Genomic DNA, 57,671 nt, shown 5'->3' on the forward strand with positions numbered 1-57,671 from the left:
TGTACTTCCTTCCATTTCCTGGGGTTGTAATTTTTTATTCCGTGCTTTCCCTGCAAGATCCTTTACATTGGCTCCAATTTGAGTCATAGACATTTGATCTGCATATTTAAGAACAGGTACTACAAGACCGTCTTCCACAGCTACAGCCACACCCATATGGATATGCTTCGCGATTTTGGTGCTCTCCCCCGTCCATTGTGAATTAACCCTTGGATGTTTTCTCAGCGCCATAGCCGAAGCTTTGATCACCATATCATTAAAGGACACTTTCACATCTGGCAATTCATTTATCTGTATTCTTGAAGCCATAGCCGTCATCATATTCACCTCTATAGTAAGGTAATAATGAGGAGCGGTAAATTTGGATTCACCCAATCGTTTCGCAATGGTTTTGCGCATTTGAGAATTTTTTATATCCTCAAATTCCTCTTCCCCGGCAGGGACATAAGATTTAACGGCAGGTTTTTCAGCAGTAGGTTTCTCTGTGGTCGCTGGTGCTGATGCTGTTTTTTCTGAAGGCTTATAGCTTTCAATATCTTTTTTGACAATACGGCCATTTTCACCGGAACCATCGATATCGGCCAGATCAAAACCTTTGTCCTCGGCCATCTTTCTTGCAAGCGGAGAAACAAAGATTCTACCGCCATCCCTTGTTTTCGTTTCTTTTTTACTTTTTTCAGAAGTATTCTTATCAGAATCAGCCGACTCTTCTTCTTTTGCTTTTGAAGGTTTCTCTTTTGATGCGCCTGAAGCTTTAACAATTTTGGAAACATCGGTTCCTTCCGGGCCAATTATAGCCAAAAGGCTGTCTACTTTAGCGGTTTCACCTTCCTGAATTCCAATTTTAAGAAGCACTCCATCATAGAAAGATTCAAATTCCATCGTAGCTTTATCTGTTTCAATTTCAGCTAAAATATCACCTTCCTCTACTTTATCACCTTCTTTCTTGATCCATTTGGCAACTGTACCCTCTTCCATGGTATCACTCAATCGAGGCATCTTGATCACCTCAACTCCTTCAGGAATAGCTCCCTCACCAGCTTCTTCATCAGAATCAGTTTCTTCACTTTTCTCTTCAGATTTCTTTTCAGAATTATCTTCTTTTTTTGCCTTTGGCGTATCGCCGGATTTATCTTCTGACTTTTTACCGCCTTTTAACAATTCAGAAATATCCTCGCCTTCCTCACCAATAATAGCTAAGAGCGTATCTACAGGAGCCGTTTCCCCTTCCTCAATACCAATGTGCAATAACACACCGTCATAAAAAGACTCGAATTCCATTGTGGCTTTATCGGTTTCAATTTCAGCTAAAATATCGCCTTCCTCAATTTTATCCCCTTTTTTCTTCAGCCATTTTGCGACAACACCTTCTTCCATGGTATCGCTCAATCGCGGCATATTTATAACTTCAGCCATAATTTACTCTATTTTAGTTGATAAGAATGGATAATCCTTTTGCTCATAAACTACATCGTACATTACATTTGTATCAGGAAAATCAGATTCATCAGCGAATTTTTCGCATTCGATCACCAAATCCTTAACGCGTTTATCAATTTCCTTGATCTCTTTCTCTGTAGCGTATTTCTTGTCTTTTATAACATCCAATACCTGGGTAATGGGATCTATTTTTTGGTATTCTGCAACTTCATCCTTGGTACGATATAATTGGGCATCACTCATGGAATGTCCTCTATAACGATAGGTTTTTAATTCTAAAAAAGTAGGCCCTTCACCTTTTCGTGCCCTGGAGATCGCTTCATCCATAGCCTCGGCTACTTTCACGGGATTCATGGCATCTACAGCACTACAAGGCATATCATACCCCAAGCCCAATTTCCAGATCTCGGTGCTTTTTGAAGTACGTGCAACCGAGGTTCCCATGGCGTATCCATTATTTTCAACACAAAAAACAACCGGAAGATTCCAGTTTACTGCCATGGTGAGCGTTTCGTGAAGTGAACCCTGTCGGGCAGCGCCATCTCCCAAAAAAGTTAGGGTAACCGCATCTCGTTTAAAATATTTATCTGCAAAGGCAAGTCCTGCTCCCAAAGGAATCTGCCCACCTACAATCCCGTGACCACCATAGAAACGAAATTCTTTTGAGAAGATATGCATAGAACCTCCCAATCCCTGTGAAGTCCCGGTTTTTTTTCCGAAAAGTTCAGCCATCACCCGTCTTGGATCAACACCCATACCTATGGGCTGTACATGATTCCTGTAGGCTGTGATCATTTTATCTTTGGTAAGATCCATCGCGTGTAAAGATCCAGCCAGGATAGCTTCCTGTCCGTTGTATAAGTGCAGGAACCCCCTTACTTTTTGCTGGATGTAAACCTGCGCAAGTTTATCTTCAAACTTACGCCAAAACAGCATATCCTCGTACCACTTTAAATAGGTGGCTTTGGTAATTTTCTTCATTTACAAATAAATTTAAGACTGGACAGTGGATTTTGTCTAGTGGAAAACAAAAATACTATTTTCAATAAGAATGGAAAACAGTTTTAATATTAAAAAGAACGAAAACGTTATAGAAAGGTGTTATCGAAGGCAAGCGGCAATAAATTCTTTAAAGAATTAGACCTTACAACTTTCCCGCTTGCGCCCATAAAATATATCTCTATAGGTTCATCCTGCCTGACCTCATACTCTGCAATAGCCTGGCGACAGGCTCCGCAGGGTGGTACAGGAGTGATCATGCTGTGCATTAAGGATTTGGCAGTGATCACAAGGGTTTTGATATTTGCCTTTGGATATTTGGACCCCGCATAATAAATCGCAGTGCGTTCTGCACAAAGTCCGGAAGGATAGGAGGCATTTTCCTGGTTGCTGCCGGTAACAACTTCATTATTATCCAATAATATAGCAGCCCCCACATGGAATTTTGAATAAGGAGCATACGCCATATCCCTTGCTTCAATGGCCGCTTCCATTAATTCCTTTATATCTGCAGGAATATCTTCGAATGAATCGTAGACATCCAGATCGCAATTTATCGTAATTGATTTCATGTGTTTATATTACTGTTTTAAAGGACTCCCGGCAGACATCGGGAGTAATATTCATATAAGAATTTTCCTTTGTGAGAAATTCTTTCTTGTGGATGGATTCATTAAATATTTTTTTTCGCAGACCCTGAAATCGGCTTTTTTTTTAGAATAAAGGAAGCTTTAGCTTAGATCTATTAGTATTCTGAATATACTTCACCAAAATTAAATGTCAATCCAAATCTCAGAGTTCCATCAAGCGGGCTTACGACATTTGATGTTGAAAACAAATAAGAAATATCTATAATCACCGGAGCGTACTTAAACCCGGCGCCAATTGCAACAAATTTTCTTGATCCTTTGGTATCGCTTTCATTAAAATATCCCGATCTTAAGGCAAATGCATCTCTAAAAACATACTCAGCACCCAAAGCCCAGGTAATCTCTCTCATTTCTTCTGCAAAACCTCCCGGAGCATCTCCAAAAGATTTAAAGATTCCCTGAATTGCACCTATATCATTATATCTTTGTTCATCCTCGCGATCTATATCTCCATCCCCGTCAAAATCCTGAGGAGTTGGCACAAGCAGTTTATTAAACTCTATGTAGGTCCCTAACCTGTTATCCACATCAAAAATAAATTCAAATCCGGCACCGGTTTTTAAATTAGTAGGGATAAAGTTTTCCTGCCCAACTTCGTCATATTTTATTTTTGGACCAATATTGGAAATATTGGCACCTGCACGAAATCTACCGTCAAAATTGGAAAATACTATTGGCCGTGTTTGATAAAAAGCGGCAATATCAACTCCAAAAGTGGATGCTGCAGTGGCATCTTCACTGTTTACAGCAAGTTTTAAATCAGATCTTAGATACCTACCTGCAACTGCCATTGAAAAAACCTCGCTTAAACGAAGTGAATAAGATATATCCAGGGTAAGTTCATTAGGGCTAAGCAATAAGGGTTGCTCCTCAAAACCACCTTGGGTCTCAATAGATCCTAAACTGAAATATCTTAAACTTGCCGCTACTGCGCTTCGCTCATCAAGTCTGTTGAAATAAGTAAGATTTCCTAAAAATATATCATTCACAATATTGCTCAAATAAGGAGTATAGGAAACTCCTATTCCCTGTTGGCTTTTTATAAACGCAAACTTGGCTGGATTCCATTGTTGGGAAAAAGCGTCGGCAGAAGTTGCAACCCCCTGGTCACCTATTCCTGCACCCCGGGCATCTGCAGCGATCAATAAAAATGGTACTGCGGTTGTGATAACCCTATCCCTCTCCTCCTGAGCGTAACCATGAACATTTAATAATAAGGCAACCCCAAGAACTAAAAGTGTAATTTTTTTCATCACATTATTTAATGTTTAACAAATATATATTTTTATTCTTGTTAAGAGAATAAGCTCTTATCAATTTTCAATAAAATTTAAGAACAATAATTGAATAAGTTGCCCTTTTATAACTATTTTCCTTCATTATTATTGCCCATATTTACAATTGAGCACTCTCAATGATCAGTTTAATGCTAAACTTTTAATTCAACTATAGTTTTAGGGGAGTATAAAGCTAATCATCTTCACACATATCCTCAAGAATATTAAGTATTTACATGTTTTTGAAACAAATAAAATATTCTTGTACTTTTGGCGTTAATTACTATATTGCAAAGCCTAAATTACTACATAAAGAGAACATAATATGAGGACGAATGTTGCCTTTAAAACGCTATTGACTATCGCTATTGGTGTCAGTCTTTTCAGCTGTAATAAATCAAATAATTACAAAAATAGCTCCCGTGCCACCGGTTGGGATATCAATTCCAAAGACGGCGGATTTCAGTATAAAACAGATTATAAGGAGATGGAAACAGGGCCAGGTCTTGTCTTTGTAGAAGGTGGAACCTTTACTATGGGACGGGTTCAGGATGATGTGATGCACGACTGGAACAACACTCCAACGCAACAACACATTCAGTCATTCTATATGGATGAGACTGAGGTAACCAATATGATGTATATGGAATACCTGGACTGGTTGAAAAATGTATTTCCTCCCAGCCAGGAGAATTATAGAAATATTTACAACGGTGCAGTTCCGGACACCCTTGTTTGGAGAAATCGATTAGGATTTAATGAAACCATGGTGAATAATTACCTGAGGCACCCTGCCTATGCCAATTATCCGGTGGTAGGAGTTAGCTGGATCCAGGCAGTGGAATTCAGTAAATGGAGAACCAACCGGGTGAATGAATTAATGCTGGAGGATAAAGGATACATAAAAGAGGGAGCCCGCTATAACGATATTGATGCAGCCACTACTTTTGATACTGAAACCTATTTAAATGCACCAACAAAGGTTTATGGTGGAAATGATGAAATAACCAGAGGTGGTAAAAATGCCGATAAGCTAGGAACTGCATCCGACAGTGCAGAAGCCAAGAATATATACATCCAGCGAAAAGATGGGGTATTATTACCTGAATACAGACTTCCCACCGAAGCCGAATGGGAATATGCTGCATTAGGACTTGTAGGAATACGAAGCTATAATGTTTACCGCGGAAGAAAAAAATATCCCTGGGACGGTCAATACACAAGATCCGGAGATGTGAAAAGACAAGGAGACCAGCTTGCCAACTTTAAACAAGGTGCAGGAGATTATGGCGGAATTGCAGGATGGAGCGACGATGGTGCCGATATTACTGCGGAAGTTAAATCTTATCAAGCCAACGATTTTGGATTATATGATATGGCTGGAAATGTTTCTGAATGGGTTGCTGATGTTTACAGACCTATAGTTGACGATGAATTCAATGATTTCAACTATTATCGCGGGAATGTTTACACCAAAAATGAAATTAATGATGATGGCAGCGTGAAAATTGTTGCTCCAGATGGAGTTGTTTACGACACTTTAAGCAACGGAAAAATTGTTGCACGTGCCCTTCCCGGAGAAATAGCTCAGGTTCCTATCACAGAAATGGATTCCTATTTGAGAACCAATTTTGACAAAAGCGATAACAGGGATTTTCGTGATGGTGACAAAAGTTCTTCCAGATATTACGAATCTTTCAACGAAATTTCCAGTCCTTCAAAAAGGATGTATAACTCCCCGCAGTTTGCAACTTCAACAGATAGTTTAGGAAATGTTAGACCTGAAAATGACGAAACCAAAAGAACCTCACTTGTTAGCGATGAAGTTCGAGTGTATAAAGGAGGTTCATGGAGAGACAGAGCTTATTGGCTGGATCCCGCTCAAAGAAGATATTTCCCTCAGGATATGGCCACGGATTACATAGGATTCAGAAATGCGATGTCCAGAGTAGGATCTAAATCAAAGAATGAAAATAAAACAGCAAGAAATTAAATTCTTGTAAACTTGTAACAGACGGTTTAAGAAGTAAAGTTTTCGTTTTAGCTGAATTCAGTTTGAAAATAATTGAAAAGGCTTTAAAATTTTAAAACCCTGGTTTTAGAATTTAAAAAAGACGAAATCATAACTTTTTAAACCGTTTCTTTTTTTTATAATTTTAGCTGATGGAAATCGAACAATTACACAAACTCTTTCTTCAAAGTAGCGGAATTGCTACAGACACCCGCACCCTTAAAAAAGACCAACTTTTTTTTGCATTAAAAGGAGAAAATTTCAACGGCAATAAATTTGTTGATGAGGCCCTGGAAAAAGGAGCTGGATACGTTGTGATGGATGAAGCCGAATTTATAAAAAATGACAGATGCATTTTGGTTTCGGATGTTTTACAAAGCCTTCAGCAGCTTGCCGGTTATCATCGAAAATATTTGGGCATTCCTATTTTGGCCATTACCGGAAGCAACGGAAAAACAACCACCAAGGAACTTATCAATTCCGTCCTTTCAAAAAAATTCAATACAGTTGCTACTGTAGGCAATTTAAACAACCACATAGGTGTTCCTCTTAGCCTTTTGTCTATGAACAGCTCAACAGGATTCGGCATCATAGAAATGGGCGCAAATCATCCCAAAGAGATCGAACGACTCTGTGAGATTGCACAACCGGATTATGGATACATCACAAATTTCGGAAAGGCGCACCTGGAAGGTTTTGGAAGCATTGAAGGAGTCATTAAAGCAAAAAGCGAGCTGTATGAAAATCTCAAAGCGCAGGGTAAACTAATCTTTATAAATACAGATGACCCAATTCAGCAAAAACAGATTTCTTATAGAAACACATTTTCTTTTGGAACTTCGGGCAATGCAGATGTTGTTGTAAAATACAAAGATAATCTCGGGACCGCCGAGGTTATTCAGAAAGACAACGTATATAAAAGTTCCTTGACCGGATCTTACAATTCAAGAAATATTGCTGCCGCAATTTGCATAGGGTTCTATTTTAAAATACCAGCTGAGGACATCGGGAATGCAATAGCATCTTACAATTCACAAAACAACCGGTCGCAAATCGTGAAAATGGGAACTATAACTTTTTTAATGGATGCTTACAATGCCAATCCAACTAGTATGACAGCAGCGCTGAAAAGCTTTCATAAATACCCTGCAGAAAACAAATCCGTAATTCTGGGTGATATGTTTGAACTGGGAAAAACTTCTGCAGAAGAACATCAGGAAATAGTGAACCTGTTAAAAACAATGAGTTTTAACAGCGTTTTCCTGGTAGGGAGCAATTTCAATACAACAAATTCCCAAAATGGAAATATTGAAAAATTCGAGAGCTTTGCAGATTTGGCTGAAAAAATAAAAGAAACCAATTTTGACAATTCTTACATCCTTGTAAAAGGATCCAGAGGAATGGCCCTGGAACGCATTCTGGAGGTTGTGAAGAAGAAAATGGATTAGTCTTTGAATTTTTTAATTCCTGAATTTTACAGGGAATGGAACCGGGAAAGAAAAAAGTCGAAGAAATAATACCTGATTTTTGTGGGTGATACTGGATTCGAACCAGCGACCCCTACCTTGTCGAGGTAGTGCTCTGAACCAACTGAGCTAATCACCCAAAACTTTTATTAGATCACGAAGATATTAAAATTTAGCGTCATTCCTGGAATGAAAAGCGGCTTCCTTTCCTGGAAGCCTTTATTTGTAGGGAATGTATTCTGTCCGCAAAGATTCAATTCCTGTGAGGGCTTTTCATTTAGTTTAAGTTATTTCCTTTGGGGGTTAGGGGGCCATCAATTCCCCCTTCGGTGGCAAGGGGGCTTTAAAAGGCTCCAATACTTTTAAGGCTCTATCAACCGAAGTTATCTTTTCAAAAGTGAGCAGCAACCTCAAACCAGAACGGGTTTTCTTTTCCTTCATCGTGCATGATTGGGAATGGGTTTGCACGTATTGCAGGACTTTTGTAAACGCCTGGGTTTGATAAAAACCGGATTGCTGGTCGGCAATAAAATAGCCTATCAGTTTTCCCTGTTTCATCACCACTTTCTCCAGACCAATTTTGGAAGCGATCCATTTTATGCGCACGCTGTTTAAAAGATCAACCGCTTGTGTTGGTAGTTCTCCAAACCTATCCACCAGTTGCGCTTCATATTTAAGAAGCTCTTCTTCGGTTTTTACGTTGTTTAACTGAGTGTAAAGATTCAGTCTTTCAGAAATATTATTGATGTAATCATCGGGGAATAAAAGCTCAAAATCGGCATCAATTTGGGTGTCTTTCACGAAGGTTTTGTCCTCTATATCTTCATCTTTGTGATACAAATCTTTAAATTCATTTTCCTTGAGTTCCTCGATGGCTTCATTCAAAATTTTCTGATAGGTATCAAAACCTATTTCATTGATGAATCCGCTTTGCTCACCGCCAAGCAAATCTCCCGCGCCACGAATTTCAAGATCTTTCATCGCGATATTTATTCCGCTGCCCAGTTCGCTGAATTGCTCCAAAGCCGTGATACGCTTTCGTGCATCATCGGTCATTGCAGAATAGGGCGGGGTGATAAAATAGCAGAATGCCTTTTTATTGCTTCGCCCTACCCGTCCCCGCATTTGGTGCAGATCTGAAAGTCCGAAGTTGTTGGCATTGTTGATGAAAATTGTATTCGCATTGGTAACATCCAATCCGCTTTCCACAATTGTGGTAGAAACCAGCACATCAAACTCGCTGTTCATAAAAGAAAGCATCAAATTTTCGAGTTTTTTCCCTTCCATCTGCCCGTGGCCTATCCCTACTTTTGCATCCGGAACCAGTCGCTGTATCATCCCTGCAACTTCCTTGATATTTTCAATCCTGTTATGGATAAAAAATACCTGCCCGCCCCGCTGGATTTCATAGGAGATCGCATCGCGAATGGTATCTTCGGCAAACCGCACCACATGGGTTTCAATCGGGTACCGGTTTGGAGGCGGAGTGGTAATTGTGGAAAGGTCCCTCGCAGCCATTAAGCTGAACTGCAACGTACGCGGAATTGGCGTGGCGGTTAAAGTTAGCGTATCCACATTTTCCTTAATCGTCTTCAATTTATCTTTGACAGCTACCCCAAATTTTTGTTCCTCATCTACAATCAATAACCCAAGATCCTTGAATTTTACGGTTTTACTCACCAGCTGATGGGTTCCAATAATAATATCTACCTTCCCCGCTTCCAGATCGGCCAGGGTTTCCCTGCGTTCCTTTGCGGTTCTAAAACGGTTGAGATAATCTACGGTCACAGGAAAATCCTTCAGCCGTTCTGTAAATGTTTTATGATGCTGAAAAGCGAGTATGGTAGTGGGAACCAAAACGGCCACCTGCTTCCCGTTATCTACAGCTTTAAAAGCAGCACGAATGGCAACTTCCGTCTTTCCGAAGCCAACATCCCCGCAAACAAGTCGGTCCATGGGTCTTTCAGTTTCCATATCTTCCTTTACCGCAGTGGTTGCCGTAGTTTGATCTGGCGTATCTTCATAGATAAAAGAGGCTTCCAGCTCGTGTTGTAAATAGGAATCGGGGCCAAAAGCAAATCCTTTTTGCAGCCTTCGCTTTGCGTATAATTCAATGAGATTATAAGCGATATGCTTGACTCTGGATTTCGTCTTTTCCTTTAAATTCTTCCAGGCATTGCTGCCCAGCTTATATATTTTTGGAGGCTTCCCGTCTTTGCCATTAAATTTTGAGATCTTATGAAGCGAATGTATGCTCAGGTAAAGAATATCGCGCTCGCCGTAAACCAGCTTAATAGCCTCCTGCTTTTTTCCTTCAACATCTATCTTCTGCAATCCTCCAAATCTTCCAATCCCGTGGTCAATATGGGTAACATAATCGCCCACTTCCAGGTTGCTGAGTTCTTTAAAGCTGATGGCCTGCTTTTTCGCATAGCCACTTTTCAGTTGAAATTTATGATAGCGTTCAAAGATTTGATGATCTGTATAACACACCATTTTGGCAGTTTCATCAATAAAACCCTGAAATAAGGAAAGTACCACCGTTTGGTACTTCACTACGCGATCCTGGTCGTCAAATATATCATGAAACCGCTTGGCCTGTTGTTCGCTTACGCAGAAAATATAATTGGTATATCCCGCAGCTGTGTTTTCAATTAAATTGTCGATAAGAAGATCAAACTGTTTATTAAAAGAAGGTTGAGGTTTTGTGTTGAATTCAATAGTTTCCGCAGTTTTAAAATAGGCCTGCGAACTCAATTCCACCACGCTGAAATCCATCAGCTGTCTTTTTATAATTTCGGAATGACAAAAAAGTTCTTCGGGCTTGCTGTGTTTTATTTCTTCTGAAATAGTTTTAAAAGCTTCTTCCGCCTTACTGAAGAGTTTGTCCAGTTGGTCAAGGAATATATCAAGATCTTTCACAAAAACCAATGTATTGGACGCGATATATTTCAGAAAACTTTCCCGTATCTCATCCAGCTTTTTGTTTTCCACATTGGGCATCACCGAGATTTTCTTCACCTTTTCTGTAGAAAGTTGGGTTTCCACATCAAAGCTCCGGATGCTGTCTATCTCATCTCCAAAAAATTCAATCCTGTAAGGTTCGTCATTGCTGAAAGAAAACACATCTATGATCCCTCCCCGAACCGAAAATTCCCCGGGTTCAGTCACAAAATCCACCCGCTTGAATTTGTATTCAAAAAGCACTTCATTTACAAAGTCTATGGAAAGCAGGTCTCCAACTGCTATTTTCAAGGTACTTCTGTCCAGTTCCTTCCTGGTAACCACTTTTTCAAAAAGAGCATCGGGATAGGTGACTATAACGGCCGGCTTTTTTCGGGAATTAATGCGGTTCAATACCTCTGCCCTTAGAAGCACATTGGCATTATCTGTTTCCTCCATTTGGTATGGCCGGCGGTAACTTCCGGGATAAAAAAGCACGTTTTTTTCACCTATCAGCTGTTCCAGATCGTTTAGGTAATAGGCAGCTTCTTCCTTATCGTTAAAAACCAGTAGAAAAGGAGCGTCCGCTTCCTGAAAAGCATCTGAAACTGCAAATGATAAGGCAGATCCAACAAGGCCTTTTAAGTGAATATTAGCTGTGCTTTTTGAGGACAGGACGAGGGTATCCCTAAGTTTCTGTTGTTGCAGAGACTTCGCGAAATTTTGGGCAATAGAAGTTTTACTCATTGAAGCAAAGGTAATTCCCTCACTTTTGCAATACAACCCCCTACAACTTATTTAACTTTTGATTAAGCGAAAATCATTTTTATGCGCGGGAATTCCCTCGGAAAGACTTCGTTTGCGCGGATTGATGGCGCGGATTTGCAATCCGTGACAGAAATCCGCCTAACTTTATCATTTCCCTAACAGCAAATGCGCGCGGAGTTGGTAACTTTCCATGAATTAAAAATTATAGAATGGCTTTTCAACATTTTGACGTTTTTGTTATTGGCAGTGGCACTGCGGGAAAAAATATCGCTAAAGATTGTGCGACGGCAGGGTTAAAAGTGGCAATTGCCGACAATCGCGAATTTGGAGGAACCTGCTCCAACCGGGGTTGTGATCCTAAGAAAGTATTGTTGGGCGTTACAGAAATCCTTTACAAGGCATCAAAATTGAAAAATAAAGGGATCACAAAATTGCCTGAAGTTCGCTGGGAAGATACCATGGGATGGAAAGAAACTTTTGTAGATGCAGTTCCCGCAGCTACCGAAAAAGATCTTGAAAAGCGTGGAATTATCATGTATCATCAGTCTCCGGTATTTTTGGATGAAAACACGCTTTCGGTAGAAGGAAAGACAGTAACGGCAGATAAAATCGTGATCGCCACCGGCCAGGTTCCAACGGAATTAAAAATCCCCGGACGCGGCCATGCCCAAATAAGTGATGATTTCCTGAACCTTGAAAAGCTTCCAAAGACCATGATCTTTATCGGCGCCGGATACATAGGGATGGAATTTGCCCATATTGCCGCCCGCTTTGGAGTAAAAGTTACCGTGATGGAATTTTTTCCAAGACCGCTTATAAATTTTGATGAAGATATGGTGGAGCATCTACTGAAAGCTTCTGAAGAATTGGGAATTGAATTTATATTTAATGCAGAAGTAAACGAAATTGAAAAACTTCAGAAAAACTTTAGGGTAAATGCACTTCAGAATGGAAAGAAAATCTCGGCAAAAGCAGAACTTGTTTTTAATACCGCAGGGAGAGGGCCTTCCATTGAAGGGCTGGATCTGGAGAAAGGCAAGGTAGCATTTACAAAAAAAGGTATTAGTGTAAATAAATTTCTGCAAAACACTACCAATAAAAATGTGTATGCCTGCGGAGATGTTTCAGATAGTGCAGGACTTGCACTTACCCCGGTTTCTGCTTATGAGTCAGAAATAGTTTCGGCTAATATTTGTCGGGAAAAGAGTCCTTTAAAAATCGATTATCCGTTTCAGCCTTCCGTAGTATTTACCTTGCCAAATATTGCTTCGGTAGGTTTTTCAGAAAAAGAAGCAAAAGAGAAAGGTTATAATTTTACTGTAGAACATAAACTGGTGCCGGAATGGTTTAATTCCAAGCGAATCAATGAGAAGGTGTATGCCTACAAAACTCTGGTAGACAACAAAACCGGACAAATTATTGGAGTCCATTTGGCAGGACCGGAAGCAGCAGAAATCATTAATTTATTCACCCTTGCGATGAACAGCAAAACCGATGTAAAACAACTTAAACAAATGCTCTTTGCATATCCTACCTGGGGAAATGATATTAAGGGAATGGTGTAGATTTATGAGCGAAGTAATTTATCCTTCGTGCAACCCATCATTTCCATTTACCAGTTTATACATAGGATTGGTCTTTCGGTTTAAAAAACCATGGTACATAATACTAATAAGAACAATTAATGCGCTCCCAAGAGCAGTATAGGCAATCGCCAAATTCCCATCCTGATGTCTTATATAAATAGCAAACAAAGCCCAAACAGCAACGGCTGCAAACTCCCGCATATTGCGTTTGTAGATCATTAGAATATTAATGATTCCGGCTATTAAAATCATAATAATAGTCCACTGTGTCTGGTTAAAAATCCAGCCATCCCAACCCATTTTTGAAAGGTATGCGGAAACATTCGCGATGGTAGCCACCGTGATCCAACCGGCATAAAGGCAAATTGGCCACCAGGTAAATGCGATAATCTTGAGCGGGGCATCCCAGCGTTCCATATTGGTGTTTAGAACGATCTTCAGCAAGGAAAAAAGAATCACGAACATCAGGATTACTGAAATTCCTGTATATTCAAATAGCCAAACTACTACCCAGACGGCATTGGCAACATTGGCAATAATAAACCAGGGACCGGTTTTGCTTATAAAATCTGAATCCTTATAGCTAAAAAAAGCCCTGTTAATTTGAAAAAACACATAAACCAGCAAGGATAAAAAAATAAGACCCCAAATGGCAAAAGCATAGCCCGCAGGGGTAAATAAGTTTTCATACTCATTGCTTAGGCTGCCAATGGTATTACTGTTTATTTGGACGGTTTGGGAATAATAGTTCACGATAATCACCAATATAACCGACAAAAAATTTAAAATTGTTAAATTTCTGTTCATAAGTAGGTTGATTGAAAAGGTTAGTAAACTAAAATTACTTCTTTTTTAGTTATTACAAACACCTGATCACCAACATTTGGCGAAATCCAGTAATTCCCTGTAAATTCTCCAAAAGCCGGCAGGATTAACTGTTCCCCGCTTTTATAAAAACAGCTGAGTTTAACCTGCTGTCTTCCCGTACCATTGAGTTTGAAACCGGGATGTAAATGCCCGCAAAGGTTAAAGTAGTTTTTCCTGATTTCGGGATGGTGTGTTAGCAGAAAGTTTTCCAGGATTAATTCTGAATAAATCCTGATACCAAGTGCTTCGTATTTTAATTCTGAAATGATGTCGTGATTTCCCACCACAAGCAGGACTTCAGCAGAAATATCCTGCATCCAGTTTTCAAATAAATCCCATTCCAGGTTGAGGGAACTGTGAAAAAGGTCTCCTAAAAAACAAATTTTTTCCGGCTGAAAATAGTCTACAACCCGTGATAAACGCTCAAAATTTTCGGCGATGGCATTTTGGGGGACAGCACTGCCATATTTTCTAAAATGGGAGATCTTTCCCAAATGCACATCGCTTATAAGCAGCATTTTTTTCTCGTTCCAAAACATAGCACCGAAGGGGTGAAGACTAAAATTTTGCCCGAGTATTTCAATGTTTTCCATCACCCTGCAAAAATATCATTTTTCCCATTGAATAAGCATCCGCCTGATTCGATCTTCGAGTTTTTCTGAAGATAATTTTTCCCGAAGTCTGTCTGTAATAATTGGAAAGGAAAAAGGTGTTGGTTTTTCACAGGCCTTCCAGATAATCTCTTGTTTGCTAATCCTTTCCAATGCCAGCCTAAGCCTTCCCTCTTCCAGCTGATGTTCAAAAGTTTCCCGGAAAGCCTGTAAAAACAATAAATTTTCAGGCTCATAATCCCGGAACACGCTAAAAAGCAACTGCGAATTCGCCTGTAAGTGCTTACTCTTGATCAACTTGTTGGGAAAACCGGTAAATACCATTCCCGCGATCACCGCTATATCCCGGAATTTTCTTCGGGCCATCTCAGTAGCGTTCAAACTATTGTTGAGATCTTCCATTAAAAATTCCGGGGAAAACAGACTATTATCCAGCACCTGCTGCATATCTATTTCCTGATTGGAGAGCAGTTCAAATCCATAATCATTAAAGGCAAGGGTAAAACTTATAGGGGACAACAAACTTATGCGGTATGCCAGTAAACTGCTTAGAGCTTCATGCACAAATCTCCCTTCAAAAGGATAAAATATAGCGTGATAGCCTTCGCGGGTCTTAAAGGTTTCAACAAGAAATTCGTCTTTATTTGGGATGATTGATTCCCGCTGTTGCCGTTCAAAAATGGGTTGTAACGCAGAAAGTTCCCGGGATTTCCCACCGCCGGATTTTGCCGATTCCCTGGCCTCATACATCTCTTCCCGCAGCAATTCGCTCATTTGTGCAGAAAACCCCATTCTGCCTCCCATCCAACTTGGCACCTTGGAATTCTTTTTCTTTGAAGATCTTACCAAAACCTGCATCCCCTTGATTTTTACAAGTTCCAGATTTTTTCCGGCAAAAGTAAACGCATCCCCTGGGGATAATTTGGAGATAAACCATTCTTCAATGGTTCCAATATATCCTCCAGACATATATTTCACAGTGAGCATAGCGTCGCTCACAATGGTTCCTATTTGCAATCGGTGGCGCATGGCAACCCCGCGATCGTTCACTTTAAATTTCCCGTCTGCTTCAATCTCTACTTTTTTATATTCATCGTACGCCTGCAAACTCTGACTTCCTTTGGTTATAAAATTCAGGATCCATTTCCACTGATAATCTGTAATTCCCTGAAAGCAAAACGTAGATTTTATTTCAGGGTAAATATCCTTCGGAAAAAATCCGTTAGAGACTGCGAGGGAGGTAAGATATTGTACCAAAACATCAAAACTGAGAAGGTATGGAATCCGGTCTTCCACCACGGTTCTTTTTACTGCTTTCTGCAAAGCTGATGCTTCTATAAGCTCAATGGCGTGGGTTGGTAAAAAATAGATCACACTTTCCTTTCCGGGCTGGTGACCACTTCTTCCTGCCCTTTGTATAAACCTGGCAACTCCTTTGGGTCCACCGATCTGGATAATAGTCTCCACAGGGGCAAAATCCACCCCAAGATCCAGGCTGGAAGTACATACCACCGCTTTTAAACGCTCATCCCGGATTGCCTGCTCTACCCACAATCGGGTTTCTTTGTTGATACTTCCATGGTGCATGGCTACTTCTCCGGCAAATTCGGGATATTTATGCATTAATTTCTGGAACCAGAGTTCGCATTGCGATCTTGTATTGGTAAAAATTAAAGTGGTCTTTGAATTTCGAAGAATCGGAACCACCTCATCAATAAGATGCATTCCCAAATGTCCACGCCAGGGGAATTTTTCCATTTTCTCCGGAATGATGGAACGAACTGTTATTTTTTTATCCAGCTGTGCCCGGATCAATTCTGAATTTTTGTAAGCTTCAGAACCTGGTCCCAGCAACACTTCCCGCGCTTCCTGAAGATTCCCTATAGTAGCTGAAATTCCCCAGATCTTTAGATTTTTGGAAATTGTTTTTAAGCGGGATAATCCAAGCTCTACCTGTACTCCGCGCTTTGCTCCCAGCAACTCATGCCATTCATCAACTATAATGGCCTGGAGGTCTTTGAAAGTTTTATCGTAGTCTTTAGAAGACAACAACAGCTGCAGACTTTCGGGGGTGGTAATTAAAAGATCTGGCATGTTCTTTTTTTGAGCTGCCCGATCTTTTTGGGAGGTGTCCCCGGTTCTTATTCCCACGGTCAACTGGGTGCCCATTTCCTCTGCAAATCGGGTGGCGGCCTGTTCAATTTCCACAGAAAGCGCACGTAGCGGAGTAATCCAAATCGCTTTTAATCCCTTTTTGTGTTTGGACTTATAATCGGGATTGTTCTTTATGTATTCCAACACGACAGGGATCCATAGCGCGTAGGTCTTCCCGCTGCCGGTAGGCGCGTTTAAAAGTCCGTGTTTTCCCTTCAAATAAGCTTTCCAGGTTTGTTTTTGAAAAGCAAAAGGCTTCCACCCCTGCCCTTCAAACCAGGATTCCGCTAATTTTATAAGTTGTGTTTGGTTCATTCTTTTTTTTAAAGCTCCTTCTTTGAAAAGAAGAATGTGATCAATTTATAATATACTTCCAAAACCTTTCCGTCTTAATCGGTAAAATAATTCTGGTTTTATAAAAACACCTTCGTTGCCGATTAATCCACCTTCCCTTGAAAAAAAGGGAAGGAGCCCTGTTATTTTTCGTATTATTTTAAATGAACTTAAATTTAAAATAAAATCAAAAGCTCCCCTCCTTGCCAAGGAGGGGTGGCCGTAGGCCGGGGTGGTTTTAGTTACAATTTACTTCCTAAACCCTTCCATCTTAATCGGCAGGAAGATTCTGTTACATAGAAAACATCCAAAAACCGATTAATCCACCTTCCCTTGAAGAAAAGGGAAGGAGCCCTGTTATTTTTCGTATTATTTTAAATGAACTTAAATTTAAAATAAAATCAAAAGCTCCCCTCCTTGCCAAGGAGGGGTGGCCGTAGGCCGGGGTGGTTTTAGTTACAATTTACTTCCTAAACCCTTCCATCTTAATCGGCAGGAAGATTCTGTTACATAGAAAACATCCAAAAACCGATTAATCCACCTTCCCTTGAAGAAAAGGGAAGGAGCCCTGTTATTTTTCGTATTATTTTAAATGAACTTAAATTTAAAATAAAATCAAAAGCTCCCCTCCTTGCCAAGAAGGGGTGACCGTAGGCCGGGGTGGCTTTAGTTACAATTTACTTCCTAAACCCTTCCATCTTAATCGGCAGAAAGATTCTGGTTACATAAAAACATCCTAGTACCGATTAATCCACCTTCCCTTTCAAGGGAAGGAGCCCTTTGTTTTTCTTTTTATTTTAAGTGAACGAAATTTTAAAATTCATAAAAGTTCCCCTCCTTACCAAGGAGGGGTGGCCGCAGGCCGGGGTGGTTAAACACGAAAATTATCTTTTATCTCATTCAAAACAAATTCCAAATTCTCAAAAACCATCTTATTTTCAAATCTCAGTACCTTAAACCCCATTCCATTTAAAATTTCATCCCGTTTTCTATCCTTTTCTTCTGCCAAAGGATTTAAATGAATCTCACCATCCAATTCAACAATTAATTTATCGGAAGCACAATAGAAATCAACTATAAAATTATTAATACTATGCTGCCGCCGGAATTTTCTCCCTTCAAGTTTATTGCCTTTTAACTCATTCCAAAAATAGGCTTCTGCAGGAGTCAGGTTGTTCCTTAATTCCTTTCTGAAATCTTTCAGAACTTTTTTATTGTGAATTGGTTTTTTCATTATTGTGGTTTAACCCTTCCGTCCTAATCGGTAAAATAATTCTGGTTTTATAAAAACACCTTCGTGCCGATTAATCCACCTTCCCTTGAAAAAGGGAAGGAGCCCTGTGATTTTTCGTATTATTTTAAATGAACTTAAATTTAAAATAAAATCAGAAGCTCCCCTCCTTGCCAAGGAGAGGAGACCGTAGGCCGGGGTGGCTTTAGTTACAATTTACTTCCTAAACCCTTCCATCTTAATCGGCAGAAAGATTCTGGTTACATAAAAACATCCTAGTACCGATTAATCCACCTTCCCTTTAAAGGGAAGGAGCCCTTTATTTTTTTAATTTTTTTAAAACTCCCCCTTCGGGGGCTGGGAGGCTATCAATCCCTTCAAATCTTCCAGCGTGTTGGCATCTTCAATCTTCTTATCCTGTCTCCATCTCAGGATCCTGGGGAATCTGGTGGCCACTCCGCTTTTATGCCGACTGGATTTCGCTAATCCTTCAAAAGCTATTTCAAAAACTTGATATGGCACAACGCTGCGCACAGGGCCAAAACGTTCGAGCGTGTTTTTCTTGATCCAGGCATCTACTTTTCTAAATTCGGCATCGGTCAATCCGGAATAGGCTTTGGCAAAGGTGACCAGCTCTTTCTTCTCCTCATCCCATAATCCAAAAGTATAATCGGTAAACAAATTAGTTCGCCTTCCGTGACCGCGCTTGGCATAAGTAAGTACAGCATCTATGGTAAGCGGAGCCACTTTCCACTTCCACCAGTCCCCTTTTTTCCTGCCTACCAGGTAGGGAGAGTCCAGACGCTTCAGCATCAAACCTTCCGACCTTTCCTCGCGGGCACGGGATCTTTCTGCAGCTACTTCACCCCAGTGTTGAAAGGAAATGGTTTCAGACAAATGCAGCGGGAAATCTTCGGCGGTTGCTTCTTTAGTCACATCCTCAAATAATTTTTCCAGAATTTTCCGTCTTTCCGTGTAAACGAGATCCCGGATATCCTTACCTTCCCATTCCAGTATATCATAGGTTTTTAAAATAACCGGAGTCTTTTTAAGCAGCGCTTTAGAAACGGATTTTCTACCAATACGGGTTTGCAGCTCGTTAAAAGTGCCTATAGCATTTTCAAAATAGGGCAATATCTCCCCGTCCAGCACGGTGCCATTAGGAATCGCATTTACAAAGGCTTCAAATTCCGGGTATTTATCGGTTACCAGTTCCTCGCCGCGGCTCCACACAAAAAGTTGGTCCTTGCGAATAATTACCTGGGAACGAATGCCATCCCATTTATGTTCTGCCGTCCAATCTTTTACTTCTCCCAGGGTTTCCACTTCATTTTCAACGGCGTATGCCAGGTAAAAAGGATAGGGTTTAGAGAGGTAATCTTCCTCGTTTTCTTCCAGGATCAATTGTGTAAAGGAGATTTTTTGAGGATCCCAATTCCCCATAAGTTTATATGCGAGAATATCTTCATCTAAATCGGTAGCTTTCGCAAGGGCGCGGGTCATTAACTTCTGACTTACCCCAATCCTGAAACTTCCTGTAATAAGTTTGCAAAAAACAAAGCGCTCGTAGTAATTGAGAGCCTTCCAGTTTTCAAAGAGATATTGTTTTTTTTCCTCATCAGGTTTAGTTCTTAATTCGATCATCTCCTCAAGAAACTGTGTGAGTGTTTTTTCCGAATTGGTTTCAGAAGCAGGTATTACCAAGGCAATAGTTTCAGCGAGATCACCAACAATGTGATAGGATTCTTCGAACAACCACAGCGGAATGTTCCCTAACTCAGAAGCCCAGATTCTTAACAGGGTAGTGTTGACCGGCCGTTTGGGACGGCGGTGTGATAAAATTGCGATAGCCCAAACCTTGTCTTTATCTTGAGCCAGTCTAAAATATTCGGTAAGTGCCGCTACCTTCAGCGTGGTTTTATTGGTGCTGTCCAGGGTTCTTATAAGTTCTGCAAAATTTCTCATAGGCCCTTCCCCGGCCCTCCCAATAAGGGAGGGAGTTTTATTTATTTATAATTTTGTTTGATTCTACTTTGATATTCACCTTTTCTTCATCTGGTAAAAGATCATCAACGCTCTCTACCTTGCTTTCCAATTCGCCCATTTCGCCTTCATATTGGGTTTCTTCTGTTCTTGCATCATAACCTTGCTCATTTAAATACCGGGAAAGAATCTCGGTATACCCGTGGGTGCAGATCACTTTTTCACAACCTGTTGATTTTATAGAAGACAACAACCCCTGCCAGTCACAATGATCGGACATGACAAAGCCTTTGTCGATGGCCCTTCTCTTTCTGGCGCCTCTAAAAGTCATCCATCCGCTTGCTGAAGCAGTTACATATGGCACCATTTTTTTAATCCAGGGAGTTCCGTGAGCACTTGGAGGTGCCAGCACAATATTCCCTTTTAATTCCACTTTTTTGGTTTCACGCGTAATCCTGATTGTTGGAGGCATAACTATAAGAGGTCTCACCACCTCGGTCATATTCTCAATTGCACCATGGGTGTAGATTTTTCCTATAGATGGATCCAGATGTTTTAATAATCTTTGAGCTTTTCCCAGGGAATATCCAAAAAGGACAGAGGTTCTCCCGTCCTCCTTATTTTTTTGCCACCACTCGTTTATTTCGATTATTACCTGCTTCTGAGGAAGCCACTTAAAGGCTGGAAGCCCAAAGGTACATTCCGTAATAAATGTATTACACTTCACAACTTCATAGGGAACCGCAACACCATCATCTTCGGTTTTATAATCTCCCGAGAAAACCCAAACCTCTCCTTTATATTCCACCCGAACTTGAGAAGATCCTATGATGTGTCCGGCGGGATGCAATGAAAAAGTAACCCCGTTGATGCTAAAAGTTTCATTCCAGGCTTTTCCGGCTACCTCAATTTCCCCAAGCCTGTGCCTGATAATTGGTACGTTGCTGTGATGCGTAATATATTTTTTATGACCCCAGCGGGAATGATCGGCATGTCCGTGAGAGATTATGGCTTTATCAACAGGCTTCCACGGATCGAGATAAACACCAGCCTGGGCGCAGTAGATCCCATTTTCATTAAATGCCAGGAGAGGAGCGTTCATTTAAATTTTTATTATAGCATAAAATTAAAGAAATTTAGCAGGTATTATTTAGCGATTAAGAAAAGATTAGCGAATGTAGAATGCCGGTTTAATAAGGAAATAAGCACACAACAATTAGACTATAAATAGACAGGTTTTATTATATTTGCGCATTAAAAAAACATACCATGTCAATTTCAGATCTTTATGGCTCCGGAGAGCATTTGCGTAATTTAGGACACTTTGCCTCGATTGTCCATTTAGCTGCAGTAGATGGAGCTATTAATGCAGAGGAACAAATCGCCCTTGAGCGATTTGCAAGAAAACTGAATATCTCTGAGGATGAATTCAAAAAAGTTCTTGAAAATCCTGCAATATTCCCTATTCATCCAAACAACACCTATCAGGGCCGTCTGGAAAGATTATATGACCTGTTCACCATAATTTTTTCTGATCATCAAATTGATGATGAAGAAATCTATCTCCTGAAAAGATATGTTATAGGATTAGGATTTTCTTCTGTTCTTGCTGAAACTATTATCAAAAGGTCTATTCAAATTTTTAGCGGAAAGATAAACTTCGAGGATTACCAATATCTGGTAGATAAAAAATAATTATTCCTCATAGTTTGACATAAATTCTTCGGCTTTCTCTACCATTTTTTTGCTTCCGCAGAAGAAAGGAGCTCGCTGGTGAAGTTCATTTGGCTTGATGTCCATGATTCTGCGAAAACCATCTGAAGCTTTCCCGCCAGCCTGTTCCACTATATAAGCCATAGGATTGCATTCATACAACAAACGGAGTTTTCCATTGGTAGCTTTTGAACTTTTTGGATAGATAAATATCCCGCCTTTAATCATATTCCTGTGTATATCGCTCACCATTGAGCCAATATATCTGGAAGTATATGGACGATCCTCCTTCTCTTCCTGGCAATATTTGATATAATCTTTCACTCCCTGTGGAAAATGCACATAATTCCCTTCATTGATAGAGTAAATATTTCCGGTTTCAGGAAAGTTCATTTCCGGGTGGGAAAGATACCAGGATCCCAATGCGGGGTTCAACGTGAAGCCATTAACTCCATTTCCCGTTGTATAAACCAGCATCGTGGAAGTACCATATATGATATATCCTGCTGCAACCTGTTTATTCCCGGGCTGTAAAAAGTCTTCTTTTGTAACAGGTGAGCCCACTGGGGTTACCCTTCTGTAAATTGAAAAAATAGTACCTACAGATACGTTCACATCTATGTTCGAACTTCCGTCCAGCGGATCAATAAGCACAACATATTTATTTTTATGATCATTATCGCAACCAGCAATAGTGATAAAATCGTCATTTTCTTCGGAAGCAATTCCGCAAACGATCTCCCTGTTTGTAAGTGTCCGTATAAAGGTTTCATTCGCCATAACATCCAGCTTTTGCTGGTCTTCCCCCTGGATATTGGTTTCTCCGAAGTTTCCAATAATATCTACCAGACCGGCTTTGTTAACCTCGTGGTTCACCACTTTTGCCGCCAGGCGAATAGAGTTTATCAACCTTGACAATTCCCCCGAGGAATAAGCAAAATCCTGCTGATTTTCAATTATAAATTCCCCCAGGGTTTGATTCTTTTTCGGCATTATAAATTTTTAAATTAGATTGGGCAAAAATATTCAAATTAATAAGGTACTACAACGTTTTCGTAATTAATATGTGCCTAAGGTTTCTTATTTTTGAAATAATTAACATTCTTATGAACTATACAATTCGAAACGCAGAAAAATCTGATCTTCCTGAAATCCTCAATCTTATTAAGGAACTGGCAAAATTTGAAAATGAGCCCGATGCCGTGGAGGTAGATATAAAGGAACTGGAAGAAGAGGGCTTTGGCCCTAAGGCTTTGTTTACCTGCTTTGTGGCAGAAGTAGACGAAAAAATTGAGGGGATGGCGCTGGTCTATTTCAGGTATTCCACCTGGAAAGGACGCACCGTCCATTTGGAAGATCTCATTGTACGGGAAGCAATGCGCGGTACCGGCCTTGGAAGTGCCCTATACAAGAGAGTGATTGAATACGCCCGGGAACAAGGTGTGAAAAGAACAGAATGGGTTGTTCTGGACTGGAATACACCCGCCATCGATTTTTACAAACGCAGCGGCGCCAGTGTATTTACCGATTGGTATACCGTACAAATGGACGAAAAATCGATGAAGAAATTCCTGGAGAAATAGATCAGGCCGGATCATTAGTACCTGAATATACCCGTTTTAGAAAATCTATCGCTAAATTTGTGGAAAACCAGAAAAACTATGGAATTTACAATTAGAGAAGCTGAAAGAAAAGATATGCCGGCAGTTTTAGAACTTATAAAGGAACTTGCCGCTTATGAAAATGCTTTAGACCAGGTAGAAATCGATGTTGCCCATCTTGAAAAGGAAGGCTTCGATGAAAAAAACTTCAAATGTTTTGTGGCCGATGTGAACGGGAAAATTGAAGGTTTGGCACTGGTTTACTTCCGGTTCTCAACCTGGAAAGGAAGAACTGTCCACCTGGAAGACCTCATCGTACGGGAAAAAATGCGGGGTACCGGTCTTGGCGGTGCACTTTATCAACGAGTCGTGCAGTATGGCCATGATAATGATGTAAAGCGGGTTGAATGGGTAGTTTCTGAAGGCAACAAAAATGCCATCGAATTCTATGAAAATACCGGTGCCGATATCAAGAAAAACTGGTATACCGTGCATATGGATGAAACAGGGATCCAGAAAAACATCAAAAAATAAATGGAGATATTTAAATTCGGAGGAGCCTCTGTAAAGGATGCTGCTTCGGTAAAAAATGTTCTCAGCGTACTTCAAAAAACTGGGTATAAAGATAAGGTCATTGTAGTTTCGGCTATGGGTAAAATGACCAACGCCTTCGAAATTGTAATTGCCGAATATCTTCAAACCCGAAAGGCTCCCCTGGAGTTACTTTCAGAAGTAAAGGAATTTCATCTTGAGATCGCCCGCGGATTATTTGAATCGGCCTCTGCCCCTGTTTTCAAAATGATAGATGACCTCTTTGAGGAACTTATCAATTTCATGGACCATAATAAATCCATTCAGTATGATTTTGTATACGATCAAATTGTGTGTTATGGCGAACTGGTTTCCTCTAAAATTTTAAGCGAATTTCTAAAGTCTCAATCCCTTGAACATTCCTGGCTGGATGCCCGTAAATTGATAAAAACAGACAGTACATATCGCGATGCTACCGTAAACTGGGAAGAAACCCAACAAAATATTTCCAGCCAGCTAAAACACGGTGAATTATACTTAACCCAGGGTTTCATAGCCTCCGATGCCAATAATTTCAGCACAACCCTGGGAAGGGAAGGGAGTGATTATACGGCAGCCATCCTGGCCTATTGCCTTAATGCTGAGAAAGTGATTATCTGGAAAGATGTACCCGGCGTTTTAAATGCAGATCCCCGGGTATTTGAAAATCCGCAATTGTTGAACCAGATCTCCTATGAAGAGGCTATTGAACTGGCCTTTTACGGAGCCTCCGTGATTCATCCTAAAACACTGCAACCATTACAGCGTAAGGAGATTCCCCTGTTTGTGAAATCCTTTATAGATCCCGAAGGTGCGGGTACTTCTGTTAGCAAAGGCCAAACTTTGATCCCGGCAATCCCCTGTTTTATCGTAAAGAAAAATCAGGTACTTATCTCTCTTTCCTCCCTGGATTTTTCATTTATGGTAGAAGAAAATATCAGCGAGATCTTTAGACTGTTTCATCAGTATCAAATGAAGGTGGATCTAATTCAAAATTCAGCCATTAGCTTCGCAGTTTGTGTTGATAACCGGTTTAACAATCTGGAAAAACTCATTCAGCATTTAAAAGCGCGGTTTAAAGTGAGCTTTATTACAGGTGTTTCCCTGTACACAATCCGGCATTTTGATGAAACCGCTATAAAGACTTTGGAAAAAGATAAAGAGGTGTTGCTTAAACAGGTGATGCAAAATACTGTGCAACTGGTAACTGTGGCTTAAAAATATCGTTTATTTGTTTTCAATCAAACCTAACCAAAATGGGAATTGTAACTGCAAAGGAAGTCGCCAAGGTCATGAACCTGGAAAAATTAGGCCCCATTGGCACATCCATTGGATGGATTGTTTTACACAGCACAAAACTTTCAACCATCAATAAGGAATACGATAAGCGCAAAAATTTAGATGGAATTGAATTCATAAATTCTATTTTAAAGAGCTTTGAGATAGATTTTGAAATTTCGGAAAAGGACCTGAAGCGAATTCCTAAAACAGGACCCTTTATTGTAATTGCAAATCATCCTCTGGGTGGGATAGACGGAATGATCCTGATGAAAATCTTTCTTGAACAACGCCCGGATTTCAAGATGATAGCAAACTTTTTACTGCATAGGCTGGATCCCTTAAAACCTTATATTATGCCTGTGAATCCTTTTGAAAATCACAAGGAAGCGATGTCTAGTTTGGGAGGCATCAAACAGGCCCTTTCACATCTAAGCGAAGGCGGTGCTCTTGGAATTTTTCCGGCCGGAGAGGTTTCTACCTATAAGGACCAGCGAATGATTGTGGATAAAGCCTGGGAACCTTCGGCCATGAAACTTATTCAGAAAGCAAACGTCCCTGTTGTCCCTGTTTATTTTCATGGAAAAAACAGCACTTTTTTCTACAGACTGTCCGGGTTAAGCGATGTGTTGCGCACCGCAAAACTTCCCAGCGAAATGCTTTCCCAGAAAAAGCGTAAAATTAAGGTGCGAATAGGACATGTGATCTCTGCTGAAGATCTTTCAGCGCATTCCAATCTGGAAGCATTTACTGCTTTTTTACGCCGAAAAACCTATATGCTGGCCAACTCCTTTGAAAAGAAAAGTTTTTTTAAGGGATTGCCAAAAAGCATGAAATTTTCAAAAGCCCCAGAGGAAATAATTGGTCAAACCGATGAATCTTCAATGGAACAGGAAGTAGAAACCTGCAGAATGCTTGACAAACGCCTGTTGGAAAGCAAAAATTATGAGGTGTTTTTAGCCAAAAAAGAAATCATCCCAAATATTGTTTCGGAAATAGGAAGATTGAGGGAGATCACATTCAGGGAGATTGGGGAAGGCACAAATTTGGCTACAGATCTTGATAAATTTGATGATTATTATTATCATTTATTCTTGTGGGATAAAGATGCCAAAAAAATTGCCGGCGCCTACAGAATGGGAATGGGGAACGAAATTTTTAAAAAGTACGGAATCGATGGTTTTTACCTTCAGGATCTGTTTCGGTTTGAATCCGAGTTATACCCCATGATGAGCCAATCTATTGAAATGGGACGCGCGTTTATAATAAAGGAATATCAGCAGCGGCCAATGCCCCTTTTTCTGCTTTGGAAAGGAATTGTTCATTGCACCCTGCGTTTTCCCGAACATAAATACCTGATTGGCGGAGTAAGCATCAGCAATAAATTTTCAAACTTCTCGAAATCATTGATGATCGAGTTTATGAAATCCAATTATTACGATCCGTATGTTGCGCAATATATCAAGCCTAAAAAGGAATTTAAAGTGAAGCTGAAGGATGCCGATAAGGATTTTGTCTTTGATGAAAGCAAGGCCAATCTGAATAAATTTGACAAAATAATAGACGAAATAGAACCGGATGGACTTCGGTTGCCGGTTCTTATCAAAAAGTACATCAAACAGAATGCCCGGGTAGTAGCTTTTAATGTTGATCCTTTATTTAACGACGCCATAGATGGACTTATGTACATTAGAATTGCCGATCTTCCCGAAAGCACAGTAAAACCTGTTATGGAAGAACTCCAGAAAGAACTCGAATAAATCCAGGGTTTTAAAACCCTGTAAACTTTTTCTATTTCTGTTAATTTCAAGTTATACCGGGTATTGAATTGGGAAAGGCTTAAATTCATTCTTATCTTGGAAAAAAAGTAAAAAAATGGAAAAGATCTTAATTGTAGGAGCAAGCGGAAATACCGGAAAAAGAGTGATAGAGATCCTTAGTAATTCCCAAAGTTTTGAACCTGTTGCGATGATTCGCAAAGAGGAACAAAAGGAAATTTTTGATGATATGGATGTGAAGTGGGTTCACGCCGATTTGGGAGAGAAGGTAGATCACGCCCTTAAAGGAATTGATAAAGTGATATTTGCCGCAGGTTCCGGAGGGAATACAGGCGCTGATAAAACCATTGCAATAGATCAGGATGGAGCTATAAAAATGATAGATGCCGCTAAAAAAGCAAAGGTGAAAAAGTTTGTAATGCTGAGCTCCATGGGAGCCGACGAGCCTTCAAAACATAAGAAACTTGAGGTTTACCTGAAAGCAAAGAAAAATGCAGATGAACATCTTCGTGAAAGCGGACTGGATTATACCATTCTTCGACCAGGCGCACTTACAGATGATATGGGATTGGCCAAAGTAAAACTGGCTGAAAAGCTAAATGAAGCAGGAGAAATCTCCAGGGATGATGTTGCATTTCTTTTGGTGATGAGCCTTGCAGATCCTTTGGTAAAGAACAAAACCATTGAAGCCATTGAAGGAAAAGAGTCCATTAAATCGGCTATTATTGAAGCCAGCAGGTAAGCGATGAAGCCATTAAGAAAAGATTTGACACCAGGGACCAATGTAATGATCATTCAGAAAAATGATCAGCGCAGTGGAGTGCTTACAGAAGGTATCGTGGCCAATATTTTAACAAAATCCCCATCTCATCCTCACGGAATAAAAGTCAGGTTGGAAACAGGAGAAGTTGGTCGTGTTCAAAAACTTGCTTAAAGTGTTATCAACTATTATCTAAAAAGGGCTGAAATTTTATAAATTTCAGCCCTTTTTAGATTCGACATTCCGGGGTTGTTTTGTCATTCTAACGAGCTTTTGGGTGAGTAAGAATCTTTTGATAATATGATGATCTGTTTGAAATGTTTTCTGTTTATTGCCTTTCAAACATAATCCATCCAATGAAAGCGCAGGATTCTTCACTTCGTTCAGAATGACATTTCTAAGTTGTTTTATCATACTTCAAAGAAAACCCCTACAAAAATGCCTTGTCGTTTGGTTCCCAAAGCTCGATTTTATTTCCTTCGAGATCAACGATCCAACCGAATTTCCCTTCTTCAGCTCGTTGGATTTCATCCATTACAGTGACTCCCTCAGCTTTAAGGGTTTCAAGCAATTCCTCAAGGTTTTCGACCCGAAAATTCATCATAAAGTCCTTTTTAGAAGGCTCAAAATGTTTCGTCTTTTCATGGAAAGGACTCCATTGCGTGGAACAATCATTTCCATCTTTATCCTTCCACCAAAATGTGCAACCCCATTGATCTGTATTTAAACCAAGATGTTTATTGTACCAGTCCTTTACCGCATTGGGGTCTTTGCTTTTAAAAAATACGCCACCAATGCCCGTTACCCTGTTTTTCATAATTGCTGTTTTTCTACTTATTGCTTCGCATCTTTCTTCGTATCAATATATAAAAAAATGCAAGGGAGATCAGGAATATTCCCAACCAGCTTTTCAGGGTTGCTTTTAAAAAGAATGGCATTTTAAACAGATAGAGTTCCATCGCACTGTATTTATTTAAAACATCGTTAAACGTGAGACCTCCACCCGGGCTAAGGATTTCGGTTCCTTCGGGAGATAGAAATATCACCTGGTCTATATAAATCTCATTATTTTCAATGAGGTTCCCGGAAGTGTTTAAATAGCGAAATGTTCCAAAATGCTGCCAGAGAAACGTGAAAAACACCCCGGCTAATATTGATATAACAAGCAATTTAACAATGCTTCCCTTTTTCAGTTTTTTCAAATTTTCCAGAGCCTTCATCTATATTTTCTTTTCAGCAAAATTTCCAAACTCCGCAATGATCTTTTGCGCGATGGTAGTGGCAAGTTTTTCGTGAGATTCTATGGTCCAACCGGCAACATGCGGACTGAAGATAACATTTTCCAAAAACATTAGTTCCTGTAAGGGTTCCGGCACGTGATTTTCGGCAAAGAGATTTTCAAATGAAGATTTTTCATATTCCAGAACATCCAGTCCTGCCCCCAGGATCTTTCCTTCTATCATTGCCGAAACCAGATCTTCTGTCACAACACTTTTCCCCCGGGCTGTATTGATAAACCAGAAGGGATTTTTAAATCCGTTGATAAAATCAGCATCGATCATTTTATTGGTTTCTGGAGTCCAGGGCGTATGCAAACTTACCACATCCACCTGTTCTTTAAACACATCCAGATTCACCTGTTTCGCATTTTCATCTCCCACTCCTTCTTTAATATCGTAACATAAAACCCTGACATCAAAACCTCGCAATTTTTTGGCAAAGGCTTTTCCCATATTCCCGTAGCCTATTATGCCAACCGTTTTCCCGTCCAGTTCTATTCCTCGATTGGCTTCCCTGTTCCAAAATCCTTTGTGAACTTCCCTGTCGGCTTTATTTAATTTATTGAATAAAGACAGTAACATTCCCAGGCTGTGTTCTGCAACAGCATTTCTGTTGCCTTCCGGTGCAGAAAAAAGCGCAATTCCCCTTTTTCGGGCATAATCCACATCGATACTTTCCAGTCCCGCTCCTACCCTTGCTATAAACTTCAGATTAGGGGCTGCGTCCAGAAAGTTTTTATCGATATCAAACCGGCTTCTAATCACCAATCCCTCGAACAAATGTTGATCTTTCAGAATATCGTCCATACTCCTGTGGTAAGCCTCGATATTTTGATACCCGGCCAGCTCCAGTTGTTGGATCAATAATGGATGATTGCTGTCTGCGTGAAGAATGGTCATAAAAAATTAGATTTTGGGATAATGCGCCACGGTTAAGGAATCCTGAATGTTTCCGGTATGTTGTGTGCTTAATTTTTCAAAAAGCATGATATGCACCTCTTCTTCATTTTTGGTCATTGGGCAGTGTTTTACCCCTTTTGGAACCACAAGGATCTCTCCTTGGTTTATAACTTCTGTTTTGTTTTCAAACTGCATATAAAGCGTGCCTTTCAAAACCTGGAAAAGTTCATCTTCCTCTTCGTGAAGATGCCAAACAAATTCCCCTTTTACTTTAGCCAGCAATACCTGCATATCATTTACAACCGCGATTTGATGCGGATGCCAATATTTGCTGAAACTTTTTAATTTTTGCTTTGGATTTATGGAGTTCATACTGAATTTTTAAAAGAATAAATTGAAAATTGATCTTTCCCTTGCCCTTCTGAAATTGCTAAAATCCGAGGATTATTTTAGCGATGGAGAAATAGATCAAAATTCCGCAAATATCGTTGCTGGTTGTTATAAAAGGTCCGGTAGCCATCGCAGGATCTATACCCTGTTTATCCAGGATAATAGGAACAAAAGTACCTATAAGCGAAGCTATTACAATCACCGAAATTAATGAGATCCCAATTGTAATCCCAAAAAGCCAGTCAAAACCAAGTAAAAATGTACCTCCAACGGCCAGAATGATCGCCAATACAACCCCATTGAAAAGACTTAGGGCTATTTCCTTCAACAAACGTTTTAACAAAGAACCTTTCAAACTGTTATTTGCGAGTCCCTGTAATATAATCGCAGAAGACTGCACTCCTACATTCCCTGCCATCGCCGCGATTAAAGGCACAAAAAAGAACAAGGCCGCGTGTTCCTGCATCGCCGCATCAAAAGTTCCTAAAACGGTAACACTTATAAATCCCCCAAAAAGGGCCAATATAAGCCACGGAAGCCGGGCACGGGTGAGTCTCCAAATACTGTCATCGGCCTCCACATCTTCAGAAATACCTGCTGCCATCTGGTAATCTTTTTCAGCTTCATCTTTTATAAAATCCACAATATCATCAATCGTGATCCGGCCTACCAAACGGTTCATTTCATCTACCACAGGAATTGCCTCGAGGTCATATTTTTGCATTATCTGGGCAACCTCTTCTCCGGGAGCATTAACATTTACAAAATCCACTTTTGGAATATAGATGTCCTGAATATGGGCGTCACTTGGTGCGGTAATAAGATCTTTTAGAGAGAGCCTGCCCTTCAGTTTGTTTTTACCGTCCACTACATAAATTGAATGTACCCGGGTCACATTTTCAGCCTGGGCGCGCATTTCAGCCATACAGCCAGTCACGCTCCAGTTCTCATTTACCTTTACAAGTTCCTTTGCCATCAATCCCCCGGCAGAATCTTCATCATACCGAAGCAGTTCCACAATGTTATCGGCATGTTCCTCATCGATAATCTGGGCGATAACCTTTTGCTGCCTTTCTTCCGATAATTCTGAAATAATATCGGCAGCATCATCGGTGTCCATTTCCTCCAGCTCCTCGGCAATCTCCTTGGCCGAAAGATTTTCCAGGATGCGTTCCCGGACTCCCTCTTCCAGCTCCATTAAAGCTTCGGCAGTTTTTACGCTGTCCAGTAACTTTATGATATAAGTAGCCTCATCCAGATCCAGTTCAGAGATAATTTCGGCTATATCTGCCGGGTGAACATCTTCCAGGGTCAGATTTAATTCCTTATCGTTTTTTTGCTGAATAAGGACCTCGATCTTCTGGATTAATTCATCGCTAAGTTGAAATTGCATACGGCTGAATTTTTAAGGTCAAATCTATAAATGCTTCCGTGCTTAGTTGCTCCGGACGTTGGCCAAAGATAGCATCTTCCCTTAAATTATCCGGTAATTGAAAGATTTTTAAACTATTTCGAAGGGTTTTGCGGCGTTGCTGAAAAGCGGTTTTCACAACCCTGAAGAAAAGTGCCTCATCACAGGGAAGATCATAATTCTCCTTTCGTTTTAGGCGAATTACGCCACTCTCCACTTTTGGGGGCGGAATAAAAACCGAAGGGTCCACAGTAAATAAATATGTGATATCATAAAAAGCCTGTGCCAGGACGGAAAGTATTCCGTAGGTTTTATTTCCATGGGAAGCCGCGATACGTTGCGCAACCTCTTTTTGGAACATCCCGGCAAATTCAGGAATTAACTCCCTGTTTTCAAGTGTTTTAAAAACGATTTGAGTGGAAATATTATATGGGAAATTCCCTATGATCGCGAAGGATTCCCCGTTGAAGATCGAGGGAATGTCGTATTTTAAAAAATCTGCTTCGAGAATATTTCCCTCAAGATCTGGAAAGTTTTCTTTAAGATAAGCCACGCTGTCCCAGTCTATTTCAATGACTTTAAGGTCAATATCTTTTTTGATTAGATATTTGGTTAAAACCCCGGTTCCCGGACCTATTTCCAGCACGTTTTCATATCCAGAGTAAGTAAGCGAATCTGATATCTTCACAGCAGTAGGTTCATCTTTAAGAAAATGTTGTCCCAGGTGCTTCTTTGCCCTTACTTTGCCATCCCCCGGGGTTTGGTGCTTAAAAGAAAAATTCTTTTGATTGCTCTTCTTCATTTTATTTTTTTATTGCGCTCCTTCTGTCAAAAGAAGTGGTGATGGAAAAATAGAGAATTGTTGTTTACAGGTCGGTTTGAAGGTCTTCCTGTTTCTAATTTTCAGCGTGTGCCTCATTAACAACCTGCATCTCTGTTCTGAAGGCGACAAATTTTCCCTCAAAAGGCTTTGTTTTCGACCTCAATAAAGCTGCGTTTTCATCGTAATAACGCTGCAGCATTTCCTTGTTTGTGGTGGTATATTGAACAGAATAAGTCATTCCACCCATCTCTTCCTGCACCATAACCCGCGTCATTAAAGCCTTGGTGAATTTTCCGGTGTTAAGCATTTCCGGGATATGCTCTGTCCTCATCCATTCCACCCACTCTTCGTGAACATCTTCCTGTATGTTGATCGTTACGTTGTATATATACATAATGTTGTTTTGAAATTTTTCCCCGGAAACAGGAAATTAATTTATTTATGTTCTTTATAATTTTGATTCGGAAAGTTTGAAGTCTTTAAAGCTATAATCCTTCCTGAAAAATCCCTGCAAAAGTAAGAGTTCTATTCTATTGCGTCACCTCTTAACATTCTAAAATTTTTCCTGGACTCAACAAAATAAATACTGGCAGGAAAATTAAAAATGATCTGCTCATAATAATCCCGTGCTTTTTCGGGTTGATCGAGTTTATTTCTGTACAATTCGGCGAGCTGAAAAGTCGCATTATCAGCTAAAATATCATTAGGATAAAATTCCAGAATTTTCAAATAATTTTTTTCAGCTTTTGCAAATTCCCCTTCATCTTCAAATAATAACGCCTGTTTCAGCAAGGCTTCATCTTCAATTTTTTCGCCTTTATGATTGGCTATAATTTCATCCAGAATGGCAATTCCTTCCTGATTCTTTTTCTGAAAGGATAAAAAATCGGCTTTTGCGTAGAGCTTTAAAGCGGTTTGCGTGGAATCCTCAAGCGTATTTTCGCTTATTAGCAAACTCAGTTCCATCGCATCATTTGCTATAAGCTGGGTTGTAGAAGCCTTTAGCACATCCAGCTGTGTTTTTGCCCATTCAAAATCCCCCTTAAAATAACTGGTTTGCGCCACTTTGAACCGCGCTTTTTGGGAGATTTCATCATTTTTTACAAGATTCTGGATCTGGGAATAATAAATAAGCGCCTTATTGAATTTTTGATCCAGCACAAGAATATCTGCCAGGGCCATTTTTACCGCTGCCTTTTGAAAATTAGTAACCACCCGTTCTGAAAGATTTTGTAACAGCTCTATCCCCTGCCCGATCTTTCCAATTTTAAAGGCCAGGAAATTAGCGTGATCTATTTGAATTGAAAGTGTTTCAGGCCCGGTCCCAAATTCCTGAAACAAGGCTTCAAAATTCTTTTCGATTCCGGAATACTCTTTTGAAGTTGCTGTTTCCACCTGCATGCTTAGCAATAATTGCCTCGCCTGCAAAAGGATGTTTTCTGAAGGGGTTTCAGCAATTATAAATTCCACTATCGATTTTGCAGTTTCTATATCCCCTTCAGCTTTGGAAATCACCGTAAGCTGAATAATGCGTTGAAGATCATGGTCTCCACGCTTGTAGACCGCTTTTTCCTGTGCAAATGCTTTTTGAAATTCTTTTTGCTGAATAAAAAGCCAGGCCAGCATTTCGTTGTACAGAATGAGCGGATTTTTTTGCGATCGCTGAAGCAATAATTTCCGAAGGGCCGTATTTGCGGGATTGGAAGCATCTTCCAGGATGTACCTATCGAATTCCCTAACAAGATTGGCACTAATTTCAGGTTCCTTTTCTATAAGATCAAGATAGGAACTGAACATTTTCTCCAGCTTTCCCTGCTCCCCGTAGATCCTGGCAAGGGGCAACTGAAATTTCATTTCCGGGTTGAGTTCCAGGCCTTTTTGATAAGCTTCTGCCGCGTAATCCAGCAGGCTATATTTTTCAAAAGTCCGTGCTACGGTATAGGTATAATTGGGTTTTTCATTTAAAACCGCGAGGGCCTCGAGGTAATATTCCTGCGCCTGTTCCTGCTTTTGCTGTAAAGCTGCATTATGACCCAACTCTATTAAAACAGTAGGATTTACGGCGTTTCGGTTTAGTCTTGACAGCAACAAACCTTCCGCTGAAGCGAAATCTTCCAATTGCTGATGAGCCGTGATCACCCCGTCAAAAAAATTGCCATTCCCGGGATTTTCCTTTAAAAGTTCCTGATAAACCTTTAGCGCTTTTTCATACTGCCCCTGATCCAGATAATTCTGCGCAATTTGTTCCGACTGGGCATAGAGCCCAAAACCGGAAAGAAAAAACACGAGTATGAAAGCTAAACAACGCATTTTGTAAAGATAACAAAATACGTTGTTCAGATCCTTTTTTGAAGGTTAATCTATACGGTCAAAACCTGTATATTTCACCAAAACCTCGGGAATCATAATCCCCTCCGGGCTTTGATAATTTTCCAGGATCCCGGCAAGTACACGTGGTAAAGCCAATGCACTTCCGTTTAAGGTATGAAGCAATTGCTTGTTTCCATCCTTGTCTTTATATCTTAGTTTTAGCCTGTTTGTTTGGAAGGTCTCAAAATTGGAGACAGAACTTATTTCCAGCCATCGATCCTGAGCGGTGGAGAACACTTCAAAATCATAGGTGAGCGCAGAAGTAAATCCGAGATCGCCTCCACATAATTTTAAAATACGGTAGGGCAATTTCAATTCCTGGAGTAAATTCTTAATGTGATCTACCATTCCATCCAAAGCGGCATAGGAATTTTCGGGTTTTTCAATACGTACCAGTTCAACTTTATCAAATTGATGCAAGCGGTTCAGGCCACGAACGTGCGCCCCGTAGGAACCTGCTTCCCTTCGGAAACAAGGCGTATATCCGGTACAGGCCACCGGAAGATCAGCTTCCTGGAGTATCTCCCCGCGAAACATATTGGTAAGCGGCACCTCGGCAGTCGGGATCAAATAAAGATCATCTTCTGTAACATGGTACATTTGCCCTTCCTTATCCGGCAATTGCCCGGTTCCAAAGCCAGAAGCTTCATTCACCATCAATGGTAACTGATATTCATTATATCCGCTTTCTGCAGCTTTATCGAGAAAATAGGTGATCAGGGCTCGTTGCAACCTGGCTCCCTTTCCTTTATAAATTGGAAATCCGGCGCCTGTGACCTTATTTCCAAGTTCAAAATCTATAATATCGTATTTTTTCGCAAGTTCCCAGTGAGGAAGGGAACCTTCAGCCAAAACAGGAATATCGCCCTCGTTGTAGATCTCTTCATTATCCTCTTCAGAAGTTCCTGCAGGAACAATTTCATTGGGAACATTGGGAATGGTGTATAATAACTTCTCCAAATTGCCAACAGTGGCACTGAGTTCTTCTGAAAGATCTCTGGAAGCATCCTTAAGCTGAGCCGATTTTTCTTTTAAAAGAGTGGCTTTCTGATGTTCGCCGGTTTTAAAAAGCAATCCAATCTCTTTGGAAAGCTGATTTGCTTCGGCCAGGGTATCATCTAATTTTGTTTGTGTGGAGCGGCGATCTTCATCAAGTTGCAACACCTGGTTTAAAATGCTTTCGCCCTCAAAATTCCGCTTCTTCAAGGCTTGAATGTATGCCTCTTTATGCGTTCGTATATTGCTTACCTGTAACATTTGGCCTGTAGATTTTTAATAAGCAGCAAATGTAACAAAAGCCCGTAAAAATATCAGTCTAATTTGGAAGGTAAAATCCAGTCATGGTGTTTAAAATGATGCCATTTTTCAGCGGCAATATCCACCTTTGGATCTATAAACCTTCTAAAAGGTCTTCCGTTCACACTTACGCGCGAATCAACAAATACCTGTACGTCCTTTCCTTGTTTCGCATAGTCCCTTTTTAGACGTTGGGAAAATTGCCAGATCATATCCGGTTTTGAATACACAGACCGCATCTGTTTCCGAGATAAATAATTGCTGTCATTTATGTATATAGTGTCATTTTTTCCTTTTTCCACCACTTTAAAAGTGCCACTGGAACTTTTGCTTCTAAGCATCATTCGCCAGCTAAGCCTGTGTCCTTCTTCCGTCCATAACACATTATCCTGAAAAAACCAGTGCCTTAAGGGCAGGGAAATTTGTACGATAAACCATCCGGCCATAACCGCGATGAGGAAATTTCGGTAAGGCGAAATTATGATTTGGTTTTTATTGTAATATGGTTTTTTCTTCCGGAGAAATATGCTGTTTATTTTTTCAGAAGGGAAAAAGAAAAGGATCAACGCTAAAGAGAGGTAAGGAAAAATCCCTATGTGGAAGATAAAACTGTTGAAAAGATGAAAGAAAATGGCCGCTATAAATGCATAAATTCTTGTTTTGCGCCATAGTAATAATGGAATAATAAGCAAATCAAATAAAAACCCAAAACCTGTAATACTATAATGCACCCATGATTGCTGAAGGAACCCACCCACCAGCCAGTAATCTTCCTTAGATCCCATTAAAACCTCTGGGAAGGATCCGTCCATCCAGTCCGGATATATCTTGGCAATTGCAGCGTAGGTGTATACGATCCACATTTGAAGCACAATTACCACCCAAACCCATCGCGGCATCGAAATATCGCGAAGTTTTGGATTTTTCCACGAATCTATGGCCGCATACCTGTTTGCAGGTAAAAAGCTCATAATGATGCACAAGAGCATCAATAAATAATAATGATTGTTATAGGAAGATTTTTGCATCAGGTACACGCCCGTCCACATAATGGTATATGCAATAATCGCGATGCGGTATTTGAAACCTACCATCACCATCAGTCCGAAAAAACCCATTACGCCATAATAATAGAGCATTCCGTCACCGGGAAGAGGTTGCAAAAATTCAAAGCCTATGAAGTTAAAGGTCTCTACAGGCTCCATTAAAGTATGACGGATCCAATTTGTGAAAATTGCCCCAAAAGCTTCCAGTGCGATCAACAAACCAAAAAAGATACGAAACACCACCAGGGCGCTGTTATCTATCCTGGTAAACAACCACTTATTCAGCATAATTATCTTTGATATACTGTGCCGCAAAGGCTTCATCCTGCGTTAACGCAAGTTTCAGGGCATCTATATTGTTAAATTTCTTTTCTTCCCGGATCCAGGTAAGCATTTCAATTTGAAGCTTTTTTCCGTAGAGATCCTGGTCCAGCAAAAAGAAATGGGTTTCAATGGATTTCTTCTCCCCTCCCACAGTAGGATTAAAGCCTATGTTCATCATTCCAAAATAGGGAATCTCATCAATTTCTGCACGCACTACATAAACGCCATTTTTGGGGATGAGTTTATAGTCTTCCTCTATTTTTAAATTGGCCGTTGGATATCCAAAATCCTTTCCTAGCCCCTTTCCTTCTACCACTGTTCCGGTAAGCATAAAGGGAGTTTTTAAATATTGGTTGGCCTTTTCCACCCTTCCTTCTAAAAGGGCTTTTCGAATCTTTGTGGAACTTACCGCTACCTCATCTATATCCTGCTTTCCAATTTCTTCTACCTCAAAATCAAATTGTTCTCCAAATTCCCGCAGGGTATTGATATCGGCGGTTCGGTTTCTTCCAAACCTGTGATCATAGCCAATAACCACTTTTTTGGCCTTTAGTTTGTTCACCAGAATATCACGCACAAATTCCAAAGCGGTAAGCCGGGAGAACTGATGCGTAAAAGGATGAATGATCAAATGGTCTACTCCTGTTTTTTCCAGGAGTTGTATGCGTTCTTCTATGGTATTTATAAGCTGAATGCCGCTTTCCTTTTGAAGGACCATTCGCGGATGCGGAAAAAATGTGAGTATAGCCGATTCCATCCTGCTTATTTTAGCTGAAGCTACGAGGCGTTCGATAATTTTTTGATGTCCAACGTGAACCCCGTCGAAAGTTCCAATAGTGATTACCGTGGGATGGTCGCCTTTAAAAGCATTTACTCCTTTATGTTGTTTCAAGAGAGAATTATTTTCCGTTAAAAGTATTCATTGTATTGTTGAGCCCTGCTGTGCCAAATGACTTGATAGCCTCTGCTGCCTTTTCCAGCCGCTCGGGCATTAATTTCAATTCCTCTTCTCCCCATTCGCCCAACACATAATTCACCTGGTTTCCCTTGGAAAACTCATCGCTAATCCCAAAACGGAACCGGTTATAGTTGGTGGTGTTTAAATGGGCCTGTATATCTTTTAAGCCATTGTGCCCGCCATCACTGCCTTTGGTTTTTATACGAAAGGTTCCAAAACTTAAGTTGAGATCATCTGTGACTACCATGAGATTTTCCAGCGGAATTTTCTCCTTGGTAAGCCAGTAATTAACCGCTTTCCCACTTAAATTCATAAATGTACTGGGTTTTAAAAGGATAAAAGTGCGGCCTTTGAATTTAAAGGAAGTTATTTCACCCAGTTTTTGGGTAGAAAAAGAAACCCCTTCTTTTTCGGCTAAATGATCCAGAATTTTAAATCCGATATTATGCCTGGTATGATGATATTTCGGGCCAACATTCCCCAAGCCTGCAATCAAAAATTTTTTCATAGGATCTGTTTGTTCCTGTGGTTGTTTTTTGCTCAATAATCTTCCGAAGAAAGGCAGCATCTTATTAATTTTGGTAAATATAAAAATTAATAAATTTCTTTTCATAGTCACGGATTGCAAATCCGTGTTTTCATCGGCGCCATCCTCAAAAACAAAACATCCCAACCTTTTCAGATTGGGATGTTTACATTCTTGTAAAAAAAGAGATTTATTCTTTTTCTTCAGTTGCTCCTTCGGTTTCAGCTTCAGTAGCCGGCACTTCTCCTTCTGGCACTTCTTCTTCTTCCTCTTCAAGATCTGCAATAAGGTTACGTGAGGTTTTCACCTGACAAATCACAGTATTATCTGGATGTTGAACGATAAAATCGTCACTTTTAATTTCGGTTACATAAAGTTTGTTTCCAATTTTAAGTTTGGTAACATCTGCTTTAATGTAATCTGGAAGTTTTGCTGGAATACCTTTTACCTTTAAACGACGAAGGTTGTAACGTAAAACACCACCATTTTTAACCCCACGTGCCACACCTTCAGTGTGAATTGGGATTTCCATAGTAATTTCACTGTCTTCGAAGATTTGGTAGAAATCCATGTGCAGAATTGCATCGGTTACCGGATGAAACTGGATATCCTGTAAAACGGCATCCATTTTCTCACCAGCAAGATCCAATACTACTGTATGCACATCGGGGGTGTAAATTAAACCTTTAAAGGCACTCTCTTCTGCTGCAAAGTGTAATGGTTCTCCCCCTCCGTATAGTACGCAAGGAACCTGTCCAGCATTACGTAGGGCTTTACTTGCCTTTTTGCCCACGCTTTCTCTTTTAGATCCGTTGATCGTTATTGATTTCATTATAAAAAATTTTAGTGTGCAAAGATGCGATATTTTTTTATGTTTTTAAACTGCTGTGATAGAAATATTTTTGAAGTTAAAATTAATAATTCCCCCTGTGTTTCTCCCGGCTCGTTAATGATAATAAAAACGTTCACTCTTTATCGCCGTTATCCTCCATTTACATGATACCATCTCTTTACCCGAATTGACAGAAAACAAGGCACAACCAAAAACAAGTAACAAAACCGGGAATCTAATATTGGTAAAAACCACAACCGTTTAATCCAAACTCTCTGTCAATATCGCAAGCATGGTTTTAATTCCATCCTTATAATTTCCCAGCCTAATATTTTCGTTGGGAGAATGCTGATTATTATCAGGGTTTACGGTAACAACCGTTACTGCAGGAATACCCAGAGCGTCGACAAAAGGCGAGATGGGGATAGAGCCGCCACCCATTCTAATTTTTACAGGACTGCTGCCAAAAGCTTTTCGATATGCTTTATCGAGCCACAACCCTGGCTCGGAATCGAAGGGAGTTCTAAAAGCCTGGTAAGAAATTTTCCCCTCCCATTTTACCATTTTTGGATGCTGCATCCTTTCCTCATCTGTAGGATCTTTTTCAATGATTTGGTATCCCTGCTTTTTAATATGATCTTTTATGAGCTTAAACAGTCTATCCGGATCACTCTCCGGCACCAGCCGTACATCGATCTCTGCGATTGCTTCAGAAGGCACTATAGTTCTTGCCTCGTCTCCTACATATCCCGATTGAAGGCCGCGTATATTAAGTGACGGATACTGAATTGATTCCTGATAAGTATTTCCAACATTATCCTTACGGGCGATACCCAGCTTTTTCTGAATGGCTTTCTCATCATCGGGCACCTGTTCCAGAATGGCTTTTTCTTTTGAAGTGAGTTCTATGCCGTCATAATAACCGGGAATACTTACCCGCCCGTTGTCATCTTTCATAGATGCCAGTAACTGCGCTATCCCAAGCGCAGGATTGGGAGCGTAATTACCGTAATGCCCGCTGTGCTGCGGGGCTTTGGGTCCATAGACGGTGAGAGTAATAGTGGATATTCCTCTTGCGCCAAAACTAAGAGTGGGCTCATTGCTTTGATGCCGGGGCCCATCCATGATGAGCATCATATCCGCTTTTAGTTTATCTTTATGCTTCACAACCGCATTAGGTAAGTGCGGGGAGCCCAGTTCCTCTTCAAAATCCAGGATGACCTTTATGTTGTAATCCGGATGCTTATTCATCATTGGCAAAGCATCCCACGCAGTAAGAAACATGGCAATAGGCCCTTTATCATCAGATGCCGACCGTGCAAAGATCCTCCACTCCTCATCATAAGCATTCTGTAAGGTTTCCATGGGAATGGCAGTCCAGCCGCTCCCGTCGTTTTTTTTAAGGACAGGATTATATGGACTTTCCTGATTCCACTTTGAAGGATCAACTGATTGTCCGTCGACGTGAAAATAGATTAAAACTGTTTTTTTTGCCTGGGGGGATTTCTTTTCCAGCAGCAATAATGGAACTCCGTTGGTTTCCAGGGTTTCTGATTTAAACCCTCTCTTTTCAAAGTTCTCCCTGCTCCATTCTATATTTTTCTCCAATTGTTCCGGAAAATGGGAATCGTTGGGAATGGCAACAAGTTCATTTAAAATTGAGATTCCGTGAAGGAAATAGTCTCCAGCTACAGAATCGAGGTGTTTTGAACCGGATTGTGCGGTGGCGACATAAGAGCAAAGTCCGCATACAATAGTGATGAGGTGTTTTTTCAAAATTAAATGATTTTAAATGCAACCTAAGGGAAAAAAAACCATTAGGCACTTATTATGAGTTGGTTAAAGGTTAAAGATTAAAAAAACCCAGAGTTAAAAAAGAGCAGGGAACCAGAACCTAGCACTACAAAGCCTGTTTTTAGATCCCAAATTTCAAACCTACAATGTTCTTTACCTTATCAAACAATCCCATTGAACTTTTTAACTTTGAATTACATAATAAACTTGGAGCTTATCGATTTGTTATGATGTACACTTTTCATGACATCGGCAAATAAATCGGCACAGCTTACAACCCTTATTTTTCTGCTTTCCTTTTTCAGCGGAATAGAATCGGTAACGATCAACTCCTCTAATTTTGAATTTTCAATCCGTTCGTATGCTTCTCCGGAAAGCACAGGATGTGTACAAATAGCACGTACACTTATGGCTCCGCGTTCCATCATAAGATTTGCAGCAGCGGAAAGTGTTCCGGCGGTATCCACCATATCATCTACCAAAACCACATTTTTCCCGGTCACATCTCCAATTAGTTCCATATGGGAGATTATATTGGCTTTTGCGCGTTGCTTATAACAAATCACCACGTCGCTTTCCAAAGCCTTGGAATAGGCATAAGCCCTTTTAGAACCTCCCATATCCGGGGAAGCGATGGTAAGATTGTCAAGATTGAGACTTCTTAAATAAGGTAGGAAAACGGTAGAAGCGTACAGGTGATCTACAGGTTTTTCAAAGAATCCCTGGATTTGATCGGCGTGAAGATCCATCGTGATGATCCTGGTTGCACCTGCGGTTTCCAAAATACTGGCTACCATTTTTGCGGCGATTGGAACCCGGGGTTTATCTTTTCTATCCTGACGGGCCCATCCAAAGTAAGGAAGTACCGCGGTGATATGTCTTGCCGAAGCTCTTTTTGCCGCATCCAGCATAAGGAGCATCTCCATAAGGTGATCGGCTCCGGGATTCGTGGAACCAATTATGAAAACCCGGGATCCCCGAACCGATTCTTCAAAAGATGGCTGAAATTCGCCATCGCTATAGGTACTGGTAATTACCTTTCCCAGTTTTGTGCCGAATGCAGCGGCAATTTTTTCAGATAATTCTGTGCTTTGCGTACAGCTAAAAATTTTGGCTTCGGTAGTGGCTTCTGACATGGTTGTGTTGTGTTTGAGGGTTTTTTGTTGTGCTTATGTTGTGTGACCCCAAATTTATAAATTTATTCTTTCAGAAAGGGCTTTGGCAGAAGCTACTTCTTGTTAAAAGTTAGGATTGCAGCAAGGACCCCATAAAGAAAGGGGAATTTACTCCCATCCTTAAATCCCAATATGGTTTTTCATCAGAAAAATCTTAACTTTAAAACAGAAATGTTTCAACAGCTATACCTTTTAATCCTAATACCATTAAATTATGAGCAGATTACTCCTTTTTGACTTTAGTTCAGCTGATAATTGGTCGGGTTGGGAAGTACAAAATGATGTAGTGATGGGAGGAAATTCTTTCAGTAAACTGGAACGCAGCGTTGAAGGGAATGCCATTTTTAAAGGCACTGTTACTTTGGAAAACAATGGAGGATTCGCTTCGGTGCATTATCATTTTGCGCCTAAAGATATCAAGGCTTATAAAAAAGCGCTTATTATTTTGAAAGGGGACGGAAAGGATTATCAGTTCAGAATAAAATTTGATTTAAAAGACAGGGCTTCCTACGTATACACTATTAAAACTACCGGAGATTGGCAAACCGTGGAGGTTCCGCTATATAAAATGGAACCGGTGTACCGCGGGGAAAAAATGAATATACCTAACTTTTCAGCCGATGAGATTCAGGAAATTCGGTTTTTAATAGGAAATAAAACGGCAGAGGATTTCCGGCTTGAAATTGACCAGATCGAGCTGAAGTAAGTTCTGAAATCAAAAACCTACGGGAACCTGCCCGTCCGTCAGGCGGGTTAAATCCTCAATGAGGGATTAAACAAGTTTTTATTTATGGTTAATGGCAAACCATTGCAGAATATAAACTGCTACTTTTTTTTGCAATAATCCCATAACCGGAATAAAAAATTCAGTACTGTCCGGTAAAGAATCAAGAACCAAGACTTAATTTTAATTAACCGATAAACATTTAGTTATGATTTCTATTTTTTTCAGAACACTTTAATTATCAGTAAAATTTATAAAAGTAAGGTCTATTTCTAAAAATTTCATGTGATCGCCCAATGGAGGTATGGTCTCAGCTTTAACAAAAATGTGTACCGGACAACAATGAAAAAAAATTAAAAAATCACTTCAGCCTGTGCTTAAGCTGTTTGTAAAAAAAACAGAAAAAACCGTGTTGCAAAGGGAAATTTTTATAGTTTTGCCTTCCACAAGCTCGAGTGGCGGAATTGGTAGACGCGCTGGATTCAAAATCCAGTATTTTCGGATGTGCGGGTTCAAGTCCCGCCTCGAGTACTTTAAAAACCTGTATTTGCCCTATTTATAAGGCTTTACAGGTTTTTTATTTTTAATCTTCCAAACATATTCTAAAAAAGGAATAATAATGAAATTGCCGTTATTCCCGGGTTCATACTAAGGTAATCCTAACACTATGAGAGAAAAAATTAAATTGATATTTGCTTTGACTTTTCTAATAAATATAAATCTTCTGTTTGGACAAAATTTTCAAATATTAAATAACCTTCCTCCCACCAATGAGGTAAGAGCACCTGAATTTAACACCATAAAAACATTTTATTTTAAAGTTGACTCTATAAATAATAATTTAATTGTTCAAGACTTAAGAAGTTCAAAAAATGGAGAAATTCATTTTTATCAATCGCTTTATGAAATACCATTGAAGGAATTCAATAAAAGCAGCTTTAAAGTTTCAAAAGGTTTTGAAAATGAATTACAATTAATTATTAGCTCTAAAGACACTTCCATTCTTAAATATATGTTTCAAAATGGGAAAGTTGTATCAATAAGCGGGGTAAATAGAATTAGTTTAGGTAATTGGGACTATTGAACGGATTTATCTAACATATTAAAAAACGATATTGAAACTGTTACTGTTAATCTTCCCATAGCAACATCAGATTCAGAAAAATCGGAAAACCTCCTTCAAAAATTTAAATATATTGGAAAACAAGTTCGGGCAATTAATGCAAAAATGGACAAAGATTTGACAATTGGAACTGGGTACTATCTAGGACAAATAGAAAATACAAATTTTAATGTCAAAAAAATAAAAAAGGCTTTAAAAACTCAAAATATAACTTATACTTTTCCTTTACCAATTATTATTTATGCTGATAAAAACGGAGGTATTGAATCAATTTTTATTGGTAACAAACCATATAAGAAATACTTTCAAATTGATTTATCCACCTTCAAACCGTTGAAACCATTAATTTTTGAAAATAATAATGTACCCGCAAAATATATATTTTTATTGACTAATAATTAACGTGCTACAACATCGGTTTTTCGCTTCCGGGCTTCATTTTAAAAAAGGAACAAGTGATTGTGTTCTTGAGTTTATGAAAAACCGCAACTTGCTGTTCCTGCCCTGAAACCAGGGAATTATGGAAAAGAGGTTGGAAAATCACACAACTTTTGGTCTTGATCCACCAAAATGCCTTAAAATCAAAAAAGACCTCCTTTCGGAAGTCTTTTTCTTTATGTGGGCAATGAGGGATTCGAACCCCCGACCCCCTCGGTGTAAACGAGGTGCTCTGAACCAACTGAGCTAATTGCCCGCTATCGCTTGATTGCGGATGCAAATATAGGCTACTTTTTGAATACCACAAACAAAATTTAAATAAAAATTAAATTATTTCTGCAACGGTAAACGTACTGCCTCCAACATATATTACATCACACTTTTGTGCTTCCGACAAAGCTTTTTGATAGGCATTTGAAACTGAAGAATATACACTTCCAATAAGTTCATATTTCAATGCCTCATCTCTTAAATAATCGGCATCCATTCCCCTTGGAACATTTGGTCGACAAAAATAATAAGTTGCCTCTTTTGGGAATAATGGCAGTATTTTTTCCAGATCCTTATCACTTACAACCCCAAGAACTATATGCAATTTCCTGAAATCCTCTTTCAATAATTGCTTCATCACATAAACAAGTCCTTCGGCATTATGGGCAGTATCACATATCACCTTGGGGTTTGTTTGCAAAATATCCCATCTGCCGCGCAATCCTGTATTTTCTTTAACCTTCAGCAAGCCTCTATAAATGTTTTCTTCAGAAATATTAAATCCGTTCTTATTTAATTTCCGGATTGCAGTTACAACGGTTTGTATATTTTTTGTCTGGTAATCCCCCGTGAGGTCTGAAGAATAGTTTTCAGCATTAAGATCTTCAGCAAAAATAATTTCTGAATTTAATCGCCTGGCAGTTTCATTAAAAACAGCTTTGGTTTCCACCTGGTTTTCTCCAATAACAACAGGAATTCCGGGTTTGATAATGCCTGCCTTTTCAAATGCGATCTCCTCCAGGGTATCTCCAAGCATTTGCACATGGTCCATCCCTATATTGGTGATAACTGAAAGGATTGGGGTGATAATATTTGTAGAATCCAGTCTGCCACCCAATCCAACCTCTACGACGGCGATATCCACTTTTTCCCGGCTAAAATGATCAAAAGCCATCCCAACTGTCATCTCGAAGAAAGAAAGCTTATGATCCTCTAAAAACGACCTGTTCTCATCTATGAACCGGATCACGGTAGCTTCAGAAATTTCCTTCCCATCAATCTGTATCCGCTCCCTGAAATCCTTTAAATGAGGTGAAGTGTACAAGCCCACTTTATATCCGGATTCCTGTAAAACAGACGCCATCATATGGCTGGTGGATCCTTTTCCATTGGTTCCGGCTACATGGATAGCTTTAAAATTAAGATGTGGGTTGTTTAGTTTTTCAGAAAAACCAAGAATATTGGTGAGGTTTTTTTTAAACGCATCGGCGCCAATTCGCTGATACATGGGCAACTGCTGAAACATCCATTCCACAGTTTGAGAATAATTTGGCACTATTCAGATAATTTAAAGTTATAGGTAATTGTTCCCACCTGCTTTGAAGGAGCTTTGGAATCGCTGTTAAATCTTGTTGCAAGGGCTGCACGCCTGGCGGGATCTGTCAAACAAGGATTGTTGTTGGTAGTTCCCTTAACGCCCGGGATTGCTTTAGTAACCTGCCCGCTTTGATTCACTTCAATTTGAACAACCACAAGACCAGATTCATTACAATCCTGAACAATTCGTTCTTTATTTAAAGCACGTCTTCCACCTAACCGGTAATTCCCATCTCCATCCAGCCCCATTCCATTTCCATAATAAGAACTGGCATTGGGATCTCCATCCCTGCTTCCTTTATCGCCTGCGGCCTGGTCGTTTCCTTCCCCGCCAGTGGCAGTTCCGTCACTTCTTGGACCGTTTAAAATACTGCTAAGCGCATCGGAAGTAGATTTTTCGGGTGTGGGATCCGGTTGTTTTACAGGCTCCACTTTTTTAGGCTCCACAGGTTTTTGCTGAACAACAGGTTTTTTTTCTGCTTTCTTTTCAATAACCGGGGCTTCCACATTTTCCTGGGTTACCACTTCTTCCACTACCGGTTTGGGTTGAGAAACAACCGGACTAGTGGTAGGTTTAGGAGCAGATTTAACCGGCTCTGTAGGCTGATTTTCTCCTGAACCAACTTCAGAAGTTCCAAAATTAATGGCGATGCCATTTTCCGGTGGGGGATCCAGATATTTCAATCCGAAAAAAATCAACAATAAAATAAGCAACACGTGCAGGGTTACCGTGATGGCAAGAGATTTCTTTTCGTGTTTGGTATCTATAAGGCTCACTTATTTCTGGTTCTAAATATTAATTTGTCTTTTCGGGCTTCACCGCAAGTACTATTTTGTACCTGTTTCTGTTTGCAATATCCATCACGTTTACCGCTTTTTCAATCGGCACTCCTTCTTCTGCGCGTAAAATAATCGTTGGGTCTTCTACTCCCACCAATTTTTGCTTAAGCAATCCTTCCAAGGCTGAACTGCTAACGCGTTTATCATTGATATAGAATTGAAGGTCCTTGGTGATACTTACCGATATATTTTGAACGGTGGTTGTTTTACCGCTTGCTTTTGGCAGGATTAAATCAAGAGCTTCCGGCGTGATCGCCGGAGAGGTAAGCATAAAGAAAATCAATAACAGGAAAACAATATCTGTCATGGAGCTCATGCTAAAATCGGCGCTAATTTTATTTCTACTTCTTAAGTTCATATTAAGCAGGTTCGTTTAGCAGGTCAAGGAAATCTACCGTGGAAGCTTCCATTTGATGCACTACTTTGTCGGTTTTTACAACTAAATGGTTATATCCTATATAGGCTATAATACCAACAATTAATCCGGCAACTGTAGTTGTCATCGCGGTATAAATACCTTCAGCAAGAACTCCCATTTCAGCCTGGCCACTACTTGTTGCAAGTGCGTGAAATGCCAATACCATACCAATTACAGTTCCAAGGAACCCAATCATAGGTGCAGCACCTGCAATTGTTGCCAGGATGCTCACATTTTTTTCCAGTTTATACACTTCCAGCCTTCCTGCATTTTCAATGGCCGTATTGATATCCTCCAAAGGACTCCCAATTCTGGAAATTCCTTTTTCGGTCAATCTGGCAACCGGGGAATTTGTTTGGGCACATCGTATCTTTGCAGCTTCGATATTCCCGTTCAAAACACTGTCCTTTATTTGAAGCATAAAATTCTGATCTACTTCCGTAGCTGCCTTGATTGCAAAAAGCCTTTCAAAATAAATGTAAACTGCTACAAACAGTAACACAAATAAAATACCGATAATAATCTGGCCACCCAGGCCACCACTCATCATCAAATCAAACATCGAAAGGGTTTTTTCTTCTACGACCGGCTCCACCTCTAGGGCTGTTTGTGCCAGGTCATCCTGCTGGAAAAAGTATAGCATAAATTGATTTAGGTTTTTAAGTGTAACGTGAGAAACTATTTTTAATTGTAAAAAAATTAAATTATACAAGCTGTTTTAACGCAATTTCAAATGCAGTTCGGCTAATATTTGTTTTTGAACTGTTATGATCGAAGGTGTTTTGTATCGCATTCTTTATGGTGATGGAAGTATCGTTAAAAATTGCCTCATCTGTCATTTGAACTTTTCGCTCCATGAAATAAGCAAAAACGCGGGCCATCCCACAATTTGCGATAAAATCGGGTATAACGCTTACTTTTTCATCTATATGCTCCATTACAGGACCAAAAAATATTTCTTTATCTGAAAAAGGAACGTTTGCTCCGCTTGATATCACCTCTAATCCACCCTCAATAAGCTGCTCAACCTGAGATTGATTCACCAGTCTGGAACCTGCACAAGGTGCGAAAATCTCTGCATTTAAGCTCCATATCTTTTCATTCATTTCTTCAAACGGAATCAGGTTGGGGTGTTTTAAAGCATTCCCATCTTTATTCAAAAATAAATCCCTGACCTCTTCAAAAGAGAAGCCATCCACATTAATTAATCCGCCCACTCTGTCAATAATCCCTATAACTTTCACCCCCATTTGCGAAAGATAAAATGCCGCGGCAGAGCCTACATTTCCAAAGCCCTGTACGATGGCTCTTTTACCAACCAGGTCACCTCCGTAAATATCATAATAATGTTTTACAGCTTCGGCAACGCCGTACCCGGTAATCATATCGGCAACCGTATATTTTCTGCTTATATCCGGAGAAAACTGCGAATTTTCCAGAACTTTAATCACTCCGTGCCGCAACTGACCAATCCGGTTGATTTTATCGGCTTCACTTGGCTGAAAATGGCCATTAAAGACTCCTTCCTGGGGATGCCATACCCCACACTCTTCGGTTATTGGAATAACTTCATTGATTTCATCAACATTCATGTCGCCGCCCGTACCGTAATAACTTTTTAACAAAGGGGCAACCGCTTTATACCAACGCTCTAAAACACCTCTTTTCCTGGGATCGGCAGGATCAAAATTGATTCCAGATTTTGCACCTCCAATAGCTGGTCCGGAAACAGTGAATTTCACTTCCATGGTTTTAGCCAGGGAAAGCACCTCATTCATATCAAGCCCTTTTCTCATACGGGTTCCCCCGCCTGCAGCGCCACCTCGTAAGGAATTTATAACAGTCCAGCCTTCAGCTTCAGTTTCCCGGTCTTTCCAGTTAAAAACTATTTCAGGTTGCTTGTTTTCGTATAAATTCAGTAATTCTTTCATGTATTATTCAGTTTGTTCGCAAATATAAAAAACTAACAGCCCCCTTTCCTGATAAATTCGGAATTTTAAGGAATAAAAATCAACACATATTTTTCCGGGTTTTTAATTGTATAATAAGCTTAAAAAAAGCAGTTTTAATTTCATTTCGGGCTATATTATGACGGCAAATATATCATTCCCGAACTATGATCCTGCATTGCCCCGGTTACCGAACTCAAAATATTGATTTCCTCCCTTAGCCGAAGCACTCCAAGAAAACCAAAAATGAGTGCTTCTTTATAATTGATAATTTCTACTGGAGGGATTACAAGTTTGGTGCTGGTCATTTTCTTTAGTTGCTGAATTAAAAACACATTAAAACAGCCCCCTCCGGAAACCAAAACTTCTGAAGCAGCATCGTTCCCCAGTTCCTTCGAAATTTGCAAAGCTATGTGCATACAATAGGTGCGCAAAACAGAAGGAATATCACTTTCATATTTTTTCAGAACAGGAAAAACCTCTTCATTAACCCATTCTATTCCCAGTGATTTTGGTGGCGGCAATTTATAAAAAGATAAGGCTTCCAGTTCCTCCAGCAACTGGGGATTTAGGTGGCCCGATCTTGCAATATCCCCATCTTTGTCATATTCAAACCCAAGTTTTTCAGCATAATAATTCAACACCGTGTTCACGGGGCAAATATCGTAGGCTATTCTTTTTCCTCCTTCAGAAGTTGAAATATTTGCAAATCCGCCAAGATTTAAACAGTAGCTGTATTGGGGAAACAGCAATTCATCTCCCACAGGAACCAGCGGAGCACCCTGTCCGCCCAAAGCCACATCCTGAACACGAAAATCACAAATCACTGTTTGCCCTGTGAGCATAGCCAGTTCCGGAAGGTTTCCTATTTGAAGCGTAATGCCGTTTTCGGGTTCGTGCTTAACCGTATGACCATGGCTACAAACTGCATCAAGATCTGTAATTTCATGTTTTTTAATAAATTCTGAAATAATTCCCGCCAGGTAAGTAGTATAATTTTCATCCAGAGCCTTCAACTCTTCAATATTGAAATTGATAGCCTGTCCTAATTTCTTCTTCCATTCTGAAGTATAAGGAACGGTTTCAGAAGTTATTATCTGAAATTCCCAAGCCTGCTGCTTGTTAAAATGCAGGTATGCAAGGTCAATTCCATCCAGCGATGTGCCGGACATTACTCCAAGCACCTTAAATTCATTTTTTTTCATATTCTCAAAAATAATTATTCTTTACTGAATAATAGGCTTCAAAAACTTATCTTTGTTGTCAAAAAATTGATTTTTCAAAAAATATATACTTAATGGACTTTAAACTTACAGAAGAACATCTAATGATTCGTGATGCAGCAAGGGATTTTGCTAAAAGTGAATTATTAGAGGGTGTGATAGAACGGGATGACAAGCAGGAATTTCCTGCTGCTCAGATTAAAAAAATGGGTGAACTTGGATTTTTAGGGATGATGGCTTCTCCGGAATATGGCGGTGGCGGAATGGATACCGTAGCTTACGTTCTGGCGATGGAAGAAATCTCAAAAATAGATGCTTCAGCCTCTGTAGTGATGTCTGTAAATAATTCTTTGGTATGTTGGGGCTTGGACACCTATGCCAATGATGTGCAAAAAGAAAAATATTTAGCAAAATTAACCACCGGAGAAAAGCTGGGCGCCTTTTGTCTTTCAGAGCCTGAAGCCGGTAGCGATGCTACTTCTCAAAAAACCACGGCAATAGATAAAGGAGACCATTATATTCTCAACGGAACAAAAAACTGGATCACCAATGGAAATTCAGCCGATTACTACCTGGTGATCGCTCAAACCGACCGGGAGAAAAAACATCACGGAATCAATGCTTTTATAGTTGAAAAAACCTGGGCCGGTTTTGAAATTGGGGTCAAGGAAAACAAACTGGGAATTCGCGGGAGCGATACGCATTCTTTGCATTTTAATGATGTGAAAGTCCCAAAAGAAAACAGGATAGGAGTAGATGGTTTCGGATTCAAATTTGCGATGAAAACCCTTTCCGGCGGAAGAATAGGAATTGCAGCCCAGGCTTTGGGAATTGCAGCCGGCGCTTATGAACTGGCTTTGAAATATTCCAAGGTAAGAAAAGCCTTTGGCACCGAAATTTGCAACCATCAGGCAATCGCCTTTAAACTTGCAGACATGCATACTTCTATTGAAGCCGCAAGACATTTGGTAATGAAAGCAGCCTGGGATAAGGATAATGGAGGAGATTACGACCTTTCTGGAGCTATGGCCAAGTTATACGCCTCTAAAGTAGCCATGGATGTTTCGGTTGAAGCGGTTCAGGTTCACGGTGGAAATGGGTATGTTAAGGATTATCACGTAGAACGCCTTATGCGGGACGCGAAGATCACTCAGATTTATGAAGGAACGTCTGAAATTCAAAAAATCGTTATTTCAAGAAGCATCCTGAAAAAATAAAATACTCTTTTTATAAAATCTAAAGCAGCCCCAAAAAGGCTGCTTTTTGCATTTCAATATTTTTTGACCATATTCCCTGTTATCAAATTCTCAAAATACATACATCTAATTATGATATTATCATTTTACAGTCACTAAAATCATATTAATGAATTTAATACATTATTTATGAATAATACTTTCGTTATTAGCAACTGTTTAGATATTTTAGCGATTATATATTAATATAAATTATATGAAATGAGCATATCGGAAACTCTATACAAACACCGATGAAGATATGCGAATTGCTCCCGTTAGTTCGGGTGACCATTAAAAAAACGCTTGTATTGAGCGAAGTCGAAATAATAAAATTTTACATATGAAACCAAAGCAACAGGGACTCTACTCCCCGGAATTTGAGCATGATAATTGTGGAGCAGGATTTATTTGCAATTTAAAAGGAAAGCGTACCAACGACATAATTCATAAGGCACTTGATATATTGATTCGTTTAGAGCACAGGGGTGCTGTTAGTGCCGATGGAAGAACGGGAGATGGGGCAGGTATCCTTATAGAAATCCCTCATGATTTCTTTAAAAAGGAGTGCGAATTTGAACTTCCGGAATTCAATGAATATGCGGTGGGAATGGTTTTTCTTCCACCCTCCGCAAATCAGCGTGAAATTTGCAAATCACAGCTGGAAGAAAAAATAAGGAATCAAAAACTGAAGATTATTGGCTGGAGAGATGTTCCTGTGGATAAATCCTGTCTTGGAAGTATCGCTGCCTTAACCGCACCTTATGTTCAACAGATTTTTATAGGAAAGGATGAAGATCTTTCAAAGGAGGAATTCAATTCCCGGCTTTATGCAGCACGAAAAATTGCAGAACATAAAATTGCGGCATCGGAACTTTCAGAAGCAGATTATTTTTATTTACCAAGTTTATCCACCAATACCATTATTTATAAGGGCCTGCTAATGCCCCAGGATATCAATATCTATTATCCGGATTTAAACGATCCACTGGTAGTTACAAAACTTGCGTTGGTACATCAGCGATTTTCCACAAATACCTTCCCAACCTGGGATTTGGCACAACCTTTTAGATATATGTGCCACAATGGAGAGATCAACACCCTGCGAGGAAACCTAAGCAGGATGAAGGCCCGGGAAGAACTTTTTGAAAGCCCTGTTTTTGGAGATTCCCTAAAGGAAATTTCTCCTGTTACTGCTGAAGGAAAATCTGATTCTGCCTCCATGGATATGGTTTTGGAATTTCTTCTGCATACTGGAAGATCGTTGCCAGAAGCGATTATGATGATGGTTCCTGAAGCCTGGGAAAGAAATCTTTCCATGACCGATGATAAAAAAGCTTTTTACGAATACAATGCCTGTATTATGGAGCCCTGGGATGGCCCGGCATCAATTCCGTTTACCGATGGAAATTACATCGGTGCACTTTTAGACAGAAATGGTTTAAGGCCATCACGATACACCCTTACAAAAGATGGATATGTGGTAATGGCCTCCGAGACCGGAGTTATGGATATCGCACCAGAAAATGTAGAACTTCACGGAAGGCTGGAACCGGGTAGAATGTTCCTGGTAGATATGAATGAAGGCAGGATAATTGGAGATGAAGAATTAAAAACCAAAATTGTAAACCGGCTTCCATACAGGGAATGGCTCGATGAACATTTGCTCCCGCTTTCTAAAGTTCCGTATACAGGAAACAAAACCCCGGTAGAGAAAATAGATTTTAAAACACGTCAACGGCTTTTTGGTTATACCCTGGAGGATATCGGGACTATAATTACCCCAATGGCCACTCAGGGAAAAGAGGCGATTGGCTCCATGGGATCAGACACTCCACTTGCAGTACTTTCAGACAAGCCTCAATTGCTATTTAACTATTTTAAGCAATTATTTGCACAGGTAACAAACCCTCCCCTTGATGGGATTAGGGAAGAAATCGTTACAGATATTAGCCTTGCAATTGGTGAAGACCGGAATATTTTCAATATTTCTCCGCTGCAATGTAAAAAGTTACGCATTCAAAATCCGGTTATTTCCAATGAAGATCTGGATAAAATAAAATATATAGATCAGCCCGGATTTAAAAGTAAAACTATTTCCATATTATATGAGGTTGAAAAAGGTCTTAACGGACTGGAAACCCGTCTTGATGAAATGATAATCGAAATTAATGCTGCGGTAGATGATAAATGTAATATTATAATTCTTTCAGACAGAAATGTAAATCCAAAACTCGCACCTATTCCATCCATTCTGGCGTGTTCTTTTGTACATCATATGGTAAAGAAACACAACCGAAGGTCTTCTTTTGGAATAGTGATAGAATCTGCAGAACCCCGGGAACCACATCATTTTGCCTTGTTGTTTGGGTATGGCGCAAGTGCTGTCAACCCTTATATGGTTAATGAAATTATCCATAAACTGGTAGCCGAAAAGGAAATTGAAATGTTTGATGCTGAAGAAGCTGTTGAAAATTTCAATACTGCCATAGGCAAAGGAATTCTTAAGATTATGAACAAAATTGGTATTTCAACACTGCATTCCTATAGGGGGGCGCAGATATTTGAAATACTTGGACTCAATAAAAAGTTCGTCGACAAGTATTTTTCCAATACAACCACCCGTATTGAAGGAATTGGATTATATGAAGTGGAAAAGGAAATTCAGAAACGTCACGAAAAAGCATTCCTTGAACCTGATACAGAAACCGAAACAGATCTTGATCTGGAAATTGGAGGGGAATATCGCTGGAGAAGAAATGGCGAAAAACATATGTTTAATCCTGCCAGTGTTGCAAAACTTCAGCAAGCGGTCATTCAGAATAATCCTGAAAGCTATGCTGAATATGCCAGGCTTATAAATGACCAAAATGAAAACCTTATGACCATAAGGGGAATGTTCAAGTTCAAACAACTCAATCCAATTCCGCTGGAAGAAGTGGAGCCATGGACAGAGATCGTAAAAAGGTTCAAGACCGGTGCGATGTCCTTAGGAGCTATCAGTAAAGAAGCCCACGAGAATCTGGCAGTTGCAATGAACCGCATTCAGGGAAAAAGCAATTCGGGCGAAGGCGGGGAAGATCCCAGTCGTTTTCACAAAAGCACCGATGGCAACTGGAGGAATTCAGCTATAAAGCAGGTTGCATCAGGAAGATTTGGGGTATCCATTGATTATCTTACCAATGCTACCGAAATTCAGATAAAGATGGCCCAGGGGGCAAAACCTGGAGAAGGAGGTCAATTACCCGGTCCCAAGGTAAATCATGACATTGCAAAGATCAGGAATTCCACTCCGTATGTAGGTCTTATTTCCCCTCCCCCACATCACGATATTTATTCAATTGAAGATCTTGCTCAGCTTATATACGATTTGAAAAATGCTAACAGGGAAGCAAGAATTAATGTAAAACTGGTATCAAAAGTTGGGGTAGGAACAATTGCCGCCGGGGTTGCAAAAGCCAAAGCAGATGTGGTCCTTATTTCAGGATACGATGGAGGTACAGGAGCTTCACCGCTTACTTCCCTGAAACATGCCGGATTACCCTGGGAACTTGGAATAGCAGAAGTTCAGCAAACATTATTATTGAATGACCTAAGAAGCAGGATCGTGGTAGAATGTGATGGACAGCTTAAAACCGGGAGAGATGTTGCCATAGCCTGTTTGCTTGGAGCTGAAGAATTCGGTTTTTCAACAGCACCATTGGTAGCCTCCGGTTGCATCATGATGCGCGCCTGTCATTTAAATACCTGCCCCGTTGGTATTGCTACCCAGGATCCGGAACTAAGGAAAAATTTCAAGGGTACTCCAGAGCATGTGATCAATTTCATGTATTTCGTAGCCCAGGAATTAAGACAAATCATGGCAGACCTCGGTTTCAGGAATTTGAATGAAATGGTTGGACAAAGTCAGAAACTGGAGATGAACAGAGCCATTGAGCATTATAAAGCCCAGGGAATAGATCTTTCAAAAATACTTTATAAGCCGAAAGTAGATGAAAGCAGGACTTTTTACAATACTGAAAAACAAGATCATCATTTGGATAATGTCCTGGATTTTGAAATTTTAAGAAAAGCACATCCGGCGATATACAGGAAAGAAAGCTTGAAACTTTCTTTTCCTATCAACAATACAAACCGAACAACCGGGGCGATAATAAGTAACGAGATCACCAAAATCCATGGGGAAAAAGGCTTGCCGGAAGGCACCCTTCAATTAAATTTCAATGGATCTGCCGGGCAAAGTTTCGGGGCATTTTCTACAAAAGGCCTTTTGCTGAAGGTGGAAGGAAATACCAATGATTACTTCGGAAAAGGCTTAAGCGGTGCTATACTCGCTGTCCAAAAACCAAAACTGGCAACCTTCAAATCCAACGAAAATGTAATTATTGGAAATGTGGCATTGTACGGTGCCACCAATGGGGAAGCCTATATCAATGGAATGGGCGGAGAACGATTCTGCGTAAGAAATTCCGGTGCCAAAGCAGTAATTGAAGGAATTGGCGACCACGGATGTGAATATATGACCGGAGGAATCGCGGTGATCCTTGGTAAAACAGGTAGGAATTTTGCCGCTGGAATGAGCGGAGGTATCGCCTACATCTATAATCCGGAAAGTTCTTTAGACAAGAATAATTTCAATATGGAAATGATCGAATTGGAAAAACCTTCTGAAAAAGATCAGGTGGAATTGAAAAACCTGATAGAAAATCATTTCAGGTATACCGAAAGTGGTATTGCCAAAGAAATATTGGATAACTGGGAAGAAAATTCCGGGAAATTCACAAAGGTAATGCCTGTTGAATACAAGAGGGCCTTGAAACAACTGGAAGAGGAAAGATTAAGAAGAGAAGAAATTGAATTAAAAACAGCATAATAATGGATAATTTAAAAGGGTTTTTGGAATATGACAGAAAGGAAGAGGAAACTGATGCTGTTAAAGTCCGCGTAAAAAACTACAACGAATTTAAGAAAGAACCAGACAATACAGAAT

49 protein-coding genes and 3 tRNA genes (2 of these 52 running past the window's edge) are annotated in these 57,671 nt (G+C 40.0%); 17 read left to right on the forward strand and 35 right to left on the reverse strand.

Features of this window, described 5'->3' with window-relative positions; genetic code table 11:
• From ACKGJN_RS00785 to porV, 4 genes are all read right to left on the reverse strand, one after another.
• A protein-coding gene (locus tag ACKGJN_RS00785; protein WP_409537512.1) for a pyruvate dehydrogenase complex dihydrolipoamide acetyltransferase crosses the window boundary here: on the reverse strand, positions 1–1,416 show its 5' portion. 252 nt of this gene lie to the left of the window's left edge; the window shows 1,416 of its 1,668 coding nt (coding positions 1–1,416); its start codon is at positions 1,414–1,416; its stop codon lies beyond the left edge, outside the window.
• A gap of 3 nt (positions 1,417–1,419) precedes the next feature.
• Positions 1,420–2,421 (reverse strand): pyruvate dehydrogenase (acetyl-transferring) E1 component subunit alpha, encoded by a 1,002-nt coding sequence (pdhA, locus tag ACKGJN_RS00790; protein WP_409537513.1) that lies wholly within the window; start codon positions 2,419–2,421, stop codon positions 1,420–1,422.
• A 107-nt stretch (positions 2,422–2,528) separates the two neighbouring features.
• The gene (cdd, locus tag ACKGJN_RS00795; RefSeq protein ID WP_409537514.1) at positions 2,529–3,011 is read right to left on the reverse strand and encodes a cytidine deaminase; all 483 of its coding nucleotides are present in this window, start codon (positions 3,009–3,011) and stop codon (positions 2,529–2,531) included.
• A 173-nt stretch (positions 3,012–3,184) separates the two neighbouring features.
• Positions 3,185–4,342, reverse strand: a complete 1,158-nt coding sequence (gene porV / locus ACKGJN_RS00800; protein ID WP_409537515.1) for a type IX secretion system outer membrane channel protein PorV — start codon at positions 4,340–4,342, stop codon at positions 3,185–3,187.
• Between the two features lie 349 nt (positions 4,343–4,691).
• Here porV and gldJ point away from each other — a divergent pair, with 349 nt between their 5' ends.
• Both gldJ and ACKGJN_RS00810 read left to right on the forward strand, forming a co-directional pair.
• On the forward strand, positions 4,692–6,359 hold the full coding sequence (gene gldJ, locus ACKGJN_RS00805) for a gliding motility lipoprotein GldJ (RefSeq protein ID WP_409537516.1): 1,668 nt from the start codon (positions 4,692–4,694) through the stop codon (positions 6,357–6,359).
• Positions 6,360–6,529: 170 nt separating this feature from the next.
• Positions 6,530–7,825, forward strand: coding sequence for a UDP-N-acetylmuramoyl-tripeptide--D-alanyl-D-alanine ligase (locus tag ACKGJN_RS00810; protein ID WP_409537517.1), 1,296 nt, complete (start codon positions 6,530–6,532; stop codon positions 7,823–7,825).
• A gap of 82 nt (positions 7,826–7,907) precedes the next feature.
• On the opposite strand, the gene ACKGJN_RS00815 is transcribed toward ACKGJN_RS00810, so the two are convergent.
• Both ACKGJN_RS00815 and mfd read right to left on the reverse strand, forming a co-directional pair.
• Positions 7,908–7,982 (reverse strand) — tRNA-Val (locus ACKGJN_RS00815).
• A 164-nt stretch (positions 7,983–8,146) separates the two neighbouring features.
• A complete protein-coding gene (gene mfd, locus ACKGJN_RS00820; RefSeq protein ID WP_409537518.1) occupies positions 8,147–11,533 on the reverse strand; it encodes a transcription-repair coupling factor in 3,387 nt (1,128 codons plus the stop codon).
• 230 nt (positions 11,534–11,763) lie between these two features.
• Between mfd and ACKGJN_RS00825 the strand changes: the two genes are divergently transcribed.
• Positions 11,764–13,119: a dihydrolipoyl dehydrogenase family protein gene (locus ACKGJN_RS00825; RefSeq protein ID WP_409537519.1), complete on the forward strand. Its 1,356-nt coding sequence runs from the start codon at positions 11,764–11,766 to the stop codon at positions 13,117–13,119.
• Positions 13,120–13,137: 18 nt separating this feature from the next.
• On the opposite strand, the gene ACKGJN_RS00830 is transcribed toward ACKGJN_RS00825, so the two are convergent.
• The 6 genes from ACKGJN_RS00830 to ACKGJN_RS00855 form a co-directional block, all read right to left on the reverse strand.
• A complete protein-coding gene (locus tag ACKGJN_RS00830) occupies positions 13,138–13,947 on the reverse strand; it encodes a tryptophan-rich sensory protein (RefSeq protein WP_409537520.1) in 810 nt (269 codons plus the stop codon).
• Between the two features lie 20 nt (positions 13,948–13,967).
• Complete coding sequence (gene pdeM, locus ACKGJN_RS00835) at positions 13,968–14,603, reverse strand: ligase-associated DNA damage response endonuclease PdeM (RefSeq protein WP_409537521.1); 636 nt, start codon at positions 14,601–14,603, stop codon at positions 13,968–13,970.
• Between the two features lie 12 nt (positions 14,604–14,615).
• Positions 14,616–17,087: a ligase-associated DNA damage response DEXH box helicase gene (locus ACKGJN_RS00840; RefSeq protein ID WP_409537522.1), complete on the reverse strand. Its 2,472-nt coding sequence runs from the start codon at positions 17,085–17,087 to the stop codon at positions 14,616–14,618.
• An 889-nt stretch (positions 17,088–17,976) separates the two neighbouring features.
• Entirely contained in the window at positions 17,977–18,339 is a 363-nt protein-coding gene (locus ACKGJN_RS00845; protein ID WP_409537523.1) for an endonuclease domain-containing protein, read from the reverse strand.
• A gap of 333 nt (positions 18,340–18,672) precedes the next feature.
• The gene (locus ACKGJN_RS00850) at positions 18,673–20,301 is read right to left on the reverse strand and encodes an ATP-dependent DNA ligase (protein WP_409537524.1); all 1,629 of its coding nucleotides are present in this window, start codon (positions 20,299–20,301) and stop codon (positions 18,673–18,675) included.
• A gap of 37 nt (positions 20,302–20,338) precedes the next feature.
• Positions 20,339–21,421 (reverse strand): ligase-associated DNA damage response exonuclease, encoded by a 1,083-nt coding sequence (locus ACKGJN_RS00855; RefSeq protein WP_409537525.1) that lies wholly within the window; start codon positions 21,419–21,421, stop codon positions 20,339–20,341.
• 167 nt (positions 21,422–21,588) lie between these two features.
• Here ACKGJN_RS00855 and ACKGJN_RS00860 point away from each other — a divergent pair, with 167 nt between their 5' ends.
• On the forward strand, positions 21,589–22,014 hold the full coding sequence (locus ACKGJN_RS00860; protein WP_409537526.1) for a TerB family tellurite resistance protein: 426 nt from the start codon (positions 21,589–21,591) through the stop codon (positions 22,012–22,014).
• On the opposite strand, the gene fbp is transcribed toward ACKGJN_RS00860, so the two are convergent.
• Entirely contained in the window at positions 22,015–23,025 is a 1,011-nt protein-coding gene (gene fbp / locus ACKGJN_RS00865; RefSeq protein ID WP_409537527.1) for a class 1 fructose-bisphosphatase, read from the reverse strand.
• A 113-nt stretch (positions 23,026–23,138) separates the two neighbouring features.
• Here fbp and ACKGJN_RS00870 point away from each other — a divergent pair, with 113 nt between their 5' ends.
• From ACKGJN_RS00870 to ACKGJN_RS00895, 6 genes are all read left to right on the forward strand, one after another.
• The gene (locus ACKGJN_RS00870; protein ID WP_409537528.1) at positions 23,139–23,615 is read left to right on the forward strand and encodes a GNAT family N-acetyltransferase; all 477 of its coding nucleotides are present in this window, start codon (positions 23,139–23,141) and stop codon (positions 23,613–23,615) included.
• Positions 23,616–23,693: 78 nt separating this feature from the next.
• A complete protein-coding gene (locus ACKGJN_RS00875; RefSeq protein WP_409537529.1) occupies positions 23,694–24,167 on the forward strand; it encodes a GNAT family N-acetyltransferase in 474 nt (157 codons plus the stop codon).
• Complete coding sequence (locus tag ACKGJN_RS00880; RefSeq protein WP_409537530.1) at positions 24,168–25,421, forward strand: aspartate kinase; 1,254 nt, start codon at positions 24,168–24,170, stop codon at positions 25,419–25,421. It begins immediately after the preceding gene.
• Positions 25,422–25,459: 38 nt separating this feature from the next.
• Positions 25,460–27,241 (forward strand): GNAT family N-acyltransferase, encoded by a 1,782-nt coding sequence (locus tag ACKGJN_RS00885; protein ID WP_409537531.1) that lies wholly within the window; start codon positions 25,460–25,462, stop codon positions 27,239–27,241.
• 115 nt (positions 27,242–27,356) lie between these two features.
• Positions 27,357–28,001 (forward strand): SDR family oxidoreductase, encoded by a 645-nt coding sequence (locus ACKGJN_RS00890; RefSeq protein ID WP_409537532.1) that lies wholly within the window; start codon positions 27,357–27,359, stop codon positions 27,999–28,001.
• Between the two features lie 3 nt (positions 28,002–28,004).
• Positions 28,005–28,193, forward strand: a complete 189-nt coding sequence (locus ACKGJN_RS00895; RefSeq protein WP_409537533.1) for a YwbE family protein — start codon at positions 28,005–28,007, stop codon at positions 28,191–28,193.
• A 256-nt stretch (positions 28,194–28,449) separates the two neighbouring features.
• On the opposite strand, the gene ACKGJN_RS00900 is transcribed toward ACKGJN_RS00895, so the two are convergent.
• The 15 genes from ACKGJN_RS00900 to ACKGJN_RS00970 all read right to left on the reverse strand — a co-directional run bounded on the left by ACKGJN_RS00900 (position 28,450) and on the right by ACKGJN_RS00970 (position 43,105).
• Positions 28,450–28,836: a VOC family protein gene (locus tag ACKGJN_RS00900; RefSeq protein WP_409537534.1), complete on the reverse strand. Its 387-nt coding sequence runs from the start codon at positions 28,834–28,836 to the stop codon at positions 28,450–28,452.
• 13 nt (positions 28,837–28,849) lie between these two features.
• Complete coding sequence (locus ACKGJN_RS00905; protein ID WP_409537535.1) at positions 28,850–29,239, reverse strand: hypothetical protein; 390 nt, start codon at positions 29,237–29,239, stop codon at positions 28,850–28,852.
• Positions 29,240–30,199: a 2-hydroxyacid dehydrogenase gene (locus ACKGJN_RS00910; RefSeq protein ID WP_409537536.1), complete on the reverse strand. Its 960-nt coding sequence runs from the start codon at positions 30,197–30,199 to the stop codon at positions 29,240–29,242.
• A gap of 6 nt (positions 30,200–30,205) precedes the next feature.
• Entirely contained in the window at positions 30,206–30,571 is a 366-nt protein-coding gene (locus ACKGJN_RS00915; RefSeq protein ID WP_409537537.1) for a cupin domain-containing protein, read from the reverse strand.
• Between the two features lie 58 nt (positions 30,572–30,629).
• On the reverse strand, positions 30,630–31,982 hold the full coding sequence (mgtE, locus tag ACKGJN_RS00920) for a magnesium transporter (RefSeq protein ID WP_409537538.1): 1,353 nt from the start codon (positions 31,980–31,982) through the stop codon (positions 30,630–30,632).
• Positions 31,966–32,802, reverse strand: coding sequence for a 16S rRNA (adenine(1518)-N(6)/adenine(1519)-N(6))-dimethyltransferase RsmA (rsmA, locus tag ACKGJN_RS00925; RefSeq protein WP_409537539.1), 837 nt, complete (start codon positions 32,800–32,802; stop codon positions 31,966–31,968). The genes mgtE and rsmA overlap by 17 nt, the downstream gene beginning before the upstream one ends.
• Before the next feature lie 94 nt (positions 32,803–32,896).
• The gene (locus ACKGJN_RS00930; RefSeq protein ID WP_409537540.1) at positions 32,897–33,217 is read right to left on the reverse strand and encodes a DUF4286 family protein; all 321 of its coding nucleotides are present in this window, start codon (positions 33,215–33,217) and stop codon (positions 32,897–32,899) included.
• Positions 33,218–33,348: 131 nt separating this feature from the next.
• Positions 33,349–35,133, reverse strand: a complete 1,785-nt coding sequence (locus ACKGJN_RS00935; protein WP_409537541.1) for a tetratricopeptide repeat protein — start codon at positions 35,131–35,133, stop codon at positions 33,349–33,351.
• A gap of 45 nt (positions 35,134–35,178) precedes the next feature.
• Positions 35,179–36,450, reverse strand: a complete 1,272-nt coding sequence (serS, locus tag ACKGJN_RS00940; protein WP_409537542.1) for a serine--tRNA ligase — start codon at positions 36,448–36,450, stop codon at positions 35,179–35,181.
• Between the two features lie 53 nt (positions 36,451–36,503).
• Positions 36,504–37,823: an HTTM domain-containing protein gene (locus ACKGJN_RS00945; RefSeq protein ID WP_409537543.1), complete on the reverse strand. Its 1,320-nt coding sequence runs from the start codon at positions 37,821–37,823 to the stop codon at positions 36,504–36,506.
• On the reverse strand, positions 37,813–38,751 hold the full coding sequence (locus ACKGJN_RS00950) for a bifunctional riboflavin kinase/FAD synthetase (RefSeq protein WP_409537544.1): 939 nt from the start codon (positions 38,749–38,751) through the stop codon (positions 37,813–37,815). The genes ACKGJN_RS00945 and ACKGJN_RS00950 overlap by 11 nt, the downstream gene beginning before the upstream one ends.
• A 7-nt stretch (positions 38,752–38,758) precedes the next feature.
• Positions 38,759–39,385, reverse strand: coding sequence for an aminoacyl-tRNA hydrolase (gene pth / locus ACKGJN_RS00955; protein WP_409537564.1), 627 nt, complete (start codon positions 39,383–39,385; stop codon positions 38,759–38,761).
• A gap of 148 nt (positions 39,386–39,533) precedes the next feature.
• On the reverse strand, positions 39,534–40,175 hold the full coding sequence (locus ACKGJN_RS00960) for a 50S ribosomal protein L25/general stress protein Ctc (protein ID WP_409537545.1): 642 nt from the start codon (positions 40,173–40,175) through the stop codon (positions 39,534–39,536).
• A gap of 261 nt (positions 40,176–40,436) precedes the next feature.
• The gene (locus ACKGJN_RS00965) at positions 40,437–41,951 is read right to left on the reverse strand and encodes a M20/M25/M40 family metallo-hydrolase (RefSeq protein WP_409537546.1); all 1,515 of its coding nucleotides are present in this window, start codon (positions 41,949–41,951) and stop codon (positions 40,437–40,439) included.
• A gap of 212 nt (positions 41,952–42,163) precedes the next feature.
• On the reverse strand, positions 42,164–43,105 hold the full coding sequence (locus ACKGJN_RS00970; RefSeq protein ID WP_409537547.1) for a ribose-phosphate pyrophosphokinase: 942 nt from the start codon (positions 43,103–43,105) through the stop codon (positions 42,164–42,166).
• A gap of 253 nt (positions 43,106–43,358) precedes the next feature.
• Here ACKGJN_RS00970 and ACKGJN_RS00975 point away from each other — a divergent pair, with 253 nt between their 5' ends.
• The 4 genes from ACKGJN_RS00975 to ACKGJN_RS00990 all read left to right on the forward strand — a co-directional run bounded on the left by ACKGJN_RS00975 (position 43,359) and on the right by ACKGJN_RS00990 (position 45,393).
• Entirely contained in the window at positions 43,359–43,850 is a 492-nt protein-coding gene (locus ACKGJN_RS00975) for a CIA30 family protein (protein ID WP_409537548.1), read from the forward strand.
• Between the two features lie 467 nt (positions 43,851–44,317).
• Positions 44,318–44,399: transfer RNA gene (locus ACKGJN_RS00980), tRNA-Leu, on the forward strand.
• Between the two features lie 136 nt (positions 44,400–44,535).
• Positions 44,536–44,952 carry a hypothetical protein gene (locus ACKGJN_RS00985; RefSeq protein ID WP_409537549.1) on the forward strand — a complete coding sequence of 139 codons (417 nt, stop codon included), beginning with the start codon at positions 44,536–44,538 and terminating at the stop codon, positions 44,950–44,952.
• Positions 44,953–45,096: 144 nt separating this feature from the next.
• A complete protein-coding gene (locus ACKGJN_RS00990) occupies positions 45,097–45,393 on the forward strand; it encodes a hypothetical protein (RefSeq protein ID WP_409537550.1) in 297 nt (98 codons plus the stop codon).
• A 217-nt stretch (positions 45,394–45,610) separates the two neighbouring features.
• Here ACKGJN_RS00990 and ACKGJN_RS00995 read toward each other — a convergent pair.
• The 7 genes from ACKGJN_RS00995 to ACKGJN_RS01025 all read right to left on the reverse strand — a co-directional run bounded on the left by ACKGJN_RS00995 (position 45,611) and on the right by ACKGJN_RS01025 (position 51,428).
• Positions 45,611–45,685 (reverse strand) — tRNA-Val (locus ACKGJN_RS00995).
• A 69-nt stretch (positions 45,686–45,754) separates the two neighbouring features.
• Positions 45,755–46,975, reverse strand: coding sequence for a bifunctional folylpolyglutamate synthase/dihydrofolate synthase (locus ACKGJN_RS01000; RefSeq protein WP_409537551.1), 1,221 nt, complete (start codon positions 46,973–46,975; stop codon positions 45,755–45,757).
• Positions 46,975–47,793: an energy transducer TonB gene (locus ACKGJN_RS01005; RefSeq protein ID WP_409537552.1), complete on the reverse strand. Its 819-nt coding sequence runs from the start codon at positions 47,791–47,793 to the stop codon at positions 46,975–46,977. Before ACKGJN_RS01005 ends, ACKGJN_RS01000 begins: the two co-directional genes overlap by 1 nt.
• 19 nt (positions 47,794–47,812) lie before the next feature.
• Complete coding sequence (locus tag ACKGJN_RS01010; protein ID WP_409537553.1) at positions 47,813–48,214, reverse strand: ExbD/TolR family protein; 402 nt, start codon at positions 48,212–48,214, stop codon at positions 47,813–47,815.
• 1 nt (position 48,215) lies between these two features.
• Positions 48,216–48,917: a MotA/TolQ/ExbB proton channel family protein gene (locus ACKGJN_RS01015; protein WP_409537554.1), complete on the reverse strand. Its 702-nt coding sequence runs from the start codon at positions 48,915–48,917 to the stop codon at positions 48,216–48,218.
• Between the two features lie 61 nt (positions 48,918–48,978).
• Positions 48,979–50,205 (reverse strand): Glu/Leu/Phe/Val dehydrogenase dimerization domain-containing protein, encoded by a 1,227-nt coding sequence (locus tag ACKGJN_RS01020; RefSeq protein WP_409537555.1) that lies wholly within the window; start codon positions 50,203–50,205, stop codon positions 48,979–48,981.
• Positions 50,206–50,360: 155 nt separating this feature from the next.
• Positions 50,361–51,428, reverse strand: a complete 1,068-nt coding sequence (locus ACKGJN_RS01025) for an anhydro-N-acetylmuramic acid kinase (protein ID WP_409537556.1) — start codon at positions 51,426–51,428, stop codon at positions 50,361–50,363.
• A gap of 92 nt (positions 51,429–51,520) precedes the next feature.
• Between ACKGJN_RS01025 and ACKGJN_RS01030 the strand changes: the two genes are divergently transcribed.
• The 3 genes from ACKGJN_RS01030 to ACKGJN_RS01040 form a co-directional block, all read left to right on the forward strand.
• Positions 51,521–52,663, forward strand: coding sequence for an acyl-CoA dehydrogenase family protein (locus tag ACKGJN_RS01030; protein WP_409537557.1), 1,143 nt, complete (start codon positions 51,521–51,523; stop codon positions 52,661–52,663).
• 361 nt (positions 52,664–53,024) lie between these two features.
• Positions 53,025–57,554: a glutamate synthase large subunit gene (gene gltB, locus ACKGJN_RS01035; RefSeq protein ID WP_409537558.1), complete on the forward strand. Its 4,530-nt coding sequence runs from the start codon at positions 53,025–53,027 to the stop codon at positions 57,552–57,554.
• Positions 57,555–57,556: 2 nt separating this feature from the next.
• Positions 57,557–57,671, forward strand: partial view of a glutamate synthase subunit beta gene (locus tag ACKGJN_RS01040; protein ID WP_409537559.1) — the 5' portion only. Its footprint extends 1,346 nt past the window's final position; 115 of the gene's 1,461 nt are visible here — the first part of the coding sequence; it begins with the start codon at positions 57,557–57,559; its stop codon lies beyond the right edge, outside the window.

This window comes from Gillisia xinjiangensis (assembly GCF_046298265.1).
In the GTDB taxonomy this organism is placed as follows: Bacteria; Bacteroidota; Bacteroidia; order Flavobacteriales; family Flavobacteriaceae; genus Gillisia; species Gillisia xinjiangensis.

Coding starts and splice junctions, on each gene's coding strand:
- ACKGJN_RS00960 (WP_409537545.1), bottom strand. CDS start 40,175: ATGAAATCAATAACGATCAACGGATCTAAAAGAGAAAGCGTGGGCAAA.
- serS (WP_409537542.1), bottom strand. CDS start 36,450: ATGTTACAGGTAAGCAATATACGAACGCATAAAGAGGCATACATTCAA.
- ACKGJN_RS00935 (WP_409537541.1), bottom strand. CDS start 35,133: ATGCGTTGTTTAGCTTTCATACTCGTGTTTTTTCTTTCCGGTTTTGGG.
- fbp (WP_409537527.1), bottom strand. CDS start 23,025: ATGCCGAAAAAGAATCAAACCCTGGGGGAATTTATAATTGAAAATCAG.
- ACKGJN_RS00855 (WP_409537525.1), bottom strand. CDS start 21,421: ATGAACGCTCCTCTCCTGGCATTTAATGAAAATGGGATCTACTGCGCC.
- ACKGJN_RS00850 (WP_409537524.1), bottom strand. CDS start 20,301: ATGAGAAATTTTGCAGAACTTATAAGAACCCTGGACAGCACCAATAAA.
- porV (WP_409537515.1), bottom strand. CDS start 4,342: ATGAAAAAAATTACACTTTTAGTTCTTGGGGTTGCCTTATTATTAAAT.
- ACKGJN_RS00895 (WP_409537533.1), top strand. CDS start 28,005: ATGAAGCCATTAAGAAAAGATTTGACACCAGGGACCAATGTAATGATC.
- ACKGJN_RS00910 (WP_409537536.1), bottom strand. CDS start 30,199: ATGACCATTCTTCACGCAGACAGCAATCATCCATTATTGATCCAACAA.
- cdd (WP_409537514.1), bottom strand. CDS start 3,011: ATGAAATCAATTACGATAAATTGCGATCTGGATGTCTACGATTCATTC.
- ACKGJN_RS01030 (WP_409537557.1), top strand. CDS start 51,521: ATGGACTTTAAACTTACAGAAGAACATCTAATGATTCGTGATGCAGCA.
- pth (WP_409537564.1), bottom strand. CDS start 39,385: ATGCTGCCTTTCTTCGGAAGATTATTGAGCAAAAAACAACCACAGGAA.
- gldJ (WP_409537516.1), top strand. CDS start 4,692: ATGAGGACGAATGTTGCCTTTAAAACGCTATTGACTATCGCTATTGGT.
- ACKGJN_RS00905 (WP_409537535.1), bottom strand. CDS start 29,239: ATGAAGGCTCTGGAAAATTTGAAAAAACTGAAAAAGGGAAGCATTGTT.
- ACKGJN_RS00840 (WP_409537522.1), bottom strand. CDS start 17,087: ATGAACCAAACACAACTTATAAAATTAGCGGAATCCTGGTTTGAAGGG.
- ACKGJN_RS00825 (WP_409537519.1), top strand. CDS start 11,764: ATGGCTTTTCAACATTTTGACGTTTTTGTTATTGGCAGTGGCACTGCG.
- ACKGJN_RS01015 (WP_409537554.1), bottom strand. CDS start 48,917: ATGCTATACTTTTTCCAGCAGGATGACCTGGCACAAACAGCCCTAGAG.
- ACKGJN_RS00915 (WP_409537537.1), bottom strand. CDS start 30,571: ATGAACTCCATAAATCCAAAGCAAAAATTAAAAAGTTTCAGCAAATAT.
- ACKGJN_RS00945 (WP_409537543.1), bottom strand. CDS start 37,823: ATGCTGAATAAGTGGTTGTTTACCAGGATAGATAACAGCGCCCTGGTG.
- ACKGJN_RS01010 (WP_409537553.1), bottom strand. CDS start 48,214: ATGAACTTAAGAAGTAGAAATAAAATTAGCGCCGATTTTAGCATGAGC.
- ACKGJN_RS00875 (WP_409537529.1), top strand. CDS start 23,694: ATGGAATTTACAATTAGAGAAGCTGAAAGAAAAGATATGCCGGCAGTT.
- ACKGJN_RS00885 (WP_409537531.1), top strand. CDS start 25,460: ATGGGAATTGTAACTGCAAAGGAAGTCGCCAAGGTCATGAACCTGGAA.
- ACKGJN_RS00975 (WP_409537548.1), top strand. CDS start 43,359: ATGAGCAGATTACTCCTTTTTGACTTTAGTTCAGCTGATAATTGGTCG.
- ACKGJN_RS01020 (WP_409537555.1), bottom strand. CDS start 50,205: ATGAAAGAATTACTGAATTTATACGAAAACAAGCAACCTGAAATAGTT.
- ACKGJN_RS00880 (WP_409537530.1), top strand. CDS start 24,168: ATGGAGATATTTAAATTCGGAGGAGCCTCTGTAAAGGATGCTGCTTCG.
- ACKGJN_RS00930 (WP_409537540.1), bottom strand. CDS start 33,217: ATGTATATATACAACGTAACGATCAACATACAGGAAGATGTTCACGAA.
- ACKGJN_RS00870 (WP_409537528.1), top strand. CDS start 23,139: ATGAACTATACAATTCGAAACGCAGAAAAATCTGATCTTCCTGAAATC.
- ACKGJN_RS00810 (WP_409537517.1), top strand. CDS start 6,530: ATGGAAATCGAACAATTACACAAACTCTTTCTTCAAAGTAGCGGAATT.
- ACKGJN_RS00845 (WP_409537523.1), bottom strand. CDS start 18,339: ATGAAAAAACCAATTCACAATAAAAAAGTTCTGAAAGATTTCAGAAAG.
- mfd (WP_409537518.1), bottom strand. CDS start 11,533: ATGAGTAAAACTTCTATTGCCCAAAATTTCGCGAAGTCTCTGCAACAA.
- ACKGJN_RS00970 (WP_409537547.1), bottom strand. CDS start 43,105: ATGTCAGAAGCCACTACCGAAGCCAAAATTTTTAGCTGTACGCAAAGC.
- ACKGJN_RS00860 (WP_409537526.1), top strand. CDS start 21,589: ATGTCAATTTCAGATCTTTATGGCTCCGGAGAGCATTTGCGTAATTTA.
- ACKGJN_RS00990 (WP_409537550.1), top strand. CDS start 45,097: ATGGACAAAGATTTGACAATTGGAACTGGGTACTATCTAGGACAAATA.
- ACKGJN_RS01025 (WP_409537556.1), bottom strand. CDS start 51,428: ATGAAAAAAAATGAATTTAAGGTGCTTGGAGTAATGTCCGGCACATCG.
- rsmA (WP_409537539.1), bottom strand. CDS start 32,802: ATGAAGAAGAGCAATCAAAAGAATTTTTCTTTTAAGCACCAAACCCCG.
- mgtE (WP_409537538.1), bottom strand. CDS start 31,982: ATGCAATTTCAACTTAGCGATGAATTAATCCAGAAGATCGAGGTCCTT.
- ACKGJN_RS00890 (WP_409537532.1), top strand. CDS start 27,357: ATGGAAAAGATCTTAATTGTAGGAGCAAGCGGAAATACCGGAAAAAGA.
- ACKGJN_RS00830 (WP_409537520.1), bottom strand. CDS start 13,947: ATGAACAGAAATTTAACAATTTTAAATTTTTTGTCGGTTATATTGGTG.
- ACKGJN_RS00985 (WP_409537549.1), top strand. CDS start 44,536: ATGAGAGAAAAAATTAAATTGATATTTGCTTTGACTTTTCTAATAAAT.
- gltB (WP_409537558.1), top strand. CDS start 53,025: ATGAAACCAAAGCAACAGGGACTCTACTCCCCGGAATTTGAGCATGAT.
- pdhA (WP_409537513.1), bottom strand. CDS start 2,421: ATGAAGAAAATTACCAAAGCCACCTATTTAAAGTGGTACGAGGATATG.
- ACKGJN_RS00900 (WP_409537534.1), bottom strand. CDS start 28,836: ATGAAAAACAGGGTAACGGGCATTGGTGGCGTATTTTTTAAAAGCAAA.